Source organism: Leisingera sp. ABM4_101 (assembly GCF_056158725.1).
In genome coordinates this window covers 1,027,501-1,085,171 of record NZ_JBSWTV010000002.1, presented here as the reverse complement: position 1 = coordinate 1,085,171, position 57,671 = coordinate 1,027,501, and the positions used below count along the sequence as shown (strand labels likewise).

Genomic DNA, 57,671 nt, shown 5'->3' with positions numbered 1-57,671 from the left:
AGGCTTCATGCTGGGCGACGGAATGTGGGAGGGCCTGCGCCTGTACAATGGCAAATGGGCCTTCTTCGACGAGCACATGGACCGGCTCTACAACAGCTGCAAGTCCGTCTCGATTGATATCGGGCTCAGCAAAGACGAGCTGCTGGACGCTATGAACCGCACGGCAGAAACCAATGGAATGGTGAGCGATGCCCATTGCCGCCTGATGATCAGCCGTGGCCGCAAGGCCAAGCCGTTCCAGCATCCCGGCCTGTCCCGGTTCGGGCCCACCATCGTGATCATCGTCGAACACTCCAAGCCGAAATCCAGCTTGCACAGCGCAGGCATCCGCCTGGCAACCGTGCCGCAAGTGCGCGGCCTGCCTATGAGCCAGGATGCAAAATACAACAGCCACTCCAAACTGAACTGCATCATTGCCTGCCTTCAGGCCGAGCAGGCAGGCGCGGATGAAGCCCTGATGCTGGACCCCAATGGCTTTGTGAACACCACCAACGCCTGCAACTTCTTCATCGTGCGCCGCGGCGAGGTTTGGACCTCGAGCGGGGACTACTGCATGAACGGGGTCACCCGGCAAAAGGTAATAGATCTGTGCCGCCAGGATGGAATTCCGGTCTTTGAAAAAAACTACTCGCTTTATGAAGCCTACGGGGCAGACGAGGCGTTTCTGACCGGCACCTTCGGCGCGCAGACACCGGTGGCTTCGATTGATGGCAAGACCATCGGCAGCGGCGAGCGGCCGGTGATGGCGCGGCTGCAGCAGCTCTACAAGGAGCTGGTCCGCGAGAACACAGCTGGCTGAGGACGAATACATGCTTGAAAGCATTCAAAAGCTGCTGCTGATGGGCTGCGGCAAGATGGGCAGTGCGCTGTTGCGCGGCTGGCTGGAGGCCGGCCTGAAGCCGGAGCAGGTGTCGGTGATCGATCCGCGTCCCTCCGATTGGTTTTTGGGTCTTTCGGAGCGGGGACTGGTGCTGAACCAGCCGCTCTCTCAAGCACCGGAAGTAGTGGTAATCGCCACCAAACCGCAGATCATGCAGGATGCAGTTCCCGGGTTGAAGGCATTCGGCGGCGGCGGGACTCTGTTTCTGTCGATTGCCGCAGGCACCATGATCTCCACGTTTGAAGAGATGCTTGGTACCGGCACGCCGGTGGTGCGGGCAATGCCCAACACTCCGGCGGCCATCGGCCAAGGCGTGAGCGGTGTCATTGGCAATGCAGCTGCCCAAGCCCAAATGCCTCTGGCAGCGGAGCTGATGCGCGCCGCCGGTGAGGTTGTACTGCTGGACGACGAAGAGCAGATGCACGCGGTTACGGCTCTGTCCGGTTCCGGCCCCGCTTATGTGTTTGCAATGACCGAAGCGCTGATTGCTGCCGGTCAGGAAGCAGGGCTGAGCCTTGAGGTGGCCCGCAAACTAGCGGTTGCGATGGTGGCGGGTTCCGGCCAGCTCATGGCCCGAACCGGAGAGGAACCGGGCGAGCTGCGCCGACAGGTGACGTCGCCAAACGGAACTACAGCAGCAGGGCTTGCTGAGTTGCAGCGGAAGCCGGATGGAATTGCCGATCTGATCCAAAAGACTGTCCAAGCAGCACGGGACCGGTCTGTAGAACTCGCGGCCGGCCCGTAAGGTGGGCTGCTTTTGGGCTTGGCCAAAGCCAATCAGGGGAGGCTGACGTGGTAAAAGACACTGTAGAAACCCGGGAATACACTGAGGCGGAACTGCAAGAGCTGGTTGCCACTTCCGATGCGGGGGCGCGAAATCCGGCCGGTGCGGTCGGCACATTGATGGCGGTGACGGCGGTAACCTGGTCGTTGTTCCAGGTTGTCCTGGCCTCGCCGGTGGTGAACATTCTGCTGCCCGCAGATGTGATCAACAATTCGCGGCAGTTCCACCTGACCTTTGCCATTTTCCTGGCCTTCCTGGCCTATCCGGCGTTCAGGTCCAGCCCGCGCGGCCATATCCCCATGGCCGACTGGGGGCTGGCGCTGACCGGCGCCTTTGCCGCAAACTACGGCTATCTCTTCTATGACAAGATCGTTAGGGCCGGGGGCATTGCTGATGAAACAGACCGGATTGTTGCGCTGATCGGGCTCTTGCTGCTGTTCGAAGCCGCCCGGCGGGCGCTTGGCCCGGCCATGGCCGTCATCGCCTCGGTCTTTCTGGCCTATATCTTCTTTGGCTCTTCGGAATACGTGCCCGAGGTGATCCGCTGGAAAGGCGCCTCGCTGACCAAGGCGATGAGCCACTTGTGGACCACTTCCGAAGGCGTGTTTGGCCTGCCGCTCAGCGTCTCCACCAAATTTGTCTTCCTGTTTGTACTGTTCGGCGCGCTTCTGGAGAAGGCGGGCGCCGGCAATTACTTCATCAAGCTTGCCTTTGGCGCACTCGGCCACCTGCGCGGAGGTCCGGCCAAGGCGGCGGTTGTCGGATCTGCTGCAACCGGCCTGATTTCCGGCTCCTCGATTGCCAACGTCGTGACCACCGGCACTTTCACCATCCCGCTGATGAAAAGGGTGGGCTTCACCTCGGAACAGGCGGGGTCTGTCGAAGTTGCTTCATCGGTGAACGGCCAGATCATGCCGCCGGTGATGGGGGCTGCAGCCTTCCTAATGGTGGAATATGTCGGCATTCCATACGTGCAAGTGATCACCCATGCCTTTGTGCCTGCAGCGATCTCCTACATCGCGCTGGTCTACATCGTGCATCTGGAAGCCGTGAAGCGGAACATGCCGACACTCGGCGACCGTGCTGTCTCCATGGCCAGCACCATCGGCGGCATGTTCGCCTTCTTCGCGGGCTTTGCGCTGCTGTGCTACGCGATGAAATACCCAGTGCTGCTGGTCACCTCGCTGGTGCCTGAGGGCGCAGGCTGGATCCTGGCAGTGATGCTCGGCCTGGCCTATGCAGGGCTTCTCGCCATCGCCGCACGTCAGCCGGATCTGGAAGCCGATGATCCCAATGCCAAGGAAGTCCGCCTGCCGGTGGTTTCCGAGATCTACAAAAGCGGCCTCTACTACCTGCTGCCGATCATCGTGCTGGTCTACTTCCTGATGATCGAGCAGAAATCCCCCGGCCTGTCGGCCTTCTGGGCCACGATGCTGCTGTTCGCGATCCTGCTGACCCAGAAACCGCTCAAGGCGTTCTTCCGCGGCCAGACCAATTATGCCGAGCAGATCAAAGACGGCGCTCGCGACGTGATTGCCGGTCTTATTGACGGCTCCCGCAATATGATCGGCATTGGCCTGGCTACCGCTACTGCAGGCGTCATTGTCGGTACTGTAACCCTGACCGGTGTAGGGCAGGTCATGGCGGATCTGGTCGAATTCTTGTCCGGCGGCAATTTGATTGCGATGCTGCTGCTGGTCGGTTTCCTGTCCCTCTTCCTGGGCATGGGGCTGCCAACCACGGCGAACTATATTGTCGTCAGCTCACTGCTGGCCGCTGTGGTAGTGGAACTGGGAGCGCAAGCCGGTTTGGTCGTGCCGCTGATCGCGGTGCATTTGTTTGTCTTCTACTTCGGCATCATGGCGGATGTGACGCCGCCGGTCGGGCTGGCAAGCTTTGCCGCAGCCGCAGTGTCCGGGGGCGATGCGATCAAAACGGGTTTTACTGCCTTCTTCTACTCGCTGCGTACCGTGGCGCTTCCGTTTGTGTTTATCTTCAATACCGATCTGCTTCTGATCGATGTCACCCTGTGGCAGGGGGTGTTTGTTTTTGTCATCGCCTCAATTGCTATTCTGGTTTTCACCGCCGGCACCATGGGGTGGTTCATCACCCGCAGCCGTTTTTACGAAAGCGTGGCATTGGTGCTGGTGTCCTTTGCCCTGTTCCGCCCCGATTTCTTCCACGACCGGATCCAAGCCCCCTTTATCCAAGGTGAAGCCGCAGCGCTGGAGCAATTACTAGGCGAGGCCGCGGAGGGCGACGAGTTCCGGGTTGTCGTGAACGGTCCGGACTTCGATACGCTTGAACTGAAAGACCTAACGCTGAAGATTGACGTGCCCGCTGGATTTTCCGGCGCAGAACGGCTGGGTAAACTGGGTCTTTTGCTGATGGCCGAAGATGGGCAGGTCAAGCTGGAGGAGCCTTTTGGTGGCACCCCGTTCTTTGGCCCGCTCTCCAAATTCGACTTCTACGCGGACGATCCAGTGGTGGTGAGATCCGTCCTTACCACCGCTGACAGGCTGCCAAAGGAGCTGGTGTATATCCCGGCTTTGCTGCTGCTTGGATTGATCGCATTTGTTCAGCGCAGCCGTGCCCGGCGGCAGGAGGTTCCGGCATGACCAAACGCATTCTTTGTGCCATCGACGTGTCCCGGCCTGATCAGGATAGATCCGTGCTGGAGGAAGCCGTATCCCAGGCCCGGCTGGCCGCAGCCCACCTGGATGTGCTGACGGTTGTGCCCGATTATGGGACCAGTTTTGTCGGCAGCTTCTTTCAGCCGGATCATCACGGCAAAATCGAGGCAGAAGCCCGCAGCCGGATTGATATTCTGATTGCGAGTCTGCTGGGTGAGACCCCGGATGTTAAGCTGCGCAGGATCGTCGCCACGGGATCTGCCTATGAGCAGATTCTGAACACTGCTCAAACAACCGGCTGCGGCTTGATTGTGATCGGAGCCCACAAGCCGGACTATCAGGATTACCTGCTGGGGCCCAACGCCTCACGTGTTGTGCGGCATGCACAGTGCTCGGTCTACGTTGTGCGTTAGAATGGCGCAAAGGGCGGATTCAAGGCGGCCCTTTGCCAGCCGGGATCATTCCGCGGGATTATTCGTCCGGTAGCGCCGCAAGCGCCTGCTTCATACCCTGCCGCATGTGGTGGGTCAGATGGTCCAACATCGCCTCGAGACTGTCGCCGCAGGCCAGTGACACATACAGATCATGCGCATCACGCTGCGGTCCGGCACGCTCGTGCGCCTGCTGATGAATTGTAAAATAGAAGCTCAGGTTTGGCCGAAGCTGGCTCCAGTTCTTCTGCAGCAGAGAATGGTCCGATACTTCATAGCACCAGCTATGCAGCACCAACTCGCGTTCGATGGCCTCCTGCGGGGAACAGCCGTCGTCAATCACACTGGTCAATCGGTGATTGCGTTCGTGCAGGTCGGCCATGTTTGCGTCGGTGCGCTTGTCCCAGCATTCCTGAAACGCAAACTGCTCCAGCGCCAGGCGCAAGGAGTAAAGCTCTTCTATGTCACGCTTGGTCACCCCACGCACAAAGATACCGGTATAGGGTTTACTTACCAGCAACCCCATTTCCACCAGATCCCGGATCGCCTCGCGCAGCGGGCCACGGCTAATGCCCAGAGCCTTGGCCAGCCCGGTTTCCGTCAGCCGTTCTCCTCTTCCCAGCTGTCCGGATACGATGAGCGTCTTCAACTCATCCACGGTCTGTTCGCGCAGGGTCCTGGTCTCGATGGGCTTCAAACTGGCTAGTGTCATGTGGCAGGGGATATCCCGGTCCGGAAAAGTAGAGGTCTCAGACCTGATTATATCACAGCGGGATGCTTTGTCGACAATTGGGCAATCTTGTTGTCGTGTTATTGCCTGAGTGCTCCAAACGATCCCAGGCATCCCGAATTGCCGGGAGCCGACGGCTTAAGATTGTCTGGAGAGCAGATTCGGATTTCCAGTTGCCGCATTAGGGCTGAAGGGGTCAGCCGCTGCTATTCGTCTACACCGGCCAAGAAGTTCGCTTTCAACGCGGCAAGCAGATTGTCCAGGTCTTCCCGGTTCTGCGCCCCATACTTCAAGCCCATCACGACGGTGACGAAAAAATGCGCCTGCTGGGGAACCGAAAGCCCCTTTGACTCAAACGCTTCATCGTAGGGTTCGAAGAGTTCCTTGATGAGCAACTCGTGCCGGTGATGGGAGCGGGCGATTTCATCTTTGCCAGCTTCATTATGACCTGTGATCAGATCCTCTGCATCGCCCGCTGTCTGCAGCATCTCGAAACTCTTGATCACGGTTTCTGCGAAATAGACATCGAGTTTTTCTGACAGGGTGGTGCATTCAGCCAGTCGCGTTCGGACCATTGCCAGGTTCCGGTCAGTGATTGTGCGGATCGAGGCGCGGATCAGCTCATCTTTGCCCCCGAAAAGATCGTAAAGCGTCTGCCGCGACACGCCTGCTTCAGCCGCAATGTCGTTCATGGATGTCTTGCGCGCGCCGAACCGCACAAAGCAGCCAATCGCGGCGGCGACGATTTTTTCTTCGGTATCTGTCAGGGGCTTGGGCTGCATATCGGTCATGCCAGTCACTTAAATCGGCCTCCATCACTTGACAAGATGGGTCGCAATGTAAAATACAACCATACAATATCGGTACAAATGTAAAGTTAGGGAGATACATGCCCCAGACAGTTCTCATAACCGGCTGTTCCAGCGGCTTCGGAAATCTGATCGCACGTACATTCCATGATGCGGGGTGGAATGTGGTGGCCACCATGCGCAATCCCAGCGCTGAGAGCGGCCTGCAAGACGGCCCGCGCATGCTGCTGACGCGGCTGGACGTAACCGACCCGGAAAGCATCGCCGCCGCATTTGCTAAGGCATATGAAACCTTTGGCAACCTGGATGCGGTGGTGAACAACGCAGGCTACGGCGGGTCCGGCCTGTTTGAACAGTTCAGCCCTGAAGATGTCGAGGCGATGTATGCCACCAACGTCTTCGGCCCGATGAACGTGATGCGCCAGGCATTGCCGCACATGCGCGCAGCGGGAAAAGGGGCCATTGTCAACGTGACCTCAATGGCCGGCCATCTGGGCCTCCCAGGGAGCGCAGTCTATGCATCCAGCAAACACGCCTTGGCCGGCCTGACCGAGGCCATGGCGCTGGAATATGCGCCGCTGGGCGTGCGGATCTATGATGTTGCACCGGGAGCTTACCCGACCACCGGGTTCGATGAGGCGGTGAGCGAACGTCTGAACAATGGGGACGCGCAGCTCGTCACCTACTCGCACCAGCTGCGCCAACAGATCAGCATGGTGGGCGAACGTATGGCCAACGAGGGCGGTGGTTTGGCCGACCCGCAGGAGGTGGCGGATCATGTCCTGGCTTGCATTGCGGGAGACCGGCCGATCCATACGCCCAGCGGCTCCGATGCTGAGATGCTCACAGCCATGATGGGGCAGCAGAACCGCCAGGCCTTTCTGGGCCAACTGAGCGCGATGCTGGTGCCTGCGGAACAAAACACCTGACAAGGAAGCGAACCAATGTTTGGAAACATGATCTCGAACATGATGGTCAAACCGGGCCAGTCGCCCCTGTTCGACACGCCGGAAAATCACGGTCTCGACTATGAAAATGTCGAATTCAGAACCGAGGATGGCGTGGCCTTGAGGGGATGGCTGATCAAGGGTGGCAGCGGCAAGGTGATCGTTCAGACCCATTTCGGTGTCCAGTGCAACCGGGGCGGCTGGACGCCTAAGGGGCACGGGCCGATCACGCCCTGGAAGAAAGACATCCAGTTCCTGCGGCAGGCCAAGTTTCTGGCGGATCAGGGGTATTCGGTGCTGATGTATGACATGCGCGGCCATGGCGAAAGCGATCTGGGTCCGATCCCCTGGGTCAGCTGGGGGCCGGAAGAAGCCAAGGACGTGATTGCGGCAGTGGATTTTGTGACCGAGCGTTTTCCCGAGGCTTCGGTAGGGCTGTTGAGTATCTGCATGGGTGCAGCCTCGACCACTTATGCCTATGGCCAGGAGAACGGGCTGGCGCAGCGGTCAAACGTCAAAGCGCTGATTGCCGTCCAGCCGCTGCTTTACACCTGCTTCGTTGAGGCCCTCGGCATGCCCGGCTTCATGGTGCGCGCAGGTGAAAAAGTCAGCGAGAAGCGGCTGGGGTTCGACATGGCCCAGCCCAACTTCATCAATGACGCGCCCAAGATCACTGTGCCTACGCTGGTCGTGCAGAACACCAATGATCCCTGGACCCGGATGGGCATGGTCAAAGACTACTTCAACGCGCTGACAGCCGAGAAAGAGCTGAAGCTCCTTGATCTGGAGAAAAGCCGCTTTGCTGCCTATGACTATGTGGGATCCCATCCCGAGGATCTGATGGGCTGGTTCGGCAGGTTCATGTGATGCTGTGGACTATTCTGAAATGGGGAGTGCCCTTCCTGGCAATCATTGCGGTGGCAGGCGCCTTCACCCGCAAAACTTTTCATGTGGAAACCGTCATCGCAGCGCCGCCGGAAGAAGTCTGGGCGGTCCTGATGGACACTTCGGCCTATCCTGACTGGAACCCCGTATTTGTGGAGGTTCAAGGTGCTTACGTTGAGGATGCCGAAATGCTGAACATGGTGCGCGATCCTTCTGGCAAAATCCTGAAGATGACCGCTACCGTTGCCACCCTGGCTCCTGCCCGTGAGTTGCGCCAAAAGGGTGGCATCCCGGGCATTTTGACGTTTGACCATCAATGGATGCTGCAGCCGGTTGAGGGAGGCACCCGCGTTGTTCAACACGAGACCGACCAGGGTATCGGGCTGTGGTTCTGGAATTCAGATTGGATTGAAGGTGCCTACAGCAGAGTTGGCGATGCTTTGGGTGCCAAGGTTGTTGCAGGCAGCAAATAGCACACGCTTTTCAGCTTGCACTTGGTCTCAACCAGAAAGTTCCCGCAATGCGCAATAGTTTAAGATACTTGTTGATTTGCCTGATCCTTGGCTGTGGAGCCAAGTGGACCTTCACCAATTCAGAGGACACCCAAGCCGTGGCCGTGAACAAACCCTCCCACCATTCACCAGATGGCGGATACCGCAACCCGCCGGGAAGCCCTGCCCGGGATGCCACTTTCGGGGAAATGGTCAGGTTTATTGCTGGAGAAATGTTCTCTTCCCACGAAACCAAAGCGCCGGAAGACCACGTTCTGCCAAAGGCTGAGTTCGAGCGCCAGTATGTGGAGGCCGGCAATCCCAGCGTGACGTGGCTCGGGCATGCAGCCTTCATAATCAGGCTCGGAGGCCAGATCATCCTAACGGATCCCTTTCTCAGCGACGTGGCAGGGCCCATGAGCATCGGGCCCAAGCGCTACGCTCCTGCTCCACTGAGTGGGGCCGAGCTGCCCAAGGCCGATGTTTTGCTGATCAGCCACAATCATTACGATCACCTGGATGCATCCACCATCGAGGCCTACCGCTACAAGGAGGAGACGCAGGTAATTGTGCCCCTTGGCCTGGCGCCGTTTTTCACAAAGCGGGGCTATACAAGGGTGACAGAACATGACTGGTGGCAAAGCTGGCGATCAGACGGCATTGAGATCACCACCCTGCCTGCGGTGCATTTCTCGGGTCGGGGAATTGGCGACCGTGGCAAGACCTTGTGGGCAAGTTTCGGGATTTCTGCGCCGGAAGGGAAAATTTGGTTTTCCGGCGACACTGCCAATGGCACCATCTTTGAAGAAATCGGCCGCCGCGCCGGCCCGTTTGATTTGGCGTTAATTGCCATCGGAGCCTACGAGCCGCGAAACATCATGAAGTCGGTCCACGTCACACCTGAAGAGGCAATAGAGGTTGTGCGCAAGGTGGGGGCCCGCCGTGCAATAGGCATGCACTGGGGCGTAATAATGCTGACACCTGAAAACCCCTTCGACGCTCCGCAACGATTCAAGCTGGCAGCGGAGAAGCAGGGGCTTGGAAATGAAAACGCACTCATCCTGCGCGTCGGTGAAAGCATCTCCATATTCGCCGAAACGCACGTAGCTGTTCACACGCATGGCACAAGGTAGCGTTCACAGCGCATTGCTTAGAACGTTTTCCGGCCCTTTCCTGCCGTTCGACCAGCAAGCGAAACGCTGCAGCGCGACCCGTCAAACCTGCCGTTGGTGCATAGTGCAGCATTCCTTCAACAGGGCTGACAACCTCTCGGGAACCATCCGGGCTATCGGAGAAATCGTAACATTTGGCGGCTTTGGAGATTACTCCGTCGGTTTGCGCTGAAGCCCGATGTGATGATCCGCGAAAATGAACTGCTGATCGGCGGCAAGCGCCTCATGGCATGAGGAGCACTGTTCCCTTGGCAGCAGCGACGCGGTCTGCTCATACGGTTCGCTGTGATGGCCGAAGTTGAAGTAGCCGAGGTGACCAGTCTCTGCGGGGAACCGTTCGGTGTCCTTTATCAGCATCGCAAGGCCGGTGTAGTGGCTTTCCATAAGCACCTCATCCGGTGCGGCGTCCTTAGTTGCGGTGAACTCCTTGACGATCTGCGTGCCGTCCGGCCAAGCACCGGTTTCTATGTAGATGGCAAAGGACTGAGGCTCGACATAAGTATCGATATACTCGCTTGCTGCGATGGGCTGTGAGTCGATGATGTTCACTTCTCCCTTCGGCAGCAGCGTGGTGCCGACGTTGACCCATTGCCGGTAGTTTTGCGGCAGGTTGACGGTTCCATCAGCGTTAAACGAAACGGGCAGTTTTGCCGGATCTTCGGCACTGGCCGCAGAAGCGCCGCATGCCAGCAGAATAGCTGACCAAACAAGGTTCTTCATGGGTTTCCCTCCAGGTGCTGCCTGCCTTTGGCCAGCACCAACAGAGCGGCCTGGAGGCAAGGCAGTCACGGATTTGGTTAATTCAGTTCACAGGGACGATGTACGGAAACTGATCCGTATAGCGCTTGGCATCGTCGGCGTTATCGTCAATTGCAACTCCGGTCATGAGATGCAGAACCGTGTTCATCGCGTCATCCTGCAGCGCCCGCCCGTTCAGGCCGTCCACCGAATAGCTTGCCTTGGTGCCCGGGTTGTAGGTCAGCACATCGGGCATGACCATATCGGCAACCTTGCCCGCGTACTCCACCGGATTTCCCTCGACCGCCTGTGACGCGGAGACTGCCCAGAAGACATTGTTCACAATGGCCTGGCGGCGTTCCTCTACATCGAGGTCTGGGCGGTGCTGGCCGTGGTCCTCCTGAACAGCGGGGGTGTCAGCCAGGAACACATAGGGGAACAGCACATTGGCGTGCCGGTCGACCTGGCTCCATTCGTCTTTGTAGGTCACAGCTGTGGTGGTGAAGACTTTGACTTCGTCGCCTAGCAGAGCGTTGGGGACGTCCACGACGATGAAACTGGCGGTTGCTCCGATGAACAGATCACCATCCTCCTGGAAAATCTCCGGGGCAAAGTTGCCTGCCTGCTTGGCCGCATTGAATTTGGCCAGGCCAACGCCATTGCCAAAGAACGGCTCCTCTCCGCGCCCTGTCCACACCCGGATTCCATCCGGCAGCTCCAGGGTGTCGCCAACCTTGCCGCTGCCCAGCGGCTCTCCTGCCTCTCCTACGGCGGCATTGGGGGCACCCGCTCTGCTGACCTCGACATTCTCTCCGTCAAAGGAGAACACCAGGGTCATACCGGATTGGAAGTCTCCATCCTGGGCAATGTGGAGATTATAGAGCCCCTCATTGCCAAAGATGACGCCCGCGGGCGACGTGTTCGTGCCCGGCAGGCTGGGATTGGCCGAGGAGATAAAGGATGTGAACCCGTCGTTGCTGGACTGGAACACATAGGTGTCATTGAGGTCATAGGCCGGATACTGGTCCTGCAGCCCTGAAATGAAGTGCCCTGATGCTTGCACAGCACTGGACAGGCTGACGGCTGCCACAGCGGCCGCCACAAAGCTCAAGGCGGTCTTTTCTGATTTGGTCTTCATTCTTTCGTTCTCCCATTTGTAATTTTCATTCCGGGCTCCGCCTAAGCCTCTGACGTAAACAGGCGCGCGAACTCCCCGCAGCCTTCCGCCTGAAGGTCTTCCTGTGGCACAAAGCGGAGTGCCGAAGACTTGATGCAGTAGCTCAGCCCGACCGGTTCCGGCCCGTCCAGAAACAGATACCCGAGATGCGTGCCGGACGTCCGGCACCGCAGATGGATACGGATCATGCCGCCTGAGCGCTCCGTCGTTTCCCTGACTTCCTCACCCGCAATCGTCTCAAAGAAACAAGGCCATCCGTTGCCGGACCTGAACTTGTGAACCGATGCAAACAACGGGATGCCGCTGGCCGTATCAACATAGAGACCAGCTTCCCAGTGATCCCAGAAGGCGTTTTGAAACGCTGCTTCCGGCGCAGTGCCCGCGCCAGGCGTATCGGTAGATTTTCGGGGCAACTGATCTACCTCCGCGGCTTATCCATCCTTTTCGGTTCAGGTTACTGCTTCAGCAGAGTTTCTCTGCCGCCTGCTGAACCGTAGCCAAAGGCAATGCCGCGGGGAAATATTCAGTTGTTCGTATTCAATAGGCGCTGCTTATGGCAGCCCGGCGAAAGGGGCACAGCAGTCCAATCGGCGCTGAGCCTTGCCTTGTTAGGCCGCAGGCCCTTTCTGCTGTTCAGAGGCGTAGGCCGGCCAGTCATGCGCACGTGCCATTTCCGCAAGCAGTTTCAGTGCAGGCGGCTGTTCAGATTGCTGCGCCGTGGCAAAGGCAACCTTGCGCGACAAGGCTGGGTCCACAATCGGCCTGTGGTCCAACTCGGGCCGCAACAGCGAATACCGCGGGATGCAGCAGACGCCGACACCGTTGCGGACCATCCCCTGGATCCAGTCTTCGCGCTGGCTTCGAAAGGCAACTTCAAGCTCGAGATCAAGGTCCTTGTAGTACTCTAGGACCTCTTCCCGGAACTCGCAGTGAAGCCGCTCCACATACTGCTGCTTGGCTATGTCGCGCAGGGAAACCGCATCCATCTGCGAAAAGGCGTGGCCTTCCGGAAAGGCAATGACCAAAGGCTCCTCGAACAATTCGACATAGCTGAGCTGCGGATGCGGCGGCCCATGACGCGCGCAAAACGCGCCGTCCAGCACACCGGTCAGCAAGAGATCGGAAATTGCGTCAGGTGCCACATCATGCAGGACAATTGACACCAGAGGGTGCGCAACATGAAACGCATCCAGCATCGGCGCCAGGACACCAGGCCCAATCGTACACATCAGCCCGATGTTGAGTTCAGCGATTTCGCCTGCATTCACGGCCTTTGCGGTTGCCCGAACCAGATGCCGCGTGCGGTCAATCTGCTCGAAATGTGCCCTTAGTGACTTGCCCAGATCGGTGAGCGCGTTTTCCCGCCCATCCCTGCGTATCAGCTCACCACCAAGCTCAGTTTCCAGGCGCTTGATCGCCTGAGTCAGCGCGGGCTGGGAGACAAAACACTGCTCCGCCGCCCGCGTGAAATTGAGAGTGTCTGCGAGCGCAAGGAAGTAGCGTATCTGGTTAAAGTCCACTTAGACAAAGTTCCCTGGAGGTTACGAGGCAAGCGTGAAGCATATACCGTTTAAAGACAAGTTGCCGAACAGGGTGCGCAAAGAGCAAGGTCCAGAGCACCACCCTCCGCGGTGCCGTGAACCATTAGGTTTGACAGGTCACAGCCATTACGACCGACCCAAGGCCGACCTTGAGCGTGGCCTTCCGACTCTGCATGTGCAGCCCGCATTCCGGACAATCGTCGCGGGTGTAAAGTTCGGAGTTTGTTGCCGCACACCGACCAGCCTCTGTAGTCCTACGGATTTCAAAACTGCGCCAGGAGGTTATGCTTGTCTCGAAGTCACGATGTCTGAAGGGGCATCGCCCACATCGGAACCGGACACGTGTCAGAGAGAACGCGATCAGCACGAGACCTCCTGCGCCGACCCCTTGCCCGAGGGATCGTCTGGGTGCTTGTCTGCGTCTTGGCGCTTGGGGTCCTCGCCAATTTCGAGCGCAGCACGCGGCTGGTCGACCTGACGGCGGAGAGCGAGCGCCTTCACGCGGTCGCCTCGCAGCGCGTCAACCAACACGATGCGCATCTGACAGCCCTGTCGGCCATCGCGGTGGCCGGCGCAGAGCAGCGTCCGGACCTCTTTCGCGAGGTTGCGCGCGCGATCATGCGGTTCTACCCCCGGATCATCGGCATTTCCCTCGTGCCGCTCGAAGGGGAGGACGGCGTGCTGGAAATCGGGGTCCACGAAGCCGATCTCCGGGAGCTCATCCGAGCGGCCGCCGAACGCTCGACCGGCGCCCCGGTCCTGGTGCGGTACCCTTCCGAACGCCCGGCCTATCTGATCGTCAAACGAAGCCCGAATTCCGAGGCGGCGCGCTACGGGCTCGCACTCGTGATCGACGCCTCGGCGCTGCTCGACGGAGACTCCGACTATTGGACGCGCTCCAAGGCGACGCGCTGGCTGGCGCTTCACGACGGCACCTCGCTCGCCGGTGTGGCCCAGGACGCGCACGCCCCACATTTCATCCGCGCCCTTTCCAGTGGCACGCAGCCGCTTGAGCTGAAGACTGCGATCCGCATGACGGTCTCGGACATCCTGCCTCCGGGCCGGGTGGCCCTCGTCCTTGCCGTGATCGCATTGGGCGCCATGGCGCTGCGCGTGATCGGTCGGCAACGCGCCAAGGTCCGCGCCGCGGAAGCGCGGGCCGAATTGAGCGGTCTCGAGACCCGTCTCAGCCACGCATCCCGGGTGAACGCGCTCGGCGAGATGGCAAGTGGCATGGCGCATGAACTAACCCAGCCTCTGACGGCAATCCTGGCGCAGGCGCAGGCGGCCCGGCACCTGGTCGCACGGGGCGACATGGACCGCGTCGCGGGGACCCTCGAGGAGGTTGTTGGACAGACGCGGCGCGCCTCCGCGATCTTGGAGCGCCTGCGGACGTGGACGCGGCCGCGGGAGCGCAATGCGGAACTGATCGATCTCAGAGACTGCATCCGCGTGGCCGAAACCCTGCTCGCGGGACAAGCCCAAGAGCTTGGCGCCCGCCTCACCCTGACAGTGCCAGCGACGCCTCTGACGGTGGAGGGCGATCGCGTGGAACTGGAGCAGGTGCTGTTCAACCTGATGCGAAACGCTCTCGATGCGGTCGCCGAGAGCGCGGGGGCGCGGGAGGTTGCCGTTGACGCGTCACTCGACGGCGAAACGGCGATGATCGACGTGACCGACACGGGGCCCGGCATTCGGCCGGATGTGCGGGACCGGCTGTTCATCCCCTTCGTCACGACACGGGAGAGCGGAACGGGCCTCGGCCTCGCTCTCAGCCATCGCCTGGTCGAAAGGTATGGCGGCGAACTGACATTGGTCGAGACCCAAGAGGGCGCCCGGTTCAGGATCAGCCTGCCGCTGGCCCTAGCCGCCCGGGAGGCCGCGGAATGACTGCGCCGGTCTATCTCGTCGATGACGATGAGGCGGTCCGGGATGCGCTCTCGCTGCTTCTTTCGACGGTGGGGATCAATGTCAGGACCTTCGCCGGTCCCGAAGACTTCCTGTCGGCTCTCCCGAAGCTCGATCCGGGCTGCCTGATCCTCGACATCCGGATGCCGGCGATCTCGGGGTTGAAGCTGCAGAAACGCCTGACCGCGAGCGGTGTGGCCTGGCCGACCGTCGTGATTTCGGGGCACGGCGATGTCGAGGCCTGCCGAAAGGCTTTCCGCAATGGTGCCATCGATTTCCTGTCGAAACCGGTGGACGAACAGGATCTCATCGACGCGATTCAGAAGGGACAGGCAGTGCTCAGTCGAGCCGCCGAAGCCGACGCCGAGCGCAGCGAAACCATGGCGCTCCTCGCAGGGCTGACGCCGCGCGAACGGGAAGTGCTGTCGCTCGTGGCGCGCGGCTTCGCGACCCGGGAAATCGCTGGGGCGCTTGATGTTTCGCCTCGGACGGTGGAAAGCCATCGCGCGGCGATCGGAGCCAAGCTCGGCACGACGTCACCGGTTGAGATGACCCGTCTCTGGATCGAGGCCGAGAGCGCTCAGTAGTTCTACGGAGGTGTCGGGCCGGCCTACGAATGGGGCGTGCTCCCGCAATGGCGTAGGTCTCTCCCTGTCACCAGCAAAGGAGAACCGACATGCTCAGAACAACCGCTCTTCTCGCGGCCCTCGCCGCTCCCGTGGCCGCCGTGGCGCAGGACCTGCCCACCAGCCCATATCTGCCGCTTGCTCTGGCGGTTGATGCTGCGAATGCCGCGCTCACCGCCTGTGCGGCCGACGGCTATAACGTCAGCGTCGCCATTGTCGCCCTCGACGGCGCGACCAAGGTGCATCTGAAAGCGGACAATTCAGGCCCGCACACTGTTGGCAGCGCGCAAGGCAAGGCCTTCACCTCAGCCTCGATGGGCCGCGACACCGCCGGGTTGGCCCAGTTCATCGGCGAGAATCCGCAGCACGAGGGTTTGCGCTACATGGATGCGCGCATGGTCATCCAGGGCGGCGGTCTGCCGATCCGGATCGGCGGCGCGCTGGTCGGCGGTATCGGTGTTGGCGGTGCGCCCGGCGGCCACTTGGACGAGGCTTGCGCACGCGCCGGGCTGGACGTCATCGGTGCCGAGTAGGTCAATGATGGTCCGTGCGACACGCGCACGGACCCCACACGAAAACGTCACGAAAGGTAGACCCATGCGCCAACTTCCCCTGATCGTCCTTTTTGTCGGACTTGCCGCGCCGGTTTGGGCGCAAACCACCCCTTCTGCGCGCGAAGTCGCGGCCTATGATGGACTCTTCCTCGCAGCGCATGAGGGCGATGTCGCCGGGATCAAACGGCTGGTCGTGGAGGGCGCCGACGTCGATGCCCGAGACTCCAGTGGCCGGACACCGGCCCATGTGGCGGCTTTCGCCTCCGAGGGCGATGCGCTGCGTGCTCTGGCCGAAGCCGGTGCCGACATGAACGCCTTCGAACACCAGGCCTACGACGTCGTGACGATCGCCGCTGTGGCGGACGATCCCGACCTGATGTCGCTCGCCATCGAATTGGGCAACGATCCGGGTCTCGTGACGAGCCCCTATCTCGGCACCGCGTTGATCGCTGCAGCGCATCTTGGCCATGCCGAGGTGGTGCGGCGTCTGATCGATGCGGGCGCGCCGCTCGATCACATCAACAACCTGCACTGGACTGCCGTCATGGAAGCTGTGGTGCTGGGCGACGGTGGCCCGGATCACCAGGCGGTACTTGACGCCTTGCTCACCGCTGGGGCTGACCGCTCGCTGGCCGACCGCGATGGCGTCACAGCACTTCAGCACGCGGAGGCACGGGGGTTCACTGAAATGTCTGAACGGCTTCGCAGAGAGGACTAACTCGCTCGTGCCAAGGGAATTGTCCCGAATTCTCCAGAGGCTGACAAAATCGGCCCAAAGCTGCCGCTGGCTGCCACATGCAAATGCTGCAACGCAGCCCGTTAAAGCTGCCGTTCGTGTCATGTGGGGCAGTTTCAGCAAAGGGATGTTCCGGACATGCTCCTCACGTGCCACCTAGACAGCTTTCAGGAGAGATACGACGCATTGAAAGGGGCTCTTGCCGAGGAAACTTTTGGCTTGGTAGTTCTTAGCTGCATCACACCGCCAGTGCGGAACCAAGAGCCCGCCATGTGCGCAACATGAATGAAAGATGCTGAGGTACTATTTGGGAAACGAGGCGGAAGAAACTAGTGGAACCTGCCAGCCACCCCGGTGGATTTCATGTTGCTTGCTGGTGCAACGATCCATTTCCACACAGGCATCTATTACAGACCCTTCCCGGGATAATGTACGTTCACAATAAAGGTGAGCGTAATCATGACATCGAACTCAAACCTGCAAAAACTACGTGAGCTCTATGGCGGTGCTGGGGGTGACAAGATGCACGACCCGGAATTCCGGAAGGTCGCCGACGCGGTTTTCAGCGGCGACCGCCGCCCGCCGCCCTATTCCGGGGTTTCCACATTCCTGGATGCCCCTTATGCGCCGGATGCGGCTGAAAATGGCTTTGAAGGGCTTGATGTTGCTCTGATCGGCGTTCCCATGGACCTAGGCGTCACGAACCGCAATGGATCGCGTTTCGGGCCGCGTGCAGTACGCGCGGTTGAGCGGGTCGGTCCGTTTCATCACGTGCTGCGCACAGCTCCGCTGACGGAACTCCGGGCCGCTGATGTGGGTGATGTCCCGTTCCGCAGCAGGTTTGACCTGGATATGTCGACTGAGGATATCGAGTTGTTTTATCGCAAGGTTGCGGCAAACGGCGTGGTTCCTCTGAGCGTTGGCGGCGACCATTCGATTGCCTACCCTATCCTCAAGGCGCTTGGCGCGGACCGTCCTGTCGGCATGATCCAGATTGACGCCCACTGCGACACCGCAGGCCCCTATGAAGGGCAGAAATTCCATCACGGCGGCCCATTCCGCAGCGCGGTTTTGGACGGGGTTTTGGATCCCGAACGCACCGTGCAGATCGGTATCCGCGGCGGTGGTGAGTATCTTTGGGAGTTCTCCTTCGCATCCGGCATGACCGTGATTCACGCCGAGGAGGTCCACGAAATGGGGCTGGAAGCGGTCATCGCCAAGGCCCGTGAAGTAGTCGGTGACGGTCCCACCTATCTGAGCTTTGATGTCGACGGTATCGACCCGGCTTATACGCCGGGAACCGGCACGCCTGAGGTTGGCGGGCTGACAACCCGCGAAGCCAATATCATCCTGAATGGAATGAAGGGTGTGAACATCATCGGCGGCGATGTGGTTGAGGTCGCTCCGCAATACGATCCCAGCACCAACACCGCGCAGGTCGGGGCACAGATGCTCTTTCAGATCATGTCTTTGCTGGCGCATGCCCCCTGGTTCCGGGAAAAACTCGAAAAGGAAAAGAAATGAACATCACCCGCTTTGAACTCTCTGACCGCATGGCCCAGGCCGTCGTTCATGGCGACACGATCTATCTGGCCGGACAGGTTGGCCAGGGCGCGACGATTGGCGAACAGACCAAGGACGCATTGGCACAGGTTGAGCGTGTGCTCGAACTGGCCGGTGGCAGGAAATCCTCGATCCTGTCGGTGCAAGTTTGGCTGGCCGATATGAATGATTTTGACGAGATGAACGCGGTCTATGACGCCTGGGTTGATCCGGGCAATCAACCCGTCCGCGCGGCCGGGGAATCGCGGCTGGCAACTCCGGATTACCTGGTTGAGTTCATCGTAACCGCCGCTAAGGTCTAAGTATCACAAGCGGTTTCAAACAAAGAAGAGGCGGTTTCACCCGCCTCTTTTGCCATTTACAGGGTTCTATTTCAGACTTGAAAAACCTTACCCGGGTTGAGCAGAGCCTGGGGGTCCAGTGCCTCTTTCAGTGTTTGCATGACCACCTGAGCCTCTGGAGACACCGATCTGCCGAGATAAGCGCGTTTTTCCAGCCCGATCCCATGCTCCGCAGAAATTGTGCTGCCTGAGAATTCCGCGACGGTGTCATAGATCAGCCGGTCATAGCTGTCCCGGCTCGCGAATTCCCCGGCGGCAAGCCCCAGCATCACATGCAGATTGCCGTCGCCGACATGCCCAAAGATGTAAGGCACTGCTGCCGGAAACGTCTCTGCATACCGTTCGGCCAACCGGGCAGTAAAGGTTTCGAGGTCCTTCAATTCCAGCCCGACATCATAGGACAGATTGGCCTCGAATCCGTGTTCTATTGCATCGCTGTCTTCACGGGAGCGCCAGATGGCGGCGCGCTCGGCTTCAGACTGTGCGACAACTGCGTCAGCGACGATGCCTTCACCGAACACTGGTTCCAGGAAATTCACCAGTTCTTCGTTTGCAACCGAAGAGGACTTTCCTGAGATCTCAAGAACCGCGTAAACACCGTAGCCATGCCCGAGCGGCGGTGTTCCGTAGCCACTCTGGGACGTCGTGAGGCGGTAATACTCGGGCCACATCGCCTCGAAGGATACCAGGTTCGTGCCAAATGCCTTGCGGGCCCGCTCAAACAACGGCGGCAGCTTCTCGGGATTTTCGCAGGCCAGCAATGCGCAGCTCGTTGCCGCCGGGACCGGCCACAATTTCAGGACGATCTTGCTGACAAGCCCCAGAGTGCCTTCGCTGCCGATGAACAACTGCTTCAAATCGTATCCGGCATTGTTCTTGATCAGCGGGCTGGTCATATCAAGAACGCGCCCATCCGCCAGGACGGCCTCAAGGCCCAGAACATTCTGACGCATCATACCGTATTTTAGCACCTTAACACCGCCAGCATTTGTCGCAACCATTCCGCCGATGGTGCAGCTGCCGCGGGCCGGAATATCAACGCCGACAATCATGCCATGGGGCTCCAGCGCCGTTTCCAAGGCTTCAAGTGTCACGCCTGGTTCGACAACGGCGATCCCCTGCGCCACATCAATGCGCAGGATCCTGTTCATGCGCTCAAAGGAAACAATGGCCTGGCCTGGCTGCGACGCCGTGCCATCGACCAGCCCGGTCAGCCCGCCATGCGGCACCAGTCCAATCCCTTTCATAGAGGCCGTTTTGCAAATTTCAGCCAGCTCGGCGGCAGAGCCCGGGCGCAGCAGCAGCCCTGCATCCAGGCTTTCGGCGCAATAGCCTGGATTGCGGCCGCTGAGCTGCTCGGCAGTCAGCACATGGCATTCGCCCACAACGCTTGCAAAGATTTCCTGTAGTGCGCCCATACCAGTCCTCCGGAGCAGATTCGCTCCTGTTGTGCCACGGAGGACGGAAGAAAAAGATTGCAAAATGCTGAAGGATTGTTGCAGCTGAATGAAACAATGGAAGATGTTCATGACTTCAGAACCACAACTTAACCAGCGCCGGAAGCTGATGGGGCGTGTCAGCGAAGTGGATATCAACCTCATGCGGGTATTCTGCACGGTTGTGGAATGCGGCGGCTTCTCGGCGGCGCAGAGCGAGCTGGGCGTCGGGCGGTCGACAATCTCGCGCCAGATCGCGCATCTGGAAACCCGGTTGGGGCTAACACTGTGCTACCGCGGCCGCAGTGGCTTCAAGCTGACACAGCATGGCGAGCAGGCGCTGGCCTATATGCTGGATTTTCTGGAGGCCGCGGAGGAGTTCACCTCCAATGTCGCGGCTATCAATGACAATTTCACCGGCAAGATTGACGTGGCAATGGTCGATGCCAGCTTTACCGACCCACTGAACCCGACCCTGGGTGCCATCCGCGCCTTTAGGGACCGGGCGCCAAGGGTCAAAATCAACCTTACCGTTAAATCACCAGGGCAAATCGAGCGCGGTGTCCTGGATGGCAGCTTTCACCTCGGCTTGGTGCCTGCCTACCGTTTCCTACCAGAGCTATCTTATCAGGAATTGTATCAAGAAAGGGTTGCCTTGTTTGCCGGGCCTACGCATCCATTGCTGTCTCAGTTTGCAGAGGAACCAGATCTGCCAATGGAGGAGGTTACCCGGCATGAGCTAGTTTACCGCGGCTATCTAGAAGGAGACAAGCTGATTGAGCTGAAACAGCAGTTCGAACGCGGTCCCACAGTTTTTCATACCGAGGCCGTGTCGGCTCTTGTGCATGCTGGTGCGTATTTGGGGTTTCTTCCAGAACACATTGCCTCAACTGAACTGACCAGCATTTTACCAGACCAATTCGAATATATTGCGCCGATGTGCGTAGTAACCAAAAGCAGCCGAAAGCATTCAGTTCTTTCGCGCGCGTTTGTCGAAAGCCTGCTGTCGAGTTGAACAGCAATGTCTGCGCCGTCTGTTGCATTGCAATGCAACAGACAATGCGCAGTCCGCCCTGTAAATGGTGGTTTGTTTTTCGGATGCTGCCTGACCAGTAGCTATCGGCACAGCAAGTGCATTTACAGGGAGCTTAAAATGAAAACATTCGAAAAACTTCGCAGGAGTCTTGCTGCAGGCTTGGTGGCAATGGCCAGTCTGGGTTTGACTGCAAGCACCGTCTGGGCAGCAGACTATCCCACCAAACCCGTGACACTAATCATTCCGTACGGCGCCGGCGGCGGCACCGATACCATGGGCCGGGTGTTTGCCAAAGCATTGAGCAGTGAACTGGGGCAGCCGGTTGTGGTTGTGAACCGCAAGGGCGGCGCCGGCGCGGTCGGTGCCAGTTTCCTAAAAAACTCACCCTCAGACGGCTACACCATTCTGCTGGGCGCCATCGACGAAATCGCGGCATGGCTGCCGCTATCCACTGAAGTCGACTTCGACAAGGCAGACTTCCGCTACCTCGGCGCGGTCGCGAACTATCAGAACGCCTTTGTGGCACCCAGCGGTCAGCCCTTCACGACGCTGGAAGAATTTGTGGCCCACGCCAAGTCCAACCCCGGCGTCCCGGTTGCTGCTCTGGGCGGCATGGACCGGATGTTCTGGGCAAAGCTGATTGACGCCGAAGGTCTGGAACTGAAGCAGGTGCCGGTTGCGGGCGGTTCTGAAGCCATGCAGATGCTGCTGGCAGGCAATGCCGTGATGGCTTTTTCCGGCGGCGTTCACGCGAATTATGAAGGCTCGATTGAGGTGGTCGCTTCGCTCAATGGCACCCGGCTTTCGGGCGCGCCCGATGCTGCCACATTTGCTGAATCAGGCTATGAGCTGAGCATGCCGTCAATGGTTGGCGTCATGGCTCCGGCAGGCTTGCCGGATGATATCGCGGCTAAGCTGGAAACAGCAGTTCTGGCGGCCGGAGGCAGTGATGATTTCCGCGTCATCGTCGAAGAGCGCCTGAAATCGGACGTCGATCTGGTAGCCGCCGACAAGGTCACCGACACTATCACCGCAATCCAAGACACGTTGCGGCCACTGGCGGGCAACTGAAAATTATGACTGAGCACGCCGCCCCTCTGCGGGCGGCGTTTTTCCAAGGGAGGGGAAAATGGCGGCTCAAGATAAGGGGGCAGGCCACACGATTGTGCTGGCAAATCTGGGAGCAGGCATCGCACTAATACTGATTGCACTGCTGGCCTGGTTCTGGCTGATCCCGTTCCACGTGACCGGCGCCATGCAGGATCAAGGCACCATCGGGCAGGGTTTCATGCCGCGGGTAGCCTCAGCAGCGATGGGTCTCTTCGGTGTGCTGATCACCCTGAGCGCAGCGGTTCACCTCAAACGCGGTGATTTGAGCGGTGAAAGCCACGAAGACAGCGAAGAGAACGAATACCTGGTCTTTGGCGGGATTGAGATTGTCAACACGCTGATCCTGGGAACCGTCTGCACCGCCTATGTCCTGCTGTTCAAATGGATCGGCTTTGCTGCAGCTTCCGCACTGCTGCTTTTTGTGCTGATCCGGGCCACCGGTTTCAGGAACCTGCCGCTGACGCTGGCCATTTCCGTCCTGCTGCCGCTCGGCTTGCAGGAGCTGCTGTGGCGCGTGCTGCAGATACCACTGCCCGACTTCCCGCGCATTCTGTTCTGAGAGGCCGCTATGATAGAGCAACTCATCGAAGGTTTCAGCTCCGCTTTCACATTGGTCAATGTGGCTTTCATCTTTCTGGGCGTGGCGTTGGGCATCCTTTTCGGCGTTCTGCCCGGTGTCGGTGGTGTCACGGCCTTGACGCTACTGATCCCGGTGACTTTCTATTTGGACCCGGTTACTGCGCTTGCCTTCCTGATCGGTATCACCAAAGGCGGCACCTCAGGCGGGGCGATCCCGGCGATCCTGCTGAACGCGCCCGGCAGTTCCGAGAATGTGGCAACCGCGCGGGACGGCTATCCGCTGGCCAAGAAGGGCAAACCGGTCAAGGCTCTACGTATGGCGCTCTACTCCTCGGTCTGGGGTGATTTTTCTTCGGATGTCGTGCTGATCCTTCTAGCGGCGCCCTTTGCGGCGATTGCGCTGAAGTTCGGCCCGGCCGAGATCACGGCGGTGGGGCTTCTGGCCTTTACCCTTATTTCCGCGCTGTCATCTGAATCGCTGGCCAAGGGGATGGCGGCAGCGGCGCTTGGGGTGTTTCTGGCCACAATCGGTTTGGATCCGCAACTTGGCACCCCGCGGATGACTTTCGGCGTCATCGACCTCTATGATGGCATTTCTCTGAATGCGATGGCCATCGGCCTGCTGGCACTGAGCTCGGTTGTCAGCCAGCTGTTTGATGGATGGCGGCGGCCTGAGCTGCAGGGTTTCAGGCAACAGCCTTATGACAGGGCTGAGCAGAATATCGCTTGGCCTGAGTTTCGCGGCTGCATTAAGACGCTTTTCCGGTCTGCCTATATCGGCACTTTCGTAGGCATGATGCCCGGTCTGGGGGCTACGCTGGCCGGTTTCCTGGGCTATGGTGCAGCCAAGCGCGCATCCAAAGAGCCGGAGGAATTTGGCCGGGGCAAACTGGAAGGCATTGCTGCGACCGAAGCGGCAAACTCCGCAGTGACGGGTTCCAACCTGATCCCAACCATCGCTTTGGGTATTCCTGGCAATGTTGCTGCTGCTCTGTTGATTGGTGCCTTCATGATCCACGGCGTCACGCCCGGCCCCTTCATGATGGTGCAGCATGGCGCACTGATTTATGCGATCTTTGCCTCGATGCTAATCGCGAATGCAGTGCATCTGGTCGTCGGTCGTTTCGGAATCCCGATCTGGGTATCAGTTCTGCGTGTGCCAAAACCGGTGGTGCTGTCGAGCGTGACCATTCTATGCGTGGTCGGCGCCTATGTCCCTTCAAGCTCGTTCTTCGAAGTGGGGCTGATGCTGGCCTTTGCAGGTTTGGGGTATTTCATGCGCAAAACCGGCTTCTCGCTAGTCAGCCTGTTCATCGGTTTCCTGATGGGGCCGCTGATTGAGCATTCGCTCCGCCAGACCATGATCCTTTACGACAACAACATCCTGGTGCTGTTCACTCGGCCAATCGCGCTGCCTTTTACCTTGCTGACGCTCTATTTCATCTGGCGCTACGGCATCTACCACCCGGCACAAGCGCGCAAGAAACTGTTTGAAGAAGCGCAATCCAACAACCCTCCAGAAAAATGAACGGACACGACATGCGGGCGACCAATACCGTAATCATCATCTCCGACGAGCATAACAGCCGTGTCATGGGATGCGGCGGCGATGGCATTGTCAAAACCCCCAACCTCGACGCACTGGCCGCATCGGGCACGCGTTTCACCAATGCCTATTGCAACTCGCCTGTCTGCGTGCCTTCACGCGCCAGCGTTGCCACCGGGCGCTACGTGCATCAGGTGCGCGCCTGGGACAGCACCAACGCCTATGACGGCTCGATCAAGGGTTGGGGCGCGCGGCTGCTTGACGCAGGCCATGACGTGGTCTCGGTCGGCAAGCTGCATTTCCGCAGCACCGAAGACGAGAACGGGTTTTCCGAAGAAATCCTGCCGATGCATATCTTCAACGGGCAAGGCTGGCTCAACAGCCTATTGCGGGATCCGCCGGTGATCATCGAAGGCTGTGAGCAGATGGCCGGCGACATCGGCCGTGGCGAAAGCCGCTATGCGCAATACGACCGCGACATCACCAGCCGCACCTGCCGCTGGCTGGAAGACGCCGCCAAGGCACCGCAGGACAAGCCCTGGACGCTGTATGTCGGGCTGATTGCACCTCATTTTCCGCTGAAAGCGCCGGAAGAGTTCTATGACCTCTATGACGGCATCGACATCCCGCCGCCTCATTCCTACGCGGCCGATGAGCGTCCCCGCCACCCGGTGCTGGATGAGCTGCGCCATTTCACGCCATACGACGACTATTTCGATGCTGAAAAAGTCAGGGTTGCCCGCCAGGCCTATTACGGGCTGTGCTCTTTCCTGGACCACAACATCGGCCAGATCCTGAAAACCCTGGAAGACACCGGGCTGAGCGCGGACACCCGCGTCATCTACACCTCCGATCACGGCGACAACATGGGCAACCGGGGCATGTGGGGCAAATCCACTATGTATGAGGAATCGGCTGCGGTGCCGCTGATCATCCGCGGCCCGGACTTTCCGGCAGGCGAGGAGGAGGCAACGCCGGTTTCGCTGGTGGATCTGCATCCGACACTGACTGCTTTTGCCGGGCTGGAGCCGCACCCGGAAGATGCCGATCTGCCAGGTAAACCGCTGACTGACATTGTGCAGGCCCCGGATTTTGAACGCGCGGTGTTCAGTGAGTATCACGATTGGGGCGCGATCACGGGCATGTTCATGCTCCGCAAAGGCAACTGGAAACTGGTGGAATACCCGGGTCATCCGCCGCAGCTGTTCAACCTCGGAGACGATCCGCTTGAATTGCACGATCTGGCGGCGCTGCCTGAATTTGCGGAGCGTCTGCAGGATATGCGTAGCGAATTGAGCAAAGTTGCCGATGTTGACGCTGTCAACCAGAAGGCGTTTGACGATCAGAGCGCCAAGATTGAGCGTCTCGGCGGGCGCGCAGCGGTTGAAGGTACCCCGGAACAGGCTTACACGCCTCCGCCGGCCGCACTGCCCGCTGACCCCTTTGAACCGTAGGCCTTGATATGAAACTTCTGGACGCAAAAGGAACGGCTGCCGTTCTACCCTACCGCGCCTTGGTCAACGAAATGCGCGCCATGTTCCAATCCGGGGTCAGCGCGCCGGACCGGCATCATCACACTTTGCCGATGAAGGCGGAGGCCGATGGTACATTGCTGCTGATGCCCGCTTGGAATAATAAGATCGGCTGCGTCAAAATAGTTACAGTGACACCTGAGAATGGCACACGGAACCTGCCTGCCATTTCAGGCACCGTGCTGATTTTCGACCGGGCCACTGGTGCGCATCTCGCGATACTGGACGGTGCCGTGCTGACGGCCCGGCGCACGGCCGCCGCCTCTGCATTGGCTGCGGATTACCTGGCCCGGAAAGACGCCAAGAAGCTGTTGATTGTTGGCGCCGGCAAAGTGGCGGCCGAGCTGCCGGATGCCTTTGCTGCAGTACGGGAGATCCGCGGGATCAAAGTTTGGAACCGCCGCCGGGAAGGTGCGGAAAAACTGGTAACGGAGCTGAGAGCGCGGGGCTGGGATGCAAATGCGGTCACGGACCTCGGGTCCGCCGTGCAGGACGTCGACATCATCAGCGCCGCAACCTTAGCAACCGAGCCGGTAATCAAGGGCAGCTGGCTGCGGCCTGGCCAGCATCTCGATCTGATTGGCGCGTTCACTCCCAAAATGCGGGAGGCGGATGACACCGCTCTCCAGCGCGCCCGGATTTTCGTGGATACGCCATTTGCGGCCGCCGAAGCCGGGGAATTGAAAATCCCGCTGGAACAGGGGGTCATCGCACCCGCGGATATTCTTGGCGACCTGACGGCTCTTTGCGCCGGGCGTTGCGGCCGGCAAAACCGGGAAGAGATCACTTTGTTCAAGTCAGCAGGCAACGCAATAATGGATTTGGCAGCCGCTTCGGTCGCTACGCAAGGATAGCGTTCCCTACCCGGTACCGGATCCGGCTGCCGGATTTGGTATCGGGTCACTGCCATCTGCCCGCTTTGATGGGAGCGGTTACCGCCGATGTTCAAAAACCTGGCAAACAGCTTCAATTCCTTGAAGCCGGTGCGGCCCTGGATGCACCAGGTGACCGGCAAGTCAGCGGCAAGCGATGCTGTTGCAGGCATCACCAACGCTGCGATTGTGCTGCCGCAGGGTGTCGCCTTTGCCGTGATTGCAGGGCTGCCGCCGCACTACGGTCTGTTTACGGCAATGCTGACCCCTGTCGTCGCAGCGATATGGGGATCCTCAATGGTGATGGTCTCTGGGCCGACCACGGCAATTTCGGCCATATTGTTTGCGACGCTGTCGGAAATGTTCCCGCCCGGAACCCCTGACTACATCGCGGCTGCGATGATCCTTACCGTTCTAGTGGGCGTCTTTCAGCTGGCTGCCGGCCTGTTGAGGCTCGGCGTTGTCGTTTCTTTCATTTCGCATTCGGTCATGGTCGGATTTACCGCCGCCGCCGCCATCCTGATCGGAACCTCCCAGATCCACAACATCCTGGGTACACAGCCTGCCGGCAGCACCGGGCTGCTTTCCATGCTGGAAGAAGCGGTTGCGCTGCGGCGCGAGATCAAGCCGCTATCAATCTTTCTGGCAGCGGTGACTTTTTGCAGCATCCTGCTGTTTTCTAAAATCGGCAATAAGTTTCCGTCGTACCTGGCGGCCCTGATCTTTGGCTCGGCTGCCGGATGGCTTCTTGACGCAGAGGCGCATGGCATTCGCACATTCGAGGCGCTTCCATCAATTACGCCAGCCCTGCAATTCCCTGGTTTCGACCTCGCCCTGCTGGCTAATCTTGCCCCCGGGGCTGCAACCGTTGCCTTCATCGGCGTTCTCGAAGCGCTTTCAATCGGCAGGGCCTTTTCCGTGCGCCGCGACGAAAGATATGACGCGAACCAGGAAATCGTGGGACAAGGATTGTCAAATTTCCTTGCCGGTTTTTTGCAAGCCTACGCAGGATCAGGTTCGTTCACCAGATCTGCACTAAATGCTAAATCCGGCGCGGAAACGCCTCTGTCGGCGATATTTGCATCTGCGTTCTTGTTTTTGTTTTTGCTCTTGCTCTCACCCTTTGTCGTGTATGTGCCGGTGCCCGTTATGGCCGGTGTAATCGCCTATGCCGCATTCAAACTGATCAAGCCCGACGAAGTCCTGCACATCGTTCAGAGCAGCCCAAGTGACAGCGTTATTCTGGCACTCACTTTTCTGACCGGCATCTTCACTCATTTGGAAACTGCGGTGATTGTTGGGCTTATCGCGTCGCTTGTTGTGTTCCTGAAGCAAAGCTCCTCCCCGTTCGTTGCAGTCATTGCGCCAACCATCGAGGGCGGGCGGCGGAGCCTGCGAAACGCCCGGATCTTCAATATCCCTGAGTGCCCGCAAATCCGGGTTCTGCGTATGGAAGGGCCTTTGTACTTCGGATCCGTAGAACAGTTGGAGACCGAGTTCGAAAATCTGGACGAGCAGGCGCCGGAGCAGACGATCAAGATCTTCTCGCTGAAAGGTGTCGGGCGCCTGGATCTTTCAGGTGCCGACTTTCTGCTTCGGCAAATCCGGGCGGCCCGGCGCAAATCCGGTGATTTTCATATCGTTGCAATGTACGGAGAAGTCCTTGCGGCGCTGCACACGATGCATGTGACCGAGAAGCTGGGCGAAGACAATCTTCACCTGACCAAAGGCCATGCGCTTAAAGCTGCGCTGCAGCAAGTAGACGAGGATGTTTGTGCAAAATGCAAACTCCGGGTGTTCAACGAATGCAAGGCCAAGCCGGCCCCTGATGACTTTGAGACAAAAAGGCCGTTTGTCATTAAAGCGCCAAAATTCTGAGAATAGGGACACTGGTTTTCCGAAAAAATGCCCATTGGCTCAGGCTCCCAGGCTGCTAGCCCTACAACCCGGCCTGTTGGACACTGGCACTCATGATGAAGCGGAAAAACGGCCCAAACCGGACCTTGGGAGATATCTCTCGCCGCTGCACTGCGGCTCGTCATTCCGGACTTTCGCTGCGGCTGCATTCCCAGAAACTGCCAAACTGTTGCTCGGCGGTACGAAGCGGCCCTTCGACCCCGGCTATCCAACAACCGCTTCATTCCTATGGCCTGAATCGCTTGCGAAAGGGCATCCAAACACAACTTTAGGGCAAGAGATAAACATGCTACTGTCCAAGTATGTTTGAGGTGAATTATGACTGTCATTCGAGAAATTTCGATCTCCAATTTTCGAGGCATCAAGGCACTAAAGTGGTGGCCGAACCCAGGCATCAATTGCTTGATTGGGCCGGGAGACGGCGGAAAATCGACCATTCTCGATGCAATAGAACTCACCTTGGGGACTAGACAGAGCATTGTCTTTACCGATGCTGACTTCCACAGATGCCTGGTTGATGAGCCAATTGTAATCGATGTGACACTGGGAGCTCTTCCCGATGAGTTGCTAAACCTAGAGGCATACGGCCACTTTCTGCGAGGTTGGGACCCGCAGACCGGGGCTATTCACAACGAGACATCCGCAGCGCTGGAAACGGTATTGACTGTTCGGTTGATTGTAAGGGACGATTTGGAGCCGCAATGGTTGCTGTTTTCTGAAGGCCCATCCGCCGAGGGCCGTGAGCGGAACCTTCAGTGGAAGCATCGGCAGCTAGTTGCGCCAACACGGCTCGGCACCGTGGCATCACACCATATGGCTCTGGGCCCGCGATCCGTGCTCGGGAAGCTCTCTCCCGACAAGACTCAGGCGTCAGCCGCTTTGGCGGCTGCATCCAGACAAGCCCGGCAGGCTTTTGCAGAGCAGGGCTGTGATGGCGTCGATGAAGTGCTGGCGACCTCCAGAACCATCGCCAACAACATGGGAATCCCCGTTGAGCAGGTGAATGCCCTATTGGACGTAAAAGGGGTGACGTTTTCAGGGGGTGCAATTGCCCTTCACGACGAAGATCAGGTTCCGCTCAAGAATCTTGGTTCCGGTTCCATGCGCTTGCTCGTCGCAGGACTTCAAAAGGTCGCAGGTCAATCAAGTATCTCGATCATTGACGAAGCAGAGTTTGGCTTGGAACCCTACCGGATTATCCGCTTGCTTGATTCGCTCGGTGCAAAATCAAACGATGCTTCGCAGCAAGTCTTTTTGACGACACACTCGCCAGTTGTATTGCGTGAGCTGTCGTCAATTCAGTTAAATGCAGTGCGGGCGACGCGCACCACTACACCCGCCGTGGTTAATAACGGTGAACTCATTCAGCCTGCAACAAAGACGACTTCCAATGCTGTGTTCCCACTTGGGGAATCTGAAGACGCTCAGAAGACGCTGAGGGCGTGCGCAGACGCCTTTCTCGCGCCGAGTGTCATTGTTTGTGAGGGGAAGACAGAGATTGGCGTAATCCGAGGGTTGGATTTGTGGCGGCAAAGCCTTGATCAGAGGAGTTTGCTAGCAAACGGTTGCCACTGGGCCGATGGTGGCGGCTCAACAATGATGGAACGTGCTAAAATCTTTGCGCGTATGGGTTATCGAACCGCTTTGTTCATGGACTCCGATGTCGCCTACGATGCCGCGAGATATGCGGAATTGGCAACCCACTGCATTTCCGTGTTCCGTTGGCAAGATGGGTATTCCACCGAAGCCGCAATCTTCGCATCCGTCCCTGCGGCGCAGATACCAGGGCTTCTTTCAATTGCCTGCGAATGGCGATCAGAAGACTCCATTGATGGAAAAATCCGTCACGCGAGCAACGGTCAATACAATCTACAGCAATGCCGAGATCACTTTGTCGATGTAATGCGACCTGTGTTAGGGAAATGCGCTGGCGATGGTAAATGGTTCAAAGACATTGAGCCTGCTGAACGGGCGTTGAGGGAAGTCATTGCCCCGGCCTGGCAAAATACAGGTGCAATTTTCGCGGCACCCTTGAATTCGCTTTGGCAATGGATCAGCACATCGCCGACAGCGCAGCCAGCGAATCCCCCTGTCGGCGTGTAAACTCAGATGGTTGGCGTACCCGACATACTTCAGGCGCAACGCGGGCATGTCATTGCTCCCGCAGGATGCGGCAAGACCGAGTTGATCGCAAAGACCATTGTTCAGGCAGAAGGTAAGCCGGTCCTGGTCCTTACCCACACCACCGCTGGCGTTGCCGCGCTAAGGCAGAGGTTGCATCGAGATGGCGTGCCAGCGTCCAACTACAGGCTCAATACGATTGCGGGCTGGGCACTGACAATTATCTCCATGTTTCCGGAGCGAGCAGGATACCTGCATGATCCGGAAAATGCGCCCAACTACACCGCAGTGCAAAACGCGGTTGGTGGGCTATGTGCATCTGGGGCCATCAATTCAGAGATTGCCGCAACGTATTCGCGGGTCTTGGTCGATGAGTACCAAGACTGTTCGGTGAGCCAACACCTGATCACTTCTGGCCTCGCGAACGCAATTCCAACGGTTGTGTTCGGCGATCCGATGCAAGCAATCTTTGGGTTTGGCGGCGACCCGCTTCCGGACTGGACGACACAAGTGGTCCCAACCTTTCCTGAACTCGGGCGGTTGGACATCCCCTGGCGCTGGAACAACGCTGGCGCCAACGATCTTGGAGCTTGGCTTCTTGCCATTCGCGGGGCGTTGGAAGCTGGACACACGATTGATCTTCGCACTCTTCCCTCGCGCGTCGCGTGGCATCCTCTCGGCGCGGATCAAAACGCCAACGCAGCGGCCCAGATAGCTTTGCAATACGATGTAGCCAAAACCAACCCTCATGAGACGATCCTGATAATTGGCGACTCCATGCAAGCGGCCTCGCGACACAATTTCGCAAGCCGCGCAAAGGGAGTTGGAGTTGTCGAGCCAGTAGATCTCCGTGATGTCGTAGGCGATGCAAACCAAATGGACGGAAAATCAGGTCAAGAACTCCTGGATGCCTGCATTGGATTTCTTATCAAGGTCATGACGAACGTGTATGGCGATAAACTCAATGGGCGCGTTCAGTCGATCCTAGGAAATCGTAATCGCACACCTCCAAACGCCCCTGAGGTTGCCGCCATCTCACTGGTTCAAGGGGGCGGATACCTCGAGGCCGTGCAATTTCTGAAAGCGATGGCAGGCGACCGTGACAGACGAGTTTATCGACAAAGTGCGTTCAACATAATGGTCCAGGCACTCCAAATCGCAATGACGGCCCCGGGCGGTAGTCTTCCAGCAGCTATCGCCGGTCTTCGCGAACAACGCCGTCACGCAGGTAGGGTAATTCCGCCAAAAGCTGTAGGCTCGACTCTTCTCCTGAAAGGACTGGAGGCGGATCACGTTGTAATCTTGGATGCGGATCGACCAGGTAACGCGATGTCGAAAGAGCACCTGTATGTCGCGCTGACTAGGGGGGCGAGATCCGTATCGGTCTTCTCGCGTAGTCCAACCCTGCCGTAACGCGCTCATCTCGGTTGGACGCCACTAATGCTTCTCTGAGATTGACCGTACAGAATGACCCACACCTCATCATTGCGAAGTTGTTGCCCTGCCAACGCCGCTTGAACTTCCGCAATCGATCGCTCGGATAGCCGGGGGGCGGTTGCAGCGAAATTCCGCTTTCCGCCCGACCTGCATGCGAACCCGTCGCGGCTATGCGACAGGCCGGAGGTCCGCTTCGGGCCGCTTTGCAAGCGGCCCAAATTTTTCAAATTTCCATGCTTTCGGAGATCGCAAGAGCATCCTCCAGCTCGACGCCGAGATAGCGGACGGTGCTGTCCATCTTGGTATGTCCTAGCAGGAGCTGAACGGCCCGCAGGTTGCCAGTCTTTCTGTAGATATGCGCCACCTTTGTCCGGCGCATGGAATGCGTCCCGTAGGATGTGGAATCCAGCCCGATGGACCTCACCCAGTCCCGCACGAGACGGGCGTACTGCCGCGTTGAGATGTGCAGACGATCGCGAAACCGGCCGGGCCAGAGGTATTCTGAGCCGACCATCATCGGTTCCTCCATCCATCGCGAGAGCGACTTGCGCGTGCCCTCCGTTATCTCGAAGCGCACTGGCCGCCGTGTCTTGCTCTGGACAATCGAGGCGCGTTCCTTGACCTGGCCCGAGGCATAGACATCCGCGACCTTCAGTTTCACCAGGTCACAGCCACGCAGTTTGCTGTCGATAGCCAGATTAAACAGGGCTAGATCCCTGTGGTTCGCGGCGATTTCCAGGCGGACGCGAATGGCCCAGACGTGTTTTGGCAAAAGCGGCCGCTTCTGACCGACAACGCGCCCCTTATTCCAGGCCGGGCGGCATGCGCGAATGGCGGGTAAATTGGCAATGGGCATGAAAGGTCCTCCTATCCACCACGCCCTGCCACGACACCAACCCGACGTTGGTGCATCATTCTAACATGCTGATTCAGCAGCGCGGCTAGTTGCGGTTAGATCAACCGAGCGATGACATGGGGAATTCTCGGGGCAAGAGCTAAGCTTCTAATGAATTGCCCGTGCGTGTGCCTGAATGAACGTCCGCAATGGATGGATTGGCTGGCAAGCCTCGCGCCCGCAGCATCCAGCACCGCGTGCCTCATTCGCATGGCCGCTTCGGGCTGCCTATCGTCATTCACGCCTGGCGCGGCGAACGCCCGGTCGGAGCCCTTACCGGACCTGCAAAAATTGTGCTGCAGAAGCAAAGTGGAAGAACTTTTCTGCGCTGGCATGAAAAACCAGTCTGCGGTGCGGCGGAGATTTCGGCCGTTTAGGCAGAGTGCAGCGGTTTTGAAGCCGTGAAATTACGCAGCGCCGGACAAAATGAAGTTTTGCTGCAAGTTGCCCCAACGGCGGCAAACTGAGGGCTTTGCCTGCAGCGCTCCACTGGAAGAGCGGGCAATGGCAGTTCGATGCTGAAGCAATCCAACCTAGTACAATTTCAAGCGCAAACCTTGCGAGGCAGCAGACTGGAATACCACCAAATGGATTTGTTCTGATGGAAAGCAACACCCCTTCTTCTGCGCCTGCCCTTCGGTTCGCAGGTTGGTCAGCAGGGCGTCCGGTTTTGCAACTCGCCACCGTGTCGGCCGGAACAAAAAAGGATGTTCTTTCCAGTTCTGAAATGCCGTTAACTGCGCAAGTGCCGTTTCCTGAATTCGCGCGGGGAAATTCCGTATTGTTTTGCAAACACCCGGCTAAGGTGCGGGGGATCATAGAACCCGGTTTCCATTGCGATTTGCGTAAGAGAGCGAGGAGAGTTGGTCAGCAGCCAGCGGGCATGTTCCAAACGCAAGGCCTGCCGGAAACCTGTAGGGCTAAGACCAGTCGCGTTTTTGAAGATCCGGTTCAGCTGCGACTGGGATAATCCGATACTTTTGGCAACCTCCGATATCTCCAGGCTCCCGGACAGGTTTTCTCTCATGATCTGAATTGCCATTCGAACCCGGTAATCGCCCGAAAACTCGTCCCTGCTGAGGGGAGTCATTGCCATTTCGGTGCTAGACCGGAACCGGTCAACACTCATTTCCACCAGCCCCTTGCGGGCCCGCTGCTGGCCCAGTTTACGGGACAAAAGAGTTACAGCCAGGTCAATGGAAGCGGTTCCTCCGGGGCAAGTAATTAGGCGACCATCCTCGACAAAAATATCGCGAGAGGTGACTTCCACATCCGGGTATCGGGCGAGGAAATCACGCCGGTGCCGGTGGTGGATCACAGCCCGGCGCTTGCTCAGCAAGCCTGCTTGGGCGAGCAAGAAGGATCCGGTGCAAAGGCCTACAACCGTTCCGCCCTGATGATAGAACTCCCGAATAAAATTGAGCGTTCCTGACGGCGGCTGATCAATGTGCGGAATGAGGCCGCCAACGACCACCAGCCAGTCAGCCCTGGGCAGGTTCTCGAAAGTACAATCCGGTGTGACGCTGATTCCGGAGCTGGCAGTGACGGGAGACAAATCCGGCCCGCAAATGTTCCAGCCGCAATATACCTGACCGTTCCGATTGTCGTCGTCGGCAGCGTGGCGGAGCGTATCGATGAACGCCCCGAGGGCCAGGATCGGAAAGGTCGGCATCATCGTGAAGGCGAATTTGATGTCCGGGTGAGAGGGTTTGTGATTTATTAGGAGGCGACCAACCAATCATCTGAATGCAGATTTTGTACACGAAAATGCTGAATTCTTGCAAGTAATCTCAGCAACCTTCTGGTTAGTTCCTTGTCGAGAGTGGTGCTCGCGGAACCAAGGAACACATGATGAAAATCGAAAAAGAGATCGAGCTGCTGGGCGTGCATGCTGAAGGCGAGGTCGGCCGGGTGATCGTTGCCGGGGCCCCGGATATTCCAGGCGCCACGCTGGTCGAAAGGATGGATTACATCAATTCCACCGACGACAGCCTGCTGAAGCAATGCTTGTACGAACCGCGTGGTGCCTCACAGATGACTATTAACTTGCTGCAGCCTTCCTGCCGGGAGGAGGCGGAATTCGGTTTCATCCCGCTGCAGGCGGATGGCGCGCATGCGATGTCGGGGTCCAATACGATGTGCGTCACCACCGCACTGTTGGAAAGCGGTCTGGTGCAGCCCACCGGTCCTGAAACCGTGGTGCCGCTGGACACCCCCGCCGGGCTGATCGAGGCCACCGCCAGCTGGGACGGCGAAAAGGTGCAACGCGTGCAAATCGCCATGCCTGTCAGTTTCGCGGAGCATTTCGATCACCCGCTGGAGGTCGAGGGCCTGGGCACGATCAAGACCGACGTTGCCTTTGGCGGCTGTTACTTCGCCTTGATCCGCGCCGAGGAGCTGGGTTTTGAAATCGCTCCGCATGAGGCGCGCGACCTAGTGGATCTCGGGGCCCGCATTCAGGCCGCCGCGGCAGAGCAGATCACGGTGCAGCATCCAGAGGTGGCCAGCTTCAACCGGGTCGAATACCCGATGTTCATCGCGGGCAGCGGCACCGCGATCCGCAATGCGACGATCATTCACCCGGGCCGCATCGACCGTTCGCCCTGCGGCACCGGCACCTCGGCACGGCTGGCTGTGATGCTGGCCCGCGGCGAGATCAGCCTGGATGACACCATTTCGTCCCGCTCGATCATCGGCGGAGAATTCATCGCTAGGATCACAGGCATTACTACCTGCGGCAGCCACGAGGCAATCCTGCCGCAGGTCTCGGGACGGGCCTGGATCTATGGTCGCCACTACCTGGGTGTGCATCCAACGGATCCGTTCCCGCTGGGCTACACCCTGTCCGACACTTGGGGCACGGCGGCGCCCCGCTGACGCCCCATGCCCCGGTCGCCGCCGGTGCAGCGGCCGGGGGAAACCCTTTTCCGGCATCCAAACTAGGGAGGATACACAATGAAACTCTTTTCCGGACTGAAACTGACCGCCGCAGCGCTGGTGCTGATGACAGCTACCAGCGCGACAGCTGCTGACGTGAAACTACGCCTGGCGGGGCAGCACCCGGTCGACCACAACGCGACCAAAGTGCTGAAGGAAACCATCGCTGAAATCGAAGGCGCGGGCGTTGGTATTGAAATCAAGCTGTTTCCGGCCGGCCAGCTGGGCAATGGCGAAGTGGTGTTTGATGACGTCGCCGCCGGGGTGATCGATATCGGCCATACCTTCATTTACAGCCACAAGGACCCGGTGCTGGAAATCAACTCACTGCCTTACCTGGTCAGCAACTACGAGGAGATGGAGAAGGTCTATTCCGCCGGTTCCGCCTTCTATGACATTTATGACAAGCATATCGCAGCGCAGGGTATGAAGCTGCTGGGCGTGTTTGCCGAAGGGTTCATCGGTGTGGGTTCCACCAAGGTGCCAACCGATGCGGGCGGCACCGGCGACAAGGACCTGAACATCCGCGTCTGGAGCGCTGATGTGGGCCGTCTAACGGCACAGGCGATTGGCTTTAAGACCACCACCATGAACTGGGGCGATGTGGTTCCAGCCATCCAGCAAGGTGTGATCGAGGGCGTGATCGGCGGCACCGCCGAGTCCAACTACACGGTGTTCGGCGACAGCGTGAAATACTTCACCCCCTATAACGCCTTTGTCGAAAACACAGCGTTCTACATCAATCAGAACACCTGGGACGGGCTGAGCGAAGAGCAGCAGCAGGCGATCGCAGGGGCCTTTGCAAATGCGTCTGAAAAGTCCTTTGCACTGAGCAAATCCGTTGATGCCGAGTATATGCAGCGCCTGAACGAGAAGAACATCGAAGTGGTCAGCATTTCCGACGAAGAGCGAGCTGCGCTCGCTGCCCATGTCCGTGAGACAGTCTGGCCGGTGCTGGAAGACAAGCTTGGCAAAGCCCTGCTCGACTCGATCAAGGCAGACCTGAACTGATCTGAAATTCTTCCGGGGCAGCCCTTGCTGCCCCGGTTCTTACTGGGAGGGGGAGCCCATGGACCTGCTGGTCAAACTGGAGCGCGCCATTGTGTTCACCTGCAGCCTGTTTCTGGCCTCGGTGTTCCTGGTCGTCGTTCTGATGCGCTATGTTTTTGAAACGGATCTGTTTGCCTATGAGGAATGGGCGCTGATCATCGCCTTCCTGTTGTATTTCGCGGGAGGGGCGCTGGCATCAAAGACCGACAGCCACATCAAGGCCGACATCATCCTGGAATTGATCCGTTCGGAACACAGCCGTCTGGTCTATTCCGGCATCATCCAGCTGATTGAAGCGCTAATCCTGGCGGGCCTCACCTATTTTGCCATGCGCATGTTTCTGAATGAATTCGCGCGTTGGCCGAGCATCCCTACGACGACCGTCTACAAGATCCCGCTTGCTGTTCCACGTTTCTTCATTGCTGCCGGATTTCTGCTGATGACCCTTCATGCGCTGCTGAACGGTCTGCGGACTTTGCGCGGCAGCCGCACTGCCAACCGGGAAACCGCATCATGACACTTGCAATCGTCTTCATTATGCTCTGCTTTCTGCTGGTGATCGGGCTGCCGGTGCCCTTTGCCTTTGGCGCGGTGCTTTTATACCTCGGCTGGGTGGCCGAGACCGATATCGCCAATTTCCTGTCTTCAGGGCATTGGCGGATGAACAACATCGTGCTGCTGGCGATTCCGCTGTTCATCCTCTCGGGCGCGATCATGAACCGGGGCAAGCTGGCGGAGCCGCTGGTGGATATGGCTTCGCTGTTTTTGGGCTGGTTCCGCGGCGGGCTGTCGGCGGCGGCGGTGCTGGCAAGCGCGTTGTTCGGCTCAATCTCCGGCTCGGCGGCGGCAACGCTGACCTGCATTGGCGGCGTGATGCTGCCGCGGCTGCAGCGGCACAACTACCCAAAGGGGTTCTCGGCGGCGCTGATTGCCAATGCCGCGCCGCTGGGGCTGCTAATCCCGCCAAGCTCGATCCAGATCATCTATGCCTGGGTGACGCGGCAATCTGTGCTAAAGTGTTTTCTGGCCACGGTGGTGCCGGGGATCATCCTGATCACCCTGCTGTGCCTGGTGAACTGGGTGATGATGCGCAACCGCAAGGACATCGTGCTGGATGATGTTCCCGAGGCCTTCTTCAAGGAAACCCGCCGCCGCGCCGTATTTGCAACCCCGGCGCTGCTGATGCCGGTAATCATCCTCGGCGGCATCTATGGCGGGGTCATGACCCCGACCGAGGCGGCCGCCATCGCTGTTTTCTATGCGCTGCCGGTCGGGTTCTGGATCTACCGCGGGCTGACTTGGCAGACCTTCAAGGAGGCCGTGATCGAATCCGGCATTACCACCGGCGCAGTGATGGTCATGTTCTTCATGGTGATGATCGTCAGCCGTCTGCTGGTATTCGAGGACATCCCGGGCATCGCGCAGGAATTCATCTTTTCGATCTCGGAAAATCCGATTGTGATCCTTCTGATGATCAACATCGTGCTGGTGGCGATCGGGATGCTGATGGATGACGTCTCGGGCGTGTTGCTGTCGGCGCCGCTGCTGTTGCCCATCGTGCAGGATCTGGGCGTTGATCCGGTGCAGTTTGCCGCCATCATCGGCGTGAACCTAGGCATGGGTAACATCACTCCGCCCACCGCGCCGCTGCTCTATCTTGGCGCCCGTGTCGGGCAGACCTCGGTGCATTCGATGCTGAAACCGACGCTCATCATGATCGCCTTTGCCTGGATCCCGACGCTGATCCTGACAACCTACATCCCCGCGGTGGCGCTGGCGCTGCCGGAGTACATTCTCGGATACTAAGGACCACCGAATATGACGTTCAACGAAGATATCGCCGCCCGGCTGGAACAACTGGCGGCCGAGGGGCTTTATAAGACGGAACAGCCCATCGCCTCGCCTCAGCAGGGCGAGGTGGTGCTGGAGGACGGCAGCCGCAGCATCAACCTGTGCGCCAATAACTACCTAGGCCTGTCCAATCATCCGGCCCTGGTGGAGGCAGCGCATTCCGCACTGGATGCTTATGGCTTCGGTATGTCCTCGGTGCGCTTCATCTGCGGCACCCAAACTCCGCACAAGGCGCTGGAGGCCAAGCTGAGCCAATTCCTGAAGATGGAGGACACCATCCTGTTTCCCAGCTGTTTTGACGCCAATGCCGGGCTGTTCGAGACGATCCTGGGGCCCGAGGATGCGATCATCTCGGATGCGCTGAACCATGCCTCGATCATCGACGGGGTGCGGCTGTGCAAGGCGCAGCGGTTCCGCTACGCGAATTCGGACATGGCGGAGCTGGAGCGCTGCCTGCAAGATGCGCAGGGCGCCCGCTACCGGCTGATTGCTACCGACGGTGTCTTTTCGATGGATGGGTACATCGCCAAACTGCCTGAGATCTGCGACCTAGCTGAAAAATACGAGGCGATGGTGATGGTTGATGACAGCCACGCCGTGGGGTTCATCGGCGAAAACGGCCGCGGCACACCGGAGCTGTGCGGGGTGGAAGGCCGGGTGCATATCCTAACCGGCACTCTGGGCAAGGCGCTTGGCGGTGCTTCGGGCGGTTATGTGGCGGCGAGCAAGGAAGTGGTGGATTGGCTGCGCCAGCGCTCGCGCCCCTATTTGTTCTCGAACACTCTGGCGCCGGTGATTGCCCAGTCCAGTCTACGGGTGCTTGATCTGCTGGAAGAAGAGCCAGAGCTGCGCGCACGCCTCAAGCGCAATGCCGGACACTTCCGCCGCGAAATGACTGCGCTGGGATTCGAGCTGCTGCCGGGCGAACACCCGGTGATCCCGCTGATGCTGCGCAACCCGCAATTGGCGCAGGATTTTGCCACTGGTCTGCGGCAACTGGGAGTCTATGTGGCGGCCTTTTCGTTCCCGGTAGTGCCTAAAGACCAAGACCGCATCCGCACCCAGATGTCCGCCGCACATTCCATCGAAGCGCTGGACCGTGCCATCGCCGCGTTCGCCCAAACGGGCCGCGAGCTTGGCGTCATTTCCTAAGGAGGACAACAGATGTTTTCACTGAAAGGCCAGACCGCCATCGTTACTGGCGGTGCCAGCGGTATTGGCTTGGCCACTGTAGAGATGCTGACCCGGCTGGACGCTAATGTCGTGATCGCTGACCTGAACGCAGAATTTGCCAATGAGGCGGTGGAACGGCTGACCGGGGAAGGCCACAATGCGGCCTTCATCCGCACCAATGTTGCTGACGCCGACGAGGTCAACGCTCTGATCAAGAGCACCCTGGCCAAATTCGGCTCGCTGGAAATTCTGATGCATTTCGCAGGGATCGGGCTGGAACAGCATGCGCTGGCAACCACCCAGGAGAACTGGGACCGGATCATTGGCATCAACCTGACAGGCAGTTTCCTAATGATGCAGGCGGCGGGCCGGGTGATGGTGGACAATGGATACGGCCGGATTGTCACCATGTCCTCGATGGCGGGGGTGCGCGGCGGTACCGGGCGCACCGCCTATGGCGCCTCCAAGGGTGGGGTGTCAGCGATGATGCGGGTGATGTCAATGGAATGGGCCAAACATGGTGTCACCGTCAATGCGCTGACGCCGGGCGGCATCGAAACTGCGCTGGTTAAGAAAATGCACGACGAGGAAACCCGCCGTGCCTATCTGGCAGGCATCCCGATGGACCGCTACGGCACGCCGGAGGAAGTGGCAGCCGCCGCCGTCTATCTGGCATTGCCGCAGTCCAGCTACATCACCGGGGTCAGCTTGCCGGTGGACGGCGGCTTTGACGCCTCCGGTGTGATCAAGAACAGTTAACGCCTGCAAAGGCTAATTGAGCGGGAGGCTCCGGGAATGATGGTTCCCGGAGACTGTCTCCTGTAGTGCAGAGGAAAGAAAAGCATGACGCATTTCTCCGGTTTTTCGGTGATTTGGAATGCCTTGCGCGGCCACAAGAACTGGACCGAGCAATGGCCCGAGGCGGAGCCGAAGCGAGAATATGATGTGGTGATCGTGGGCGCCGGCGGCCATGGTCTGGGCGCGGCTTATTATCTGGCCAAAGAACACGGCATCAAAAATGTGGCGGTAATCGAGAAGGGCTGGCTGGGCGGCGGCAACACTGGGCGCAACACTACGGTGATCCGCTCCAACTACCTCTACGACGAAAGCGCGCGGCTTTATGACCACTCCATCAATCTGTGGGAGGGGCTGAGCCAGGAGCTGAACTACAACGTGATGTTCAGCCAGCGCGGACTGATGATGCTGGCGCACAGCGTGCATGACGTGCAAAGCGCGCAGCGCCATATCCATGCCAACCGCCTGAATGGCATTGCAAATGAATGGTTGACGCCGGATCAGGTGCTGGAGAAATGCCCGCTGATCAATACTGGTGCAGACGCAAGATACCCTGTTTTTGGTGCCAATTGGCAGTCCACGGCAGGTACGGCGCGCCATGATGCGGTGGCCTGGGGCTATGCCCGCGCCGCGGCCAAGCTGGGTGTCGACATCATCCAGAACTGCCCGGTGACCGCAATCCGCCGCCACGCCAATGGCGCTGTAGAAGGGGTGGAGACGGCCCGCGGTTTCATCCGCGCCGGAAAGGTCGGCCTGGCGCTGGCAGGCAATACCTCTCCGCTGGCACAAAGCGCGGGGCTGTCCCTGCCCATGGAGAGCTACCCGCTGCAGGCGATGGTATCGGAACCGGTGAAGCCAGTACTGGACTGCATCGTCGTCTCAAACTCGGTTCATGCCTATATCAGCCAATCCGACAAGGGCGAGCTGGTGATCGGCTCGGGCACAGACCAGTATCTCAGCTACTCCCAGCGCGGCGGCCTGCCGCTGATGGAGCATACCGTGGCAGCAATTTGCGAAGTCTTCCCAGCCTTCGCCCGGATGCGGATGCTGCGCAAATGGGCAGGAACAGTGGACCTGACACCAGACCGCTCTCCGATCATGTGCAAGGCGCCGGTTGACGGGTTGTATCTGAACTGCGGCTGGGGCACCGGCGGCTTCAAGGCGACACCGGGTGCAGCGCATCTGTTCGCCCATACCATCGCCAAGGACGCCCCCCACCCGATCAACGCGCCATTTTCGCTGGACCGGTTCCGCACCGGCCGCCTGATCGACGAAGCGGCCGCGGCCGCCGTAGCGCACTGAGGAGCCAGACAGATGCTGTATATTCACTGCCCGTACTGCGAACGCGATCTGCCCGAACTGGAATTCACTGCAGCTGGAGAAGCTCACATGAACCGGACCCGCGATCCGATGCAACTGGATGACTGCCAATGGGAGAGCTTCCTGTTCCACCGCAAGAACCCGCGCGGCGTGCATTTTGAGCGCTGGCGCCATTTGCACGGCTGCGGGCGTTTCTTCCATGCCGCCCGCCACACTGTCAGCGACAAATTCCTGACCACCTACCGGGTCGAAGACCCGCAACCTGAGCTTTCAGCCCTGCTGGGAGAGGACCAATGAGTAAATTCCGGGTTTCCGGGCGCGGCCGCAATGCAGGCGGCAAGCCCGTTCGTTTCACTTTTGACGGCAAATCCTACGATGGCCGCGAAGGCGACACTCTGGCCGCTGCCCTTCTAGCCAATGGCGTGCATCTGATGGGGCGCTCCTTCAAGTACCACCGCCCGCGCGGCGTGGTGACTGCCGGGTCGGACGAACCGAACGCATTGGCAGGCATTCACGAAGGCACGGGGCGGTTCACCCCCAACACCCGTGCAACTTTGCAGGAGATCTACCCCGGCTTGCAGGCCAGCAGCCAGAACGCCTGGCCGTCGTTGAAATTCGATGCGATGGCGGTAAATGACCTAGCCTACATGTTCTTTTCGGCTGGCTTTTACTACAAGACCTTCATGTGGCCCAAAAGCTTCTGGCTGAAGCTTTATGAGCCCTTCATCCGCCGTGCGGCGGGCCTGGGTAAGCCGCCGGCGGAGAAAGATGCGGATGAATATACGGCAACCTATCAATATTGTGACCTTCTGATTGTCGGCACAGGCGCTGCTGGCTTGGCAGCGGCCCGGACCGCTGCGGCAAGCGGCGCAAGGGTGATCATTGCGGAGGAGCATGCTGAGGCCGGCGGGTCGCTGCTGACAGACAGTCTTGTGCGGATTGGCGGCCAAAGCGGCGCCGGCTGGGCTGATGAAGCTGTGGCTGAGCTGGCCGCGATGGAGAATGTCACTCTGCTGACCCGCACAACCGCCATTGGCTATTACCATCAGAACATGGTGGCCCTGGCTGAGCGGCTGTCTGACCATCAGGCCCTGGCGGTGCGCGGCACTTTCCGCGAACGGATGTGGCGGGTGCGTGCCAAACAGGTGATCCTGGCGCAGGGCGCCATCGAGCGGCCGCTGGTCTTTGACGGCAACGACCGCCCCGGAGTGATGCTAGCCAGCGCGGCGCAGACCTATCTGAACCGCTTTGGCGTTTTGACGGGGAAACGCCCGGCCATTTTCACTTCGCACGACAGCGCCTGGCGGGTGGCATTTGAACTGGCAGATGCCGGAGCGGTGCCTGCCGCAATCATCGACACGCGCACAGCGGTCCGGGACGATCTGATCGACGCTGCCAAAACCCGCGGTATCGAGGTGCTGACGGGCTACACCGCCACCGGCACCAAAGGGCGTTTGCGGGTCAAGTCGCTTCGGATAAACCCGCTGATTGGTAGCCGGGCCGAGCCGGGGCGCTGGATTGCCTGCGACTGCGTGCTGATGTGCGGCGGCTGGACGCCTTCGCTGCACCTGTTCTCGCACACCAAAGGCTCACTGGAATGGAGCAAAGAACTGGACTGTTATTTGCCGGGCAAAGCTACCGAAGCCTGCCAGACCGCAGGTGGGGGTACTGGCAGCTGGGGCTATGCCGCAGCGCTGGAACAGGGCACGCAGGCCGCAGTTCAGGTGCTGGCGGATATGGGGAAAGTGGCCGAGCCGTTGTCCTGGCAGGTCTCTGGCGATGATTGCGGTTCGGGCGAAACCCACCGCGAACTTCCGACGGACCGCAACCCGGGGAAGGCTAAGGCGTTTACCGATTTCCAGAACGACGTGACGGCGAAAGATCTGCGGCTGGCGGTGCGTGAGGGGATGCGTTCGATTGAGCATGTAAAGCGCTACACCACTAATGGCATGGCGACCGATCAAGGCAAAATGTCCAACATGAACGGTCTGATGATTGCTTCAGACGCGCTGAACCGGGCGCCGCAGCAGGTAGGGCTGACCACCTTTCGCCCGCCCTTTTCGCCGACGACTTTCGGCACCTTTGCCGGCGTCGCCCGCGGTGCGCATTTCAACGTAACCCGTAAAACTCCGATCGATGCTTGGGCCGAGAAGCGAGGCGCGGTGTTTGAGCCCGTCGCATTGTGGCGCCGCGCCTCGTACTTCCCCAAACCGGGCGAGGACATGCATACTGCCGTTGCACGTGAATGCAGGGCGATGCGCGAGTCTGTGGGCATCTTCGACGCCTCCACCCTGGGCAAGATCGATGTGCGCGGCCCCGATGCGGCCGAGTTTTTGAACCGCATCTACACCAACCCCTGGACCAAGCTGGCGCCCGGGCGCTGCCGCTATGGGCTATTGCTGGGCGAGGATGGCTATATCCGCGACGACGGCATCGTCGGTCGTCTTGCATCGGACCATTTCCACGTCACCACCACCTCAGGCGGGGCACCGGCCGTGATGAAAGTAATGGAGGACTACCTGCAGACCGAATGGCCGGAACTAAAAGTCTGGCTCACTTCCACCACCGAGCAATATGCCACCATCGCATTGCATGGCCCCAACGCCCGCAAAGTGATCGAACCCTTTGTTGAAGGACAGGATCTGAGCGACAAGGCTTTCCCGCATATGTCGATAGCGGATTGCACCGTTTGCGGCCTGCCCGCGCGGCTGATGCGGGTCAGCTTCACTGGAGAATTTGGGTTCGAAATCAACGTGCCGTCCAACCACGGGCGCAAGGTTTGGGAGGCGCTGTTTGAGGCGGGCAAACACTATGGCATCACGCCTTACGGCACCGAGGCGATCCATGTCCTGCGCGCCGAGAAAGGATACATCATCGTCGGCCAGGACACCGATGGCACGGTCACACCCTATGACGCGGGCCTAAGCTGGGCAGTAGGCAAAAAGAAGCCCGACTTCATCGGCAAGCGCTCGCTGGAGCGGACGGATCTGCAGGCCGAAGGCCGTAAGCAATTGGTCGGCCTGCTGACCGATGATCCACAGGAGGTGCCTACTGAAGGCGCGCAGATCGTCGCGCAGGCGCAGTCAGTGAAGATGATCGGCCACGTTACCTCGTCTTACAACAGCCCGGCGCTTGGCCGGTCTATCGCCATGGCGCTGATTGAAGGCGGCCGCAGCCGGATGGGGGATACTGTCTACATTCCGTTGGAAGGGAAGACCGTGGCAGCGAAAATTGCCTCCACGCAGTTCTTTGATCCAGAAAATACCAGGCTCAGTGCGTGAAAGGAGCAGCAGAAATGAAAGATGTGATCCAGTCTGACAAGTTGCAAGTGATCCGGTCCGAGGGCGCGGCGCGGTTCAGTCTGCGGATGGACCCCGCTGAACGCAGCGCGGTAGAGGATGCGCTTGGTTGCCTCTTGCCTCAGTGCATCGGCCAGCCAGCCGCCAGCGGCGCGATCCGCCTGCTGTGCTTGTCGCCGGATGAGTGGACCCTCTATTGTTCCCCGGAATTGGCAGTGGACCTCAGACAACGGTTGGCGGCTCTGGAAGCCCCGCACGCGCTGGTCGACATCACCGCACGCGATGTGACCCTAAAAGTCGAGGGTGGCAAAGCCGCAGCCGCGCTGAAGACTATCTGCCCTTTTGATGTGGACAGCCTGGCGCCAGGCGAAGGCAAGCGCACGATCCTGGATAGCGCACAGGCGGTAATCACGCGCCGGACAGACACGGGATTCAACGTGGAAGTGTTCCGCTCCTTTGCCCCGCATGTGGAAAGCTTGCTGGCCCTGCACGGGTCAGAAGCTGTGTAGCTGCCTCGGACGTGCCGCGGCAGCTGCTCACGGCTGGCAGCTGCGGCCATCAGGGAAAGCTGCACAATAACCAGCCAGTTGCCCGGTTGCGGCTCTCTCCCCGCCAGGCGGCTGGCTGGTGTTGATGCAATTTTCAAATACCTGAGGAATTCAAGTAAGCAGTGCATCTTCAGGGAAGATCTGGAAGGCTGCGCCTGTTTCAGGATTGCAGCAATGCAGACAAGCACGCCAAACCAGCTTTTGGCAATTCTTGCAAGTGCTTGCTTTAGAAGGGTCAGCATCGCGGCTAAAGGTGGGCGATGGTAGACTTCTGCGGTTCGAGCAAATCCTTAACTCGCACAGCTCTGAACAATTTGGACCAGAAGCCAACTCTCGTTCCAAACACCGCCATTGCCCAATTCCGGGAAGCGCTGCGAGCTGTTCAAAGATCGTTTCTGCGCAACGCTACAGCTGCTAGAAGCTAATTCAACGCTTGCGGCATAAGTCCGGACTGTCTGCGCATTTCATTTGACTGACCCTGCTGTAGCGAAAGGTAGGTTTGTGCTCCGCCTATTTTTGCGGGCCTCGAATGCCTGCAAACGGGAAGTTCGCCGTGCTGCTGAAAGTCTCGAACTGCGGGAGCAAGGGATTTGCGCATCAACAATAACAGAGTGAGTGAAAGGCGGGTTTGTCCGCTCTTCGTTAGCAGGTCCTGACCGCAGCGAAAGGGCGGTTCGAATTCCGCCCCTCGGACTGACTTTTAACGGCCGGTTTGGCGGCACATGCTGCTTCAAAGAGAAAGCCACGCCGCACCCACGAGCGAATGCTGCGTCAGCAAACGCCAGGAAGGGCAACGGCAGCAAAGTCCGGCACAGCAAACCTTGGCTTTTCACGCAGCAAAAGTCAGCAGTCGGCCCTATTTCGGTCCGCTGTTTATACCACCGAGCGTGATCCTCGACAGCCTCGCTGCATCTTCCGGCTCCCATTTCTGACGCAGGCCGCGGACATAATCCGCGTCCTGCTTCAACTTTTGCCGTTCGTTGGCGAGCGCGCGTTTCACGGTCCGGGCCACCAGTTGAGCAATGCGCGTGACCATCCGCATTGCCGGGCGGATTTCTTTCAGCTTTTCATCCCGCGCACCCTTGGTATCCGGAGCGGCCCCGCCCCAAGTCAAGCCGGCCTGCTGATCCGCAGACGCCTCCCGCCAGAAGACCGCCCCATCAGCAACCAAATCCAATCCGGTCTCGATGGCATCCGTGATGACCTCTGCCTCCGTTGCCTTCAACCGGACCTTTTCTTCTGCCTCCTGCAGCCTCTTCTCCTCAGCCAGCCGGGCAGCCCGGGCCTCAGCAGCCGCTTTTTCTTCCTGGCCGCGGTGCTGAACCATCCGCCGCAGTTGAGCGGCCAGATCAGATTTCTCTGCCTTCGTGGCGTTCAGCACCTGCTCGGCCTGTTGCCTTTCTTGGATAACCCGCGCGCGTTTTTCCTCTTCGGCCTTCCGCGCTGCCATCTTGGCCCGGTACTTTTCCGCAGCTTCTTCTGCCCTTGCCTCATACCCCTTAACCCTCGGCTCCAATGCCCCGACCTCAGCCACAATTTTCTTTTTCAGAGCATTCGCGGCGTCAGCCGCTTTTTCCTTCTGCACAGCCTCTGCCTCCGCCATATCGCGGCGGCGGATCATCTTTGCAGTTTCCCTCGCGGTCCGCTGTTTGCGGACCCGTGCCTCTTTCACCGCGCGTTTGCGCGATTTCTTGACCGTGGCCTTGGCCAAGTCCCGGCCGTTTTCAACGGCCGCCTTTGCTTCATCCTGGGCATCGCCCAGGATGCGTTTCTTCTCTGCTTGCGCCTTTTGGCGCTCCTCAGCACGCCATTTTGATGGCGGCACATGCTGCCGCTTTTCGGGCAGAGGTTTTCCCTCTGCCCGCGCCTGGCGCCGGGCCTCGGCACGGCGCTCCCCCCTGGCGAGCCCAATTGTCTCAAAAGCTTCTCCGGCAAGATCCTGGGCATGCTCATAGCTCTTGATGAGCGGGTTCTCAGATGGCTGCAGCAGGATCTGATGCCCGCGGTTGGCGGATGGTTTCTCGGTCCAAACGGCCACGACAAAGTGGATATGGTAAGCCTCCTCATCGACGTGGGCATTGGCATAGCGCAGCTGCCCGTTTGGAAAGTTTTCACCGAGGAACGACATGGCGGTTTTGCGGAAAGCAGAGACACGTTCCGGATCCCATTCAGAGAGCCCTGCCCCGCCCAGCCAATCTTTGTTGACTGTGATGATGCCTTCCCGAAGCGGACCTCTGCTGCAGGACCGCCAGGGGTCTGCAGGCCCTTCCGCCTCCAGCTTCCTTGCGTCCTTCATGCGTGACTTGGCCTTCAGCGCGCGCAAATGCTCCTCGTGATTGTGACGGCGCATCTCAGCAATTTCGCCGCGTATCTGCTGCTGCCAGCCCGGTTCGCCGGCCAGCACCTGGTTCAGCCGGGACAGTTCCTGGTCGACATGATCCAGGTCGCCGCCGCCGCGCTCGTCATGCATCTTGAACTTGCCAAGGTCCCGCGGAAACAAGCCTGCAAAGCGCAGCACAACCGGTGCTTCATCAAGAATTACGGGCTGGGCTTGGGTGAACTTGGGCTGTACGGTCATCTTGCTGCTCGGATCTGCTTCTCTGATCCGAGTCTCCGCGAAGACGAAGAAAATCCCGATAGGCTTATTTTTGTTTTTGTGAGGCTTGTACTCACTAGGCAAGTTGCAATCTTGGGCTGGGCCCCAGGATTTCAACTTGCCGTTCGCGAGGGGGATACCCCCTTCGATCCCCTCCTCGTCAGCTTATCCGGGCGTCACCCGGATAAGCTTCCTGCGGCCAGCAGCCTGCTGGACCCGCCCTGCCGGGGGCCGTGGATGACTTATTCTTTTTCGATAATCTTGAATGACAGCAAGCCGATCGAACCAGACACCTGGGTCATTTCCTCCAGGCGCCCGCACTTACTTTTGCAGATACCCTTGTTCTTTAAGGTGCGCGATCAGAAGCCGTTCCACATAAGAGGCTACAGACCGGTCATCCTGCGCCGCTGCCTTTTCTACGGCTTTCTTGGTTTCTTCAGTCACTCGTACAGATATCGCTGATGTTCTGGCCATGTGTTCACTTGTGTGCAGTTGACATTCAGATTCAATGGGTGCATATTGCATCTAGTTGCACACATTTGCAACAGGCCGAGGGGAAGGTGGAAGCTCCCCGCCCGGCCCTAACCAAAACCGATCTCGTGGAAGGAGACCGACTATGGCTGATACTTGCCGTATCACGCGCGAATGCGCGCTGAAAGCCCTGTGGCCCGCATCTGTCGCAGATGACAGCCCCACCTTCATCACCCGCACCTTCGACACGCTGACCAAGGCAGTGGACGAAGCCCTCGAACTGGAGCGTGATCTGTCGCACGCGCTTTCCTGGGATCCCGCGTCCACCGATATCCAAGAGGCTGCCGAAGCCCGCTGGCAGGATTGTCTTCAACTCAGCGGCGACATCCTGACCGCACAGGTGGTCCGGGCCAGCGACTTGCCTTTGCAACGCATGAGCATGCTGCTGCACTTCCTCATCGAGTCCACGGGAGCGGAAGAGGCTCTCAGATTTCAGCAGCTGTACTTTGAGAACCAGGAGCTGTTCAACGTCGAGGACGCTGTACGTCGGCCCCTGATGCAAACAGCCGCACGTCAGATGAACGCACTCGTCGAACTCTCCTTAGCGGCTGAAGCGCAGAACTTCCTGCCCAACTAAGCCAACCATCCCAGCATTCTTCTGACCCCGGCCCGCGGCGGACACGCCGCTGCGCCCGGCTCAGCCATGCCAATTCTGAAGTTTCAGCAAGCGCCAGTCCCGGCGCCTGCCCTGCCCAATTTTGCCATGCGGAGGCTGCCATGCCCCACTCAACCTGCGAACATTTCCCGCAAACGGTCCATCCCCACTGGCGCGCCGCCGCCGAAGCCAAGGGCTTCGGCATCCTGCAGCGCATCAAGGACCGCTATCACCTGCTCCTATCCTGCCACACCTGCCGACGGGCACATGCCAGCAAGATCTTTGTTCTCATGAACAGCCAGCCGCAGTGCCCGCACTGCATTCAAGACCGGTGGCAGGCCGACGCTGTGGCCGCAGGTTTGAAGTGGGCAGGCCGCGATCCGGAAGACCGTCACTATGCCCACTACATCGCCCCCTGCGGACATAACTTGCGCCGGCAATTTGAGATGGTTAAGCGGGCAGCCGAAGGCCTGTGCAATGTACGCTGCGAGATTTGCCACGCTGACAAAGAACAGGCTGAAGCAGAAGAACGGGGGTGGCACCTGATCGGCGAAGACACAGGTGGCAACCAGAACTACCGTCTGTACCGGCATGCGTCCTGCGGCCATATTCAGCGGATCGCACGAGCCAACATGCAGACTGGCCGGTTTCAATGCAGCAACTGCGGCGAGGGCTGGAGCAGTGCGCCAAGTTTTCTCTACGTCATGAAGCTTAAACTCGCCAAAGGTGCCAAGCTGATCAAACTCGGCTACAGCCGCGATCCCGTCTCCCGCCTTTACCACCAGATTTTGAAGACCAAAGAGACGGAAGCGCAGGTCCTGCGGACGGTTCCCGTCTCCTCCGGCCACACAGCTGTGCAAATTGAAAAAGGCCTGCATGCGCAATTGAAGGCAGAGTACCCCGGCAGTGTCGCGCCGCCAGACCTCTACGCCGGTGAATTGAGGGTCAAAAGTGAGGTCTATTTTCCGGATGTGTGCCAAGTGATTTTCGCGATGCTCGACGCCATTGAGGCAGAAGAAGACAGCTAAGCGCCCCCCTCTTCAATTTCCAACATCTCCAGCCCGGTTCCACCGGGCGCCCGATCCCTTTTGCCTTTTTGAAGGAGGCTTTCCATGAGCCAGCTTGATCTCTCCAAGCCCGCGCGCCCCGATTGGTGGCAGTTCGCTGAAGACTGCGCCCGCCGCTATCATCTCTATCACAGAGAGCTGCAGCAAACTCGGCGCAAGACACTCAAAGAAGACGCACCAGACGGCAGGGCTGGCGCCGGGGAGCCCCTTGTGCCCCCAGCACCGGATCACCCCCATTCTTTGCTGCAGCATCTGAGCGAGCAGCCGGACGCGCGGCATCTGCCGCCGGAACTCTGGGAAGCGCTGGAGCAGGAAGGTGCCGACCCATATGCCTGTGACAACACGGGCCGCTGGCTGCCGGGCACAGACCTGCCGGCAGACCAGCTGCTTCTGCTGCTGCGGATCGCCGCGGCCTTCGGCTCCCCGGCTGCAGTGGACGCGCAGCTTGCCCGTGGCGCCGTGCTGATCCTTCGCAACGTTCCTGCTTCCGGTTTTTCAAGCGTGGAAAACCTCCTTAACCACGCCCTGCTGCCGCCGGGCTGGCAGGCCTATGACGCCCGGCGGCAGGTGCAGCTGCCTCAGCGCGTGACCCTCGCTGTCCCCAGTGCCCGCGATGGTGCGATTGAACAGCAACACATTGATGAGCTGCAGGATCTGATCATCAAGGGTCTGGCGCACAGCCAGCCTTTGTGGATCTGCCTGCCGGATGAGATGGCACTGCCCGCGCCGCTGGTGGCGGAGCACTGTCATCAACTGACAGTGCCGCAAGTGGACGCGGATTTTCTGATCGCCCTGCTGCGTCAGACCCACAGCCGGACAGGCCGCATTGATGAAGCCGCCGCCCGTGCCGCGCTGCCCCGGAACGGCCAGTTGCAGGAGCTCTCCATCCCCGCACTCTCGTTCGCCCTGCGTGCGCCCACAGCGAAGAAGATGGCGCAACGCCTGTCCCAGGCGCTTGCTGCCGCTGCCGCTTCACCACCCGAAGCCCACGCGCCGAGGGAAGAGATCACAGGCATTGGCCGGTCCTATGACACCGCCCGGCAACTGGTTGCGGACCTGCGGCTCTGGGCCGAAGGCGGAGTGGCCTGGAATGAGATCCCGCACTCCTTGCTGCTTTTTGGCCTGCCAGGCACCGGCAAAAGTTATCTGGCAAGGACAATGGGCCGGAGCGCTAGGGTAAATTGCGTTGAGACCAGCTGCGCCGAATGGCAGAGCGCAGGGCATCTTGGCAACCTGCTGCTCGCGATGCGAAGAAGCTTCGATGAAGCCCGGAAGAATGCGCCCTGTATCCTTTTTTTGGATGAGATTGACGCGATCGGTTCCCGCGACAGTGCCGGCGACAACAGTGCCAGCTACAGGCGCCAAGTGGTTGCTGGTTTTTTGGAGCAGATGGACCGCATCAGCCGGGAGGCAGGGATTATGGTGGTTGGTGCCTGCAACCACCCAGAGCACCTAGACCCCGCGGTGCTGAGAGCCGGGCGGTTTGACATCAAGATCGAGATGCCGTTGCCAAGCATGGCGATGCTGCAGCACCTCCTTGCTGAGCGGCTGCAGGACGCGGTCCAAGAGGGGGATCTGCGGCAGCTGGCACGGGAATGTATCGGAAAGACCGCCGCCGACGTGGACGCGGCGGTGCGCTCTGCCCGCAGTGAAGCCCGGCACAGCGGCTGCCCGCTCGATCTGCAGCTTCTGCGCCGCCATCTGCAAGTCATGGCACAGGAGGAGAACCACGACCTGCTTTACCGCATCGCCATTCATGAAGCCGGTCACGCCATCACCTCGTGGAGCTACGGCGAGACGATCACGCGGATCAGCCTGTCTCCATCTGGCGGCACAATCGAGCGGGATGCTCCTCCGAACGCGGGGCTGGACACAGATTTCGACCGTCAGCTCTACGTTCACCTGGCCGGGCGGGCAGCGGAGCGGCTCGTCTTCAATACTGTTTCTGCCGGGGCCGGCGGGGGCGCCACGTCCGACTTGGCACAGGCTGCGCGGATTGCGTTGGCAGTGGACCACGAGCTGGGACTCGGTGCCTACGGCAACGGCTGGTTCGGACCGCAGGATCCCGCTCAACTTGCAGAACCCGACCGCAAGCGCCTCCGTGAGAAGCTCGACTACGCGGAGGACCACGCACGCGCGCTGCTGTATCCCCATCAGCAGCTGCTGGAGGACATGGCTGCAGACTTGGTGCAGAAACGAGAGTTCGACGCCAAGGCGGTCCGGTCCTGGCTGCGTGATGTGCCACGCAAAAATGGTCCAGAGCAGGTCCTGGACCAGTAGATGCGCCCGCCAACCAAGCCGCACCGCCGCGAGGTTTGCACAAGTCTTATGTGCAAACTTCCGCGGTGCAGGCTCCGGTTGGTCCAAAATCCGGATAATTCCCTCCTGGAAATACTTTGTCCCAAAGCCCCGCCGGAGCGGTCTATGCCCCGCATCCCTGCCCAGCTCCCTCTGCAGAGGGAAAGTTCCGTATTTCTAGGCCCTTATCCACAATTTCCGTCTCCGCAGGGTTACAACCTGGGTCGATCCAACCCAGTCCGGCGCAGTAAACTGTCTCCATCAGCACACGCGGGCGGCCACCGCCCACCGGAGACAGGAGACCTCGGCCTATGGCACGGGACCGGAAGAGACATGCCGAATGCCCGCAGGCGCCGGAAACACCCGGCCGCCCGCAAAACGGCTCCTGCCGGCAGGACGCCGGCACCCGCGCGTCACTTCACGAACTCCTGCGCGCCCTCGCCCGCGAGGCAGCCCGCACCGACCACCGGGACGGCAATTCTCCCGGTTAACATCAAACCACCGGAGAACACCGCCATGTCCCAGCCCAGGCTCAGAGCAGCCATCTACGCCCGCTACTCGACAGACCTGCAACGCGACGCCTCTGTCGAGGACCAGATCCGCGACTGCACCGATTACGCCAAGGCCCAGGGGCTGGAGGTCGTGGCCACCTATTCCGACCGCGCCATCTCCGGCGCCAGCCTTATGCGCAGCGGCATGCAGGCCCTGCTCCGCGATGCGCGCGGCGGCACCTTCGATGTTCTGGTCTCGGAAGCCCTCGACCGTCTAAGCCGCAACCAGGCCGACATTGCCCACATCTACCAGGAATTTTGCTTCAACGGCCTCCCGATCGAGACCGTGGCGGACGGGCTGATTTCGGAGATCCATATCGGGCTGAAGGGGACGATGAATGCGCTCCAGCTCAAGGACATCGCGATGAAAACTCACCGCGGTCTCAAAGGGCGCGCACTGGAGGGCAAATCCGCAGGCGGCAAAGCTTACGGATACCGCATGAAGCCGCAACTCACGAGCAATGGCGAGGTGATCCGCGGCGAGCGTGAGATCCACCCGGAAGAGGCAGATGTCGTGCGCCGGATCTTCGTGAACTACGCCAGTGGCCTGTCGCCGAAGAAGATCGCCGAAGCGCTCAACAAGGAGCGCGTGCCTGCCCCATCCGGCCGCCACTGGGGTGCCTCCACCATTCACGGCAACCGCCAGCGCGGCTCCGGCATCCTGAACAATGAGCTCTACATCGGCCGGCAGGTCTGGAACCGGCTGCGCTACGTAAAGGATCCGCAAACGGGCAAGCGCATCTCGCGGCTGAACCCGGAAAGCGAGTGGACGATCACCGACGTTCCGCAGTTGCGGATCGTCGAACAGGATCTCTGGGAGGCGGTCCGGGCCCGCCAGGGCGAACTGAAGACCGCGGGCACCAATGTGCCGGTCTGGGACCGGCGCCGCCCCAAGACCTTGTTTTCCGGCCTGATGGCCTGCGGCTGCTGCGGCGGCGGCTTTGCCAAGATCTCCAGGGACAGCTTCGGCTGCTCCGCGGCACGGAACAAAGGGGCCGCGGTCTGCAGCAACAAGCGCACGATCAAACAGGCCGACCTGGAAGCCCGGGTGCTGGAAGCGCTGGCGAACCACCTGATGGATCCGGACGCGGTGCAGGTCTTCTGCGAAGAATACACTGCCGAGCGCAACCGGCTGAAGGCGGCAGCCGCCGGGAACCGCAAGGAAAAGGAACAGGCACTGACCCGCGCAAAACGGGATCATCAGAAGCTGGTGGATGCGATCATTGCGGGCATTCCCGCAGACCAGGTGAAGGACCGGATGATCGAGCTCGACACGCGGCGCCAGCAGCTGGAACGGGAGCTGGAGCATACCCCTGCCCCGGACCCGGTGGTGTTTCACCCGTCGATGGCGGAAGCCTACCGGGAACGGGTGTCGCGGCTGATCCGGAGCCTTGGCTCCAGCGAAGGCATGGAAGAGGCCAAGGAGGCGCTGCGGGCATTGGTGGAGCGGATCATGCTGACGCCCGCGGCGGAGGACACAGGCCTGGATCTGACGCTGGAGGGGGATCTGGCCGGGCTTCTGCGGCTGGCGTCGGGTGCGGGAGGCCCGGACAGGAAGAAGGCCCCGGGCGGTGCGCCAGAAGCCTTTGATATGTCAGGTGAATTAGTGTTGGTTGCGGGAGCAGGATTTGAACCTGCGACCTTCAGGTTATGAGCCTGACGAGCTACCTGGCTGCTCCATCCCGCGGCATTTTGGTTGTCCTACCGCGTGGAACGCTTCTTGAGGACAGTTTTTTTTATCGTTCAGAGAGATTTTTTGGATTTTACTAGGTTTGGCGGTGACCTACTCTCCCAGGGCTTTAGCCCAAGTACCATCGGCGCGGCAGTGCTTAACTTCCGGGTTCGGGAAGGGACCGGGTGTTTCACTTGCGCTGTAGCCACCAAACCGAGAAAAATCCAGATGCCTTCGGCATTTGGATTTTCTCGGTTTGCGGTCGGCAGCGTGCTTACGGAGTAAATACGCGAGAGACCGCCCAGGAGTTATGTCACGACGACGTTTCCAAATGCAGGAGGCGCTACAATCAACATGTCCAAGTTTTGTTAGGGATGTGTTTGCTTTCTGTGTCCGTAACACTGTCTGTTACTGGATCAAATCAAGCCTATCGGGCGATTAGTACCGGTCAGCTGAACGCATTGCTGCGCTTACACCTCCGGCCTATCGGCGTGGTGGTCTTCCACGGCCCTCAGGGATACCTTGTTTTGAGGGGGGCTTCCCGCTTAGATGCCTTCAGCGGTTATCCTGTCCGATCATAGCTACCCTGCACTGCTGCTGGCGCAACAACAGGTCCACCAGTGGATCGTTCACCCCGGTCCTCTCGTACTAGGGGCAACTCCTCTCAAGTATCCTACACCCACGGCAGATAGGGACCGAACTGTCTCACGACGTTCTAAACCCAGCTCACGTACCTCTTTAAACGGCGAACAGCCGTACCCTTGGGACCTGCTCCAGCCCCAGGATGAGATGAGCCGACATCGAGGTGCCAAACACTGCCGTCGATATGGACTCTTGGGCAGTATCAGCCTGTTATCCCCGGCGTACCTTTTATCCGTTGAGCGATGGCCCTTCCACGCGGGACCACCGGATCACTATGGCCGACTTTCGTCTCTGCTCGACTTGTCAGTCTCGCAGTCAGGCTGGCTTCTGCCATTGCACTCAACGAGCGATTTCCGACCGCTCTGAGCCAACCTTCGCGCGCCTCCGTTACTCTTTAGGAGGCGACCGCCCCAGTCAAACTACCCGCCACGCAGGGTCCCGGATCCGGATAACGGACCGCGGTTAGACATCAAGAGTGCGAAGGGTGGTATCTCAAGGGAGGCTCCACAGGAACTTGCGTTCCTGCTTCGATGCCTACCACCTATCCTGCACATCACAATCCTGATGCCAGTGCGAAGCTGTAGTAAAGGTGCACGGGGTCTTTCCGTCTAACCGCGGGAAGCCTGCATCTTGACAGGCAATTCAATTTCGCTGAGTCGATGTTGGAGACAGCGGGGAAGTCGTTACGCCATTCGTGCAGGTCGGAACTTACCCGACAAGGAATTTCGCTACCTTAGGACCGTTATAGTTACGGCCGCCGTTTACCTGGGCTTCAATTCGGAGCTCTCACCCCTCCTTTTAACCTTCAGGCACCGGGCAGGCGTCAGACCCTATACGTCGCCTTACGGCTTCGCAGAGCCCTGTGTTTTTAATAAACAGTCGCCACCCCCTGGTTTGTGCCCCCGGATCCAAGTTGCCTTGAACCCGGGCCTCCTTCTCGCGAACTTACGGAGGTATTTTGCCGAGTTCCTTCAACATCGTTCTCTCAAGCGCCTTGGTATTCTCTACCAGTCCACCTGTGTCGGTTTAGGGTACGGTCTGATGGAGGGCTATTTCCAGGGACCAATCAGCGGCCCGCCCAATCCGATAAGGGCGGACAACCTTCATGATCCGTCACATCCTCCTGGCCCAGGAATATTAACCTGGTTCCCATCGCCTACGCCTTTCGGCCTCGGCTTAGGGGCCGGCTTACCCTGCTCAGATTAGCTTTAAGCAGGAACCCTTGGACTTTCGGCGAGAGTGTCTCTCACACTCTTTGTCGCTACTCATGTCATCATTCTCGCTAGTGATCTCTCCACCGGATGGCTCACGCCCCGGCT

The 57,671-nt window shown here is 59.4% G+C and carries 48 protein-coding genes, 1 tRNA gene and 2 rRNA genes (2 of these 51 only partly in view); 38 read left to right on the top strand and 13 right to left on the bottom strand.

Annotated elements, in window-relative coordinates; all coding sequences use genetic code 11:
* The 4 genes in view from ACXAEK_RS06215 to ACXAEK_RS06200 are tightly spaced (at most 47 nt apart) and all read left to right on the top strand, a layout consistent with a single transcriptional unit that may run on beyond the window.
* On the top strand, positions 1-799 hold the 3' portion of the coding sequence (locus ACXAEK_RS06215) for an aminotransferase class IV (RefSeq protein WP_475040535.1). Its footprint begins 128 nt before the window's first position; only the last 799 of its 927 coding nucleotides appear in the window; the start codon falls outside the window, past its left edge; the stop codon is at positions 797-799.
* Positions 800-809: 10 nt separating this feature from the next.
* A complete protein-coding gene (gene proC, locus ACXAEK_RS06210) occupies positions 810-1,625 on the top strand; it encodes a pyrroline-5-carboxylate reductase (protein ID WP_475040533.1) in 816 nt (271 codons plus the stop codon).
* Between the two features lie 47 nt (positions 1,626-1,672).
* Positions 1,673-4,282, top strand: coding sequence for a TRAP transporter permease (locus ACXAEK_RS06205; RefSeq protein WP_475040531.1), 2,610 nt, complete (start codon positions 1,673-1,675; stop codon positions 4,280-4,282).
* Entirely contained in the window at positions 4,279-4,710 is a 432-nt protein-coding gene (locus ACXAEK_RS06200) for a universal stress protein (RefSeq protein WP_475040529.1), read from the top strand. Before ACXAEK_RS06205 ends, ACXAEK_RS06200 begins: the two co-directional genes overlap by 4 nt.
* A 58-nt stretch (positions 4,711-4,768) precedes the next feature.
* On the opposite strand, the gene ACXAEK_RS06195 is transcribed toward ACXAEK_RS06200, so the two are convergent.
* Positions 4,769-5,440, bottom strand: coding sequence for a GntR family transcriptional regulator (locus tag ACXAEK_RS06195; RefSeq protein ID WP_475040527.1), 672 nt, complete (start codon positions 5,438-5,440; stop codon positions 4,769-4,771).
* Between the two features lie 224 nt (positions 5,441-5,664).
* Positions 5,665-6,249 (bottom strand): TetR/AcrR family transcriptional regulator, encoded by a 585-nt coding sequence (locus tag ACXAEK_RS06190; protein ID WP_475040525.1) that lies wholly within the window; start codon positions 6,247-6,249, stop codon positions 5,665-5,667.
* 98 nt (positions 6,250-6,347) lie between these two features.
* Here ACXAEK_RS06190 and ACXAEK_RS06185 point away from each other — a divergent pair, with 98 nt between their 5' ends.
* The 4 genes from ACXAEK_RS06185 (at position 6,348) to ACXAEK_RS06170 (ending at position 9,723) form a co-directional block, all read left to right on the top strand.
* A complete protein-coding gene (locus ACXAEK_RS06185) occupies positions 6,348-7,196 on the top strand; it encodes an SDR family oxidoreductase (protein WP_475040523.1) in 849 nt (282 codons plus the stop codon).
* 15 nt (positions 7,197-7,211) lie between these two features.
* Positions 7,212-8,081, top strand: a complete 870-nt coding sequence (locus ACXAEK_RS06180) for an alpha/beta hydrolase (protein WP_475040522.1) — start codon at positions 7,212-7,214, stop codon at positions 8,079-8,081.
* Positions 8,081-8,572, top strand: coding sequence for an SRPBCC domain-containing protein (locus tag ACXAEK_RS06175; protein WP_475040520.1), 492 nt, complete (start codon positions 8,081-8,083; stop codon positions 8,570-8,572). Before ACXAEK_RS06180 ends, ACXAEK_RS06175 begins: the two co-directional genes overlap by 1 nt.
* 71 nt (positions 8,573-8,643) lie before the next feature.
* Complete coding sequence (locus ACXAEK_RS06170) at positions 8,644-9,723, top strand: MBL fold metallo-hydrolase (protein ID WP_475040519.1); 1,080 nt, start codon at positions 8,644-8,646, stop codon at positions 9,721-9,723.
* Between the two features lie 189 nt (positions 9,724-9,912).
* On the opposite strand, the gene ACXAEK_RS06165 is transcribed toward ACXAEK_RS06170, so the two are convergent.
* From ACXAEK_RS06165 to ACXAEK_RS06150, 4 genes are all read right to left on the bottom strand, one after another.
* On the bottom strand, positions 9,913-10,482 hold the full coding sequence (locus ACXAEK_RS06165; RefSeq protein ID WP_475040517.1) for a cytochrome P460 family protein: 570 nt from the start codon (positions 10,480-10,482) through the stop codon (positions 9,913-9,915).
* An 82-nt stretch (positions 10,483-10,564) separates the two neighbouring features.
* Entirely contained in the window at positions 10,565-11,638 is a 1,074-nt protein-coding gene (locus ACXAEK_RS06160) for a DUF4331 family protein (protein ID WP_475040515.1), read from the bottom strand.
* A 41-nt stretch (positions 11,639-11,679) separates the two neighbouring features.
* Positions 11,680-12,090 (bottom strand): peptide-methionine (R)-S-oxide reductase MsrB, encoded by a 411-nt coding sequence (gene msrB / locus ACXAEK_RS06155; protein ID WP_475040513.1) that lies wholly within the window; start codon positions 12,088-12,090, stop codon positions 11,680-11,682.
* 195 nt (positions 12,091-12,285) lie between these two features.
* Positions 12,286-13,197, bottom strand: a complete 912-nt coding sequence (locus tag ACXAEK_RS06150; protein WP_475040511.1) for a LysR family transcriptional regulator — start codon at positions 13,195-13,197, stop codon at positions 12,286-12,288.
* A 444-nt stretch (positions 13,198-13,641) separates the two neighbouring features.
* Between ACXAEK_RS06150 and ACXAEK_RS06145 the strand changes: the two genes are divergently transcribed.
* The 6 genes from ACXAEK_RS06145 to ACXAEK_RS06120 all read left to right on the top strand — a co-directional run bounded on the left by ACXAEK_RS06145 (position 13,642) and on the right by ACXAEK_RS06120 (position 18,907).
* Positions 13,642-15,108: a sensor histidine kinase gene (locus ACXAEK_RS06145; protein WP_475040510.1), complete on the top strand. Its 1,467-nt coding sequence runs from the start codon at positions 13,642-13,644 to the stop codon at positions 15,106-15,108.
* Positions 15,105-15,713 carry a response regulator transcription factor gene (locus ACXAEK_RS06140; RefSeq protein WP_475040508.1) on the top strand — a complete coding sequence of 203 codons (609 nt, stop codon included), beginning with the start codon at positions 15,105-15,107 and terminating at the stop codon, positions 15,711-15,713. Before ACXAEK_RS06145 ends, ACXAEK_RS06140 begins: the two co-directional genes overlap by 4 nt.
* A gap of 89 nt (positions 15,714-15,802) precedes the next feature.
* Positions 15,803-16,285 (top strand): GlcG/HbpS family heme-binding protein, encoded by a 483-nt coding sequence (locus ACXAEK_RS06135; RefSeq protein ID WP_475040507.1) that lies wholly within the window; start codon positions 15,803-15,805, stop codon positions 16,283-16,285.
* Positions 16,286-16,349: 64 nt separating this feature from the next.
* On the top strand, positions 16,350-17,024 hold the full coding sequence (locus ACXAEK_RS06130) for an ankyrin repeat domain-containing protein (RefSeq protein ID WP_475040505.1): 675 nt from the start codon (positions 16,350-16,352) through the stop codon (positions 17,022-17,024).
* A gap of 477 nt (positions 17,025-17,501) precedes the next feature.
* The gene (gene speB, locus ACXAEK_RS06125; RefSeq protein ID WP_475040504.1) at positions 17,502-18,566 is read left to right on the top strand and encodes an agmatinase; all 1,065 of its coding nucleotides are present in this window, start codon (positions 17,502-17,504) and stop codon (positions 18,564-18,566) included.
* On the top strand, positions 18,563-18,907 hold the full coding sequence (locus ACXAEK_RS06120; protein WP_475040502.1) for a RidA family protein: 345 nt from the start codon (positions 18,563-18,565) through the stop codon (positions 18,905-18,907). Before speB ends, ACXAEK_RS06120 begins: the two co-directional genes overlap by 4 nt.
* Before the next feature lie 71 nt (positions 18,908-18,978).
* Here ACXAEK_RS06120 and ACXAEK_RS06115 read toward each other — a convergent pair whose 3' ends face one another.
* Positions 18,979-20,475: an FAD-binding oxidoreductase gene (locus ACXAEK_RS06115; RefSeq protein ID WP_475040500.1), complete on the bottom strand. Its 1,497-nt coding sequence runs from the start codon at positions 20,473-20,475 to the stop codon at positions 18,979-18,981.
* Between ACXAEK_RS06115 and ACXAEK_RS06110 the strand changes: the two genes are divergently transcribed.
* The 9 genes from ACXAEK_RS06110 to ACXAEK_RS06070 all read left to right on the top strand — a co-directional run bounded on the left by ACXAEK_RS06110 (position 20,453) and on the right by ACXAEK_RS06070 (position 32,508).
* Positions 20,453-21,397, top strand: coding sequence for a LysR family transcriptional regulator (locus ACXAEK_RS06110; protein ID WP_475040498.1), 945 nt, complete (start codon positions 20,453-20,455; stop codon positions 21,395-21,397). The genes ACXAEK_RS06115 and ACXAEK_RS06110 overlap by 23 nt on opposite strands.
* Positions 21,398-21,535: 138 nt before the next feature.
* On the top strand, positions 21,536-22,489 hold the full coding sequence (locus tag ACXAEK_RS06105; RefSeq protein ID WP_475040496.1) for a Bug family tripartite tricarboxylate transporter substrate binding protein: 954 nt from the start codon (positions 21,536-21,538) through the stop codon (positions 22,487-22,489).
* A 58-nt stretch (positions 22,490-22,547) separates the two neighbouring features.
* On the top strand, positions 22,548-23,087 hold the full coding sequence (locus ACXAEK_RS06100) for a tripartite tricarboxylate transporter TctB family protein (RefSeq protein WP_475040494.1): 540 nt from the start codon (positions 22,548-22,550) through the stop codon (positions 23,085-23,087).
* Between the two features lie 9 nt (positions 23,088-23,096).
* On the top strand, positions 23,097-24,635 hold the full coding sequence (locus ACXAEK_RS06095; protein ID WP_475040493.1) for a tripartite tricarboxylate transporter permease: 1,539 nt from the start codon (positions 23,097-23,099) through the stop codon (positions 24,633-24,635).
* Positions 24,632-26,107 carry a sulfatase family protein gene (locus ACXAEK_RS06090; protein ID WP_475040491.1) on the top strand — a complete coding sequence of 492 codons (1,476 nt, stop codon included), beginning with the start codon at positions 24,632-24,634 and terminating at the stop codon, positions 26,105-26,107. The genes ACXAEK_RS06095 and ACXAEK_RS06090 overlap by 4 nt, the downstream gene beginning before the upstream one ends.
* An 8-nt stretch (positions 26,108-26,115) precedes the next feature.
* Entirely contained in the window at positions 26,116-27,039 is a 924-nt protein-coding gene (gene lhpI, locus ACXAEK_RS06085) for a bifunctional Delta(1)-pyrroline-2-carboxylate/Delta(1)-piperideine-2-carboxylate reductase (RefSeq protein ID WP_475040489.1), read from the top strand.
* 87 nt (positions 27,040-27,126) lie between these two features.
* Entirely contained in the window at positions 27,127-28,935 is a 1,809-nt protein-coding gene (locus tag ACXAEK_RS06080) for a SulP family inorganic anion transporter (protein WP_475040487.1), read from the top strand.
* A gap of 357 nt (positions 28,936-29,292) precedes the next feature.
* Entirely contained in the window at positions 29,293-31,077 is a 1,785-nt protein-coding gene (locus ACXAEK_RS06075) for an ATP-dependent nuclease (RefSeq protein WP_475040485.1), read from the top strand.
* 6 nt (positions 31,078-31,083) lie between these two features.
* On the top strand, positions 31,084-32,508 hold the full coding sequence (locus ACXAEK_RS06070) for a UvrD-helicase domain-containing protein (RefSeq protein ID WP_475040483.1): 1,425 nt from the start codon (positions 31,084-31,086) through the stop codon (positions 32,506-32,508).
* A gap of 247 nt (positions 32,509-32,755) precedes the next feature.
* On the opposite strand, the gene ACXAEK_RS06065 is transcribed toward ACXAEK_RS06070, so the two are convergent.
* Positions 32,756-33,388, bottom strand: coding sequence for a tyrosine-type recombinase/integrase (locus ACXAEK_RS06065; protein WP_475040481.1), 633 nt, complete (start codon positions 33,386-33,388; stop codon positions 32,756-32,758).
* Positions 33,389-34,160: 772 nt separating this feature from the next.
* A complete protein-coding gene (locus ACXAEK_RS06060; protein ID WP_475040479.1) occupies positions 34,161-35,165 on the bottom strand; it encodes a GlxA family transcriptional regulator in 1,005 nt (334 codons plus the stop codon).
* Between the two features lie 113 nt (positions 35,166-35,278).
* Between ACXAEK_RS06060 and ACXAEK_RS06055 the strand changes: the two genes are divergently transcribed.
* The 10 genes from ACXAEK_RS06055 (at position 35,279) to ACXAEK_RS06010 (ending at position 46,361) form a co-directional block, all read left to right on the top strand.
* Positions 35,279-36,304 (top strand): proline racemase family protein, encoded by a 1,026-nt coding sequence (locus ACXAEK_RS06055; protein ID WP_475040477.1) that lies wholly within the window; start codon positions 35,279-35,281, stop codon positions 36,302-36,304.
* Positions 36,305-36,382: 78 nt separating this feature from the next.
* A complete protein-coding gene (dctP, locus tag ACXAEK_RS06050) occupies positions 36,383-37,375 on the top strand; it encodes a TRAP transporter substrate-binding protein DctP (protein ID WP_475040475.1) in 993 nt (330 codons plus the stop codon).
* Positions 37,376-37,433: 58 nt separating this feature from the next.
* On the top strand, positions 37,434-37,931 hold the full coding sequence (locus ACXAEK_RS06045) for a TRAP transporter small permease (protein WP_475040473.1): 498 nt from the start codon (positions 37,434-37,436) through the stop codon (positions 37,929-37,931).
* A complete protein-coding gene (locus ACXAEK_RS06040; protein WP_475040471.1) occupies positions 37,928-39,220 on the top strand; it encodes a TRAP transporter large permease in 1,293 nt (430 codons plus the stop codon). Before ACXAEK_RS06045 ends, ACXAEK_RS06040 begins: the two co-directional genes overlap by 4 nt.
* A 12-nt stretch (positions 39,221-39,232) precedes the next feature.
* On the top strand, positions 39,233-40,417 hold the full coding sequence (locus ACXAEK_RS06035; RefSeq protein WP_475040470.1) for a glycine C-acetyltransferase: 1,185 nt from the start codon (positions 39,233-39,235) through the stop codon (positions 40,415-40,417).
* 12 nt (positions 40,418-40,429) lie between these two features.
* On the top strand, positions 40,430-41,197 hold the full coding sequence (locus ACXAEK_RS06030) for an SDR family NAD(P)-dependent oxidoreductase (protein ID WP_475040468.1): 768 nt from the start codon (positions 40,430-40,432) through the stop codon (positions 41,195-41,197).
* 84 nt (positions 41,198-41,281) lie between these two features.
* The gene (locus ACXAEK_RS06025) at positions 41,282-42,535 is read left to right on the top strand and encodes a sarcosine oxidase subunit beta family protein (protein WP_475040466.1); all 1,254 of its coding nucleotides are present in this window, start codon (positions 41,282-41,284) and stop codon (positions 42,533-42,535) included.
* A gap of 12 nt (positions 42,536-42,547) precedes the next feature.
* Positions 42,548-42,850, top strand: a complete 303-nt coding sequence (locus ACXAEK_RS06020; RefSeq protein ID WP_475040464.1) for a sarcosine oxidase subunit delta — start codon at positions 42,548-42,550, stop codon at positions 42,848-42,850.
* On the top strand, positions 42,847-45,834 hold the full coding sequence (locus tag ACXAEK_RS06015) for a sarcosine oxidase subunit alpha family protein (protein WP_475040463.1): 2,988 nt from the start codon (positions 42,847-42,849) through the stop codon (positions 45,832-45,834). The genes ACXAEK_RS06020 and ACXAEK_RS06015 overlap by 4 nt, the downstream gene beginning before the upstream one ends.
* Positions 45,835-45,848: 14 nt before the next feature.
* Entirely contained in the window at positions 45,849-46,361 is a 513-nt protein-coding gene (locus tag ACXAEK_RS06010; RefSeq protein WP_475040461.1) for a sarcosine oxidase subunit gamma, read from the top strand.
* A gap of 895 nt (positions 46,362-47,256) precedes the next feature.
* On the opposite strand, the gene ACXAEK_RS06005 is transcribed toward ACXAEK_RS06010, so the two are convergent.
* Positions 47,257-48,978 carry a plasmid recombination protein gene (locus tag ACXAEK_RS06005; RefSeq protein WP_475040459.1) on the bottom strand — a complete coding sequence of 574 codons (1,722 nt, stop codon included), beginning with the start codon at positions 48,976-48,978 and terminating at the stop codon, positions 47,257-47,259.
* Between the two features lie 634 nt (positions 48,979-49,612).
* Here ACXAEK_RS06005 and ACXAEK_RS06000 point away from each other — a divergent pair.
* The 5 genes from ACXAEK_RS06000 (at position 49,613) to ACXAEK_RS05980 (ending at position 55,692) form a co-directional block, all read left to right on the top strand.
* Positions 49,613-50,104, top strand: coding sequence for a hypothetical protein (locus tag ACXAEK_RS06000; protein ID WP_475040457.1), 492 nt, complete (start codon positions 49,613-49,615; stop codon positions 50,102-50,104).
* 140 nt (positions 50,105-50,244) lie between these two features.
* Positions 50,245-51,150: a GIY-YIG nuclease family protein gene (locus ACXAEK_RS05995; protein ID WP_475040455.1), complete on the top strand. Its 906-nt coding sequence runs from the start codon at positions 50,245-50,247 to the stop codon at positions 51,148-51,150.
* A gap of 84 nt (positions 51,151-51,234) precedes the next feature.
* The gene (locus ACXAEK_RS05990) at positions 51,235-53,469 is read left to right on the top strand and encodes an AAA family ATPase (protein WP_475040453.1); all 2,235 of its coding nucleotides are present in this window, start codon (positions 51,235-51,237) and stop codon (positions 53,467-53,469) included.
* 329 nt (positions 53,470-53,798) lie between these two features.
* Positions 53,799-53,978, top strand: coding sequence for a hypothetical protein (locus ACXAEK_RS05985; protein ID WP_193748099.1), 180 nt, complete (start codon positions 53,799-53,801; stop codon positions 53,976-53,978).
* Between the two features lie 25 nt (positions 53,979-54,003).
* On the top strand, positions 54,004-55,692 hold the full coding sequence (locus tag ACXAEK_RS05980) for a recombinase family protein (protein WP_475045202.1): 1,689 nt from the start codon (positions 54,004-54,006) through the stop codon (positions 55,690-55,692).
* On the opposite strand, the gene ACXAEK_RS05975 is transcribed toward ACXAEK_RS05980, so the two are convergent.
* The 3 genes from ACXAEK_RS05975 to ACXAEK_RS05965 all read right to left on the bottom strand — a co-directional run.
* Positions 55,649-55,725 (bottom strand) — tRNA-Met (locus tag ACXAEK_RS05975). The two genes, ACXAEK_RS05980 and ACXAEK_RS05975, sit on opposite strands and share 44 nt — an antisense overlap.
* Before the next feature lie 83 nt (positions 55,726-55,808).
* A 5S ribosomal RNA gene (gene rrf / locus ACXAEK_RS05970) occupies positions 55,809-55,923 on the bottom strand.
* A gap of 204 nt (positions 55,924-56,127) precedes the next feature.
* Positions 56,128-57,671, bottom strand: a 23S ribosomal RNA gene (locus tag ACXAEK_RS05965); it runs 1,286 nt beyond the window's last position.

Bases quoted from the DNA above. Each gene is read 5' to 3' on its own strand.
- dctP (WP_475040475.1), top strand. From the start codon at position 36,383: ATGAAACTCTTTTCCGGACTGAAACTGACCGCCGCAGCGCTGGTGCTG.
- ACXAEK_RS06100 (WP_475040494.1), top strand. From the start codon at position 22,548: ATGGCGGCTCAAGATAAGGGGGCAGGCCACACGATTGTGCTGGCAAAT.
- ACXAEK_RS06165 (WP_475040517.1), bottom strand. From the start codon at position 10,482: ATGAAGAACCTTGTTTGGTCAGCTATTCTGCTGGCATGCGGCGCTTCT.
- ACXAEK_RS06200 (WP_475040529.1), top strand. From the start codon at position 4,279: ATGACCAAACGCATTCTTTGTGCCATCGACGTGTCCCGGCCTGATCAG.
- ACXAEK_RS06065 (WP_475040481.1), bottom strand. From the start codon at position 33,388: ATGCCCATTGCCAATTTACCCGCCATTCGCGCATGCCGCCCGGCCTGG.
- ACXAEK_RS06055 (WP_475040477.1), top strand. From the start codon at position 35,279: ATGAAAATCGAAAAAGAGATCGAGCTGCTGGGCGTGCATGCTGAAGGC.
- ACXAEK_RS06140 (WP_475040508.1), top strand. From the start codon at position 15,105: ATGACTGCGCCGGTCTATCTCGTCGATGACGATGAGGCGGTCCGGGAT.
- ACXAEK_RS06020 (WP_475040464.1), top strand. From the start codon at position 42,548: ATGCTGTATATTCACTGCCCGTACTGCGAACGCGATCTGCCCGAACTG.
- ACXAEK_RS06025 (WP_475040466.1), top strand. From the start codon at position 41,282: ATGACGCATTTCTCCGGTTTTTCGGTGATTTGGAATGCCTTGCGCGGC.
- ACXAEK_RS06195 (WP_475040527.1), bottom strand. From the start codon at position 5,440: ATGACACTAGCCAGTTTGAAGCCCATCGAGACCAGGACCCTGCGCGAA.
- ACXAEK_RS05980 (WP_475045202.1), top strand. From the start codon at position 54,004: ATGTCCCAGCCCAGGCTCAGAGCAGCCATCTACGCCCGCTACTCGACA.
- ACXAEK_RS06030 (WP_475040468.1), top strand. From the start codon at position 40,430: ATGTTTTCACTGAAAGGCCAGACCGCCATCGTTACTGGCGGTGCCAGC.
- ACXAEK_RS06015 (WP_475040463.1), top strand. From the start codon at position 42,847: ATGAGTAAATTCCGGGTTTCCGGGCGCGGCCGCAATGCAGGCGGCAAG.
- ACXAEK_RS05985 (WP_193748099.1), top strand. From the start codon at position 53,799: ATGGCACGGGACCGGAAGAGACATGCCGAATGCCCGCAGGCGCCGGAA.
- ACXAEK_RS06135 (WP_475040507.1), top strand. From the start codon at position 15,803: ATGCTCAGAACAACCGCTCTTCTCGCGGCCCTCGCCGCTCCCGTGGCC.
- ACXAEK_RS06080 (WP_475040487.1), top strand. From the start codon at position 27,127: ATGTTCAAAAACCTGGCAAACAGCTTCAATTCCTTGAAGCCGGTGCGG.
- ACXAEK_RS06070 (WP_475040483.1), top strand. From the start codon at position 31,084: ATGGTTGGCGTACCCGACATACTTCAGGCGCAACGCGGGCATGTCATT.
- ACXAEK_RS06190 (WP_475040525.1), bottom strand. From the start codon at position 6,249: ATGACCGATATGCAGCCCAAGCCCCTGACAGATACCGAAGAAAAAATC.
- ACXAEK_RS06185 (WP_475040523.1), top strand. From the start codon at position 6,348: ATGCCCCAGACAGTTCTCATAACCGGCTGTTCCAGCGGCTTCGGAAAT.
- ACXAEK_RS06095 (WP_475040493.1), top strand. From the start codon at position 23,097: ATGATAGAGCAACTCATCGAAGGTTTCAGCTCCGCTTTCACATTGGTC.
- ACXAEK_RS06130 (WP_475040505.1), top strand. From the start codon at position 16,350: ATGCGCCAACTTCCCCTGATCGTCCTTTTTGTCGGACTTGCCGCGCCG.
- lhpI (WP_475040489.1), top strand. From the start codon at position 26,116: ATGAAACTTCTGGACGCAAAAGGAACGGCTGCCGTTCTACCCTACCGC.
- ACXAEK_RS06035 (WP_475040470.1), top strand. From the start codon at position 39,233: ATGACGTTCAACGAAGATATCGCCGCCCGGCTGGAACAACTGGCGGCC.
- ACXAEK_RS05990 (WP_475040453.1), top strand. From the start codon at position 51,235: ATGAGCCAGCTTGATCTCTCCAAGCCCGCGCGCCCCGATTGGTGGCAG.
- ACXAEK_RS06115 (WP_475040500.1), bottom strand. From the start codon at position 20,475: ATGAACATCTTCCATTGTTTCATTCAGCTGCAACAATCCTTCAGCATT.
- ACXAEK_RS05995 (WP_475040455.1), top strand. From the start codon at position 50,245: ATGCCCCACTCAACCTGCGAACATTTCCCGCAAACGGTCCATCCCCAC.
- ACXAEK_RS06010 (WP_475040461.1), top strand. From the start codon at position 45,849: ATGAAAGATGTGATCCAGTCTGACAAGTTGCAAGTGATCCGGTCCGAG.
- ACXAEK_RS06160 (WP_475040515.1), bottom strand. From the start codon at position 11,638: ATGAAGACCAAATCAGAAAAGACCGCCTTGAGCTTTGTGGCGGCCGCT.
- ACXAEK_RS06005 (WP_475040459.1), bottom strand. From the start codon at position 48,978: ATGACCGTACAGCCCAAGTTCACCCAAGCCCAGCCCGTAATTCTTGAT.
- ACXAEK_RS06110 (WP_475040498.1), top strand. From the start codon at position 20,453: ATGAAACAATGGAAGATGTTCATGACTTCAGAACCACAACTTAACCAG.
- ACXAEK_RS06075 (WP_475040485.1), top strand. From the start codon at position 29,293: ATGACTGTCATTCGAGAAATTTCGATCTCCAATTTTCGAGGCATCAAG.
- ACXAEK_RS06105 (WP_475040496.1), top strand. From the start codon at position 21,536: ATGAAAACATTCGAAAAACTTCGCAGGAGTCTTGCTGCAGGCTTGGTG.
- proC (WP_475040533.1), top strand. From the start codon at position 810: ATGCTTGAAAGCATTCAAAAGCTGCTGCTGATGGGCTGCGGCAAGATG.
- ACXAEK_RS06180 (WP_475040522.1), top strand. From the start codon at position 7,212: ATGTTTGGAAACATGATCTCGAACATGATGGTCAAACCGGGCCAGTCG.
- ACXAEK_RS06045 (WP_475040473.1), top strand. From the start codon at position 37,434: ATGGACCTGCTGGTCAAACTGGAGCGCGCCATTGTGTTCACCTGCAGC.
- ACXAEK_RS06000 (WP_475040457.1), top strand. From the start codon at position 49,613: ATGGCTGATACTTGCCGTATCACGCGCGAATGCGCGCTGAAAGCCCTG.
- ACXAEK_RS06175 (WP_475040520.1), top strand. From the start codon at position 8,081: ATGCTGTGGACTATTCTGAAATGGGGAGTGCCCTTCCTGGCAATCATT.
- ACXAEK_RS06090 (WP_475040491.1), top strand. From the start codon at position 24,632: ATGAACGGACACGACATGCGGGCGACCAATACCGTAATCATCATCTCC.
- ACXAEK_RS06120 (WP_475040502.1), top strand. From the start codon at position 18,563: ATGAACATCACCCGCTTTGAACTCTCTGACCGCATGGCCCAGGCCGTC.
- ACXAEK_RS06040 (WP_475040471.1), top strand. From the start codon at position 37,928: ATGACACTTGCAATCGTCTTCATTATGCTCTGCTTTCTGCTGGTGATC.
- speB (WP_475040504.1), top strand. From the start codon at position 17,502: ATGACATCGAACTCAAACCTGCAAAAACTACGTGAGCTCTATGGCGGT.